The sequence below is a fragment of the Microcystis sp. M061S2 genome (assembly GCF_020245605.1).
Taxonomy (GTDB): Bacteria; Cyanobacteriota; Cyanobacteriia; order Cyanobacteriales; family Microcystaceae; genus Microcystis.
This window is the reverse complement of the sequence record NZ_JADBUP010000083.1, coordinates 1-57,671: the sequence shown is the minus strand read 5'-3', so window position 1 is coordinate 57,671 and position 57,671 is coordinate 1. Positions and strand designations below refer to the sequence as shown.

Below are 57,671 nucleotides of genomic sequence, written 5' to 3'. Positions count from 1 at the left end.
GGCGGGTTCATAGTCTAACTCTAATTCATCCAGGAGAACTTTAACCAAATCCCCGATTAAAACTTTGGTGTTTTCATGAATAAAAAGAGGAGTCATTGCTTCTAAAGTTCCCTGACTATAAGATAGACGAATTGACCGTCGCTCTCCCAATTCGTCAAGAATTTTTTCATAATCTTGCCAAGTGAGTGAAGTTAACAACAGGCGGTCGCCTGGGGTAACAGTTAGTTGTTTTAATGCTAATAACATCAGAATTTGTCGGCTCAGTTGTTATGATTGGGCGGTTTAGTCAGTATTTAACTTTTTTCTACCTTAGACTATATATAGCAGTTTTCATCAGAATGAGGCATGGGCAAGGGGCTTAAACTCTTGGTTGGCAAAACTTGTCGATACCTCAGTAACGTGAAAAGCTCTATATGCAAACTGAAAACTCAAATCTGATCACTGATCAAGGAGAACTTCCCACCCGTCTGAGTTTTAGAAAAATTTAACTTTATTCAATCCATGAACATCTGTTCAGATGTTATACTAAAGTCAGTAAAGAAGTTCAGAGGTAGTAACCATGATCGCTGTCACCACCATGAAATGTGCTTGTGAATCCTGTACGTGTCAAGTATCGATCGCCGATGCCATCAAAAAAAACGATCAATACTACTGTTGCCAAGCTTGTGCCGATGGTCACGTTGACGGGAAAGGCGGTGGACACCAGGGCTGTTGTTGCAGTCAAATTTAGTTATTGGGGAGAAAGGGACAAGTATCGGGATTGAAGATTCGAGCGATACCTCCCTTTCTCAACTTTCCCTTAATAACCGATCAGGAAAAAACATGGCCATAGAGAAAATAGCACCGGTTTGTGGGGAATCCCATCACCAAGAGGCGAAATTCCAGCACTTGCAGGGATTAGAAATCGAAAAAGCCCAAAAAATGGCCGAATTTTTCAGCCTTTTGGGGGATGCCAACCGCCTAAGAATTCTATCGCTTTTAGCCAAACGAGAATTATGTGTTTGTGACTTAGCCGACGACTTAGGGATGAGTGAATCGGCCGTATCGCACCAGTTAAGAACCCTAAGAGCCTTAAGATTAGTTAAATACCAAAAACAGGGACGGAGAGTCTTTTATCGTCTTGCCGATCATCATGTTCTTGACCTTTATTATGCGGTCTCGGAACATTTAGAAGAGCCAGCGGACGAGGACTAAAACAGTCCCAAAGCGGGTAAAACAAACTGTAAGAGCAGAGAACCAATCCCCTGCACCATTTGGTCTAATTGAGCGTTGCCACCACCTTGTTCTCGCGGTTTTAGGGCGATTTCCATGCCTTTAATAAAATTCTCTGCCGCTTCGTAACCGGGGGTATTACCTTGTCGTTCAAAGAGAGTCGAAGCCATTTGAGCGTCCTGGGCCGCTAGAGCATTTTGTCCCAGACGATAGTGAGCCATGGCCCGGGCCAGATAAGCTGGAGCATATTCTGAGTTAATTGTCAAGGCCTTATTAAAATTTTCTATAGCGGCGCTGGTGCGTCCCTGTTTTCCTTCCACCATCCCTAGTCCGTAGAATAGTTCAGGAGTACCAGCACTACTGGGAATTCCCACCGCACCCTGTACATAGGCAGTGTCTAGTTTGGTGTTGTCGAGGTTAGCATTATTGAGATAAGCACCTCTTAAATCCGCACCCGTCAAGATTGCTCCAGTTAAGTTCGCTCCAGTCAGATTAGCACCAAAAAGAGAGGCTCCGGTTAAATTTGCGCCACTCAGATCCGCTCCACTCAAATTAGCTTGACTAAGATTGGCACCGACGAGATTGGCCCCATTTAATTTTGCCCCGACTAGATTCGATTGCACTAACCCCGAACCGCTCAGATCGCATTGGGGACATTTTCGGGTGGATAATAATTGCTGTAGGTGGTTTAAATCTTCCGTCTGACCAACTAGGGACAAGTTAAGGGGAAGACTGAGGACGAGGGTGAGGGCGATCAATTTGTACATAGTTTAAAAATAAATCTATTTATTATTACTGATAATACCCATTCGATCGGGGCTAATCGCTTAACTAGATTCTGCTTGAGAAATCAGCCCTTGTCCACTAAAATAGAAGATTAGAGGCTCTTAACGTCAGAAGAAGCGACAAAATCGAGATTTGTTACCTTTTCAACAGCAAGTTTTTTAGAGGAATTTCCCTATTTCATAATGACTACTCTACACGGTAATTGGCTGATTGGTTCGCAAGATAGTGTTTTTTTTCTTTGGGGTGAACAGTGGCAAGGGAAGGAATTAAGTGAAACAAAAGAAAATCATCCTTTTTGTCTAGAATCCGAGGCATTAGCCCAATTTATCGAGAAATTTTCTCCTCAGATTGACCGCTATTCTCCAGAATCAATCAAGCTCAGTCTGCCTAGTTATTCCCCCCCTAGGAAAAAATATTTTTTACCGCTGCTGTCTGGGCAAATTCTCGAACCCACAGCTAAATCCTTGTCTTGGCAACCATGGCAGATATCAGGATTAACTTTTTCTGCGGGGATGATAGTGCGGTTATGGGAGAAATTACCCCTAGCTAAGGCCGAATTTATCGGCAATGATCTACGATTTTGGCTGTATTTGCACCGTTGGAGTTTAGATTTATTAGCAAGGGGAAAATTTTTAGCGGGAATAAATCAGGGTGAAAGTTGCTGGTATCCCCTGCTAGATAGTACCATCGATCGCACTCGTTTAGCTAAGTTTATCCAAACCATCCCCCCGGTCTGTCTTGCCTATCAAGAAAATAGCGAACCACAAACAATTATTCTCGATTGCTTAAAAAATATTGTCGATGCTCGTTTGCGACAAAAGATAGATAGTAGTGTTAATATTTCCCCCTCATTGATGGTGAAACCTTGGCTACAATCTTTAAGCGGTGATCATCATGATATTGCTTTAGAAGCCAAGAATTTACAGCGTCTAGAAAATGCTTATCATAACTGGGTGTTTCCTATCCAAGAAAGTTTAGTTAATGGCAATAATCGCCAATTAATCGAGAATCAATACCGTGTTTGTTTATGTTTACAACCTCCCAGTTTAGGGACAGCGTGGAAACTCACCTATTATTTACAAGCGTTAGATGATCCCGAATTTCTCATTAGTGCCAAGTTGATTTGGTTAGAGGGGAAAGAAAGTTATCATAGTTATCAAAGAGTTGTCAATAATCCCCAGGAAATTCTCTTAAAAGGATTGGGATTAGCGGCGCGATTGTACGAACCGATTAGAATTAGTTTAGAGCAGAGACACCCGGAGGAATGTTCTCTTGATTCGATCGAAGTTTATCAGTTTATTCGCTCGCTCGCTTGGCAATTGCAAGATCAGGGATTAGGGGTAATTTTGCCCACGGGTTTAACTGCCGGTAGTAATGAACAAAGATTAGGAATTAAGATTGCTGCCACCGTCACCCCCAAAAAAGGCGAAAGATTAAGTTTAACCAGTTTGTTAAACTTTCAGCTTAAATTAGTGGTAGGGGAACAGGAAATATCGAAAAAAGATTTTGATAAGTTATTAGAGAAAAAATCGCCAGTGGTGGAAGTGGGAGGCAAATGGTTAATCCTACAACCTACGGATGTCAAAGCAGCTCAGGCAATTTTAAATAATACCATCACTCCCCTGAATCTCTCGGTGGAAGATGCTCTGCGCTTGAGTTCAGGAGATAATAATCTAATTGCTAAACTGCCGGTAGTTAATTTTCAAGCGGAGGGATCATTAAAGGAATTAATTGATAATTTAAATAACAATCAAGGGATTCAATTAATCAACCCACCGCGGGAATTTCGGGGAGAATTACGTCCCTATCAACTCAAGGGAGTTAGTTGGTTAGCTTTCCTAGAAAAGTGGGGTTTAGGTGCTTGTTTAGCCGATGATATGGGTTTAGGAAAAACCCCGCAATTAATCGCTTTTTTACTAGCATTAAAAGAAGAGGATATGTTAGTTAATCCCGTGTTAGTGGTGGCTCCCACTTCTGTGGTCAATAACTGGGAACATGAGTTAAGAAAATTCGCTCCCACCCTGGCGGTTTTTGTGCATCATGGCGAAAAAAGATTAAAAGGTCAAGCTTTTGCTCAAGAGGTAAAAAATAAATCGGTTGTTATTACCAGTTATCCTTTAATCTATCGTGATCTCTCCACTTTAGAAGCAGTACAATGGCAAGGTTTAGTTTTAGATGAGGCTCAAAATATTAAAAACTCTACGGCTAAACAATCCCAAGCAGTGCGAAAAATACCCGCAGGATTTCGGATTGCCTTAACCGGAACTCCCGTAGAAAATCGCCTGACGGAATTGTGGTCAATTTTGGATTTTCTCAATCCCAATTTTTTAGGAACTCAAACATTTTTTCAGCGTCGTTTTGCCCTTCCCATTGAAAAATACGGCGATCAAGAATCCCTGCATAATTTACGTTCCCTTGTCCGTCCCTTTATTTTACGGAGATTAAAAACCGATAAAAATATTATTGAAGATTTACCAGAAAAACAGGAAATGAATATTTTTTGTGGTTTATCGAAAGAACAGGGACAACTTTATCAACAATTAGTCGAGACAACCCTCCAGAAAATTGAAGAAACTCAAGGAATTCAGAAACATGGATTAATTTTAACCTTGCTAATGCAACTAAAACAAATTTGTAATCATCCCGCCCATTTTTTGAAAGAAAATAGTTTAGAAACCAGTCAAAGATCGGGAAAATTATTACGTTTAGAAGCCATGGTAGAGGAAGTGATAGCAGAAGGCGATCGAGCTTTAATTTTTACACAATTTGCCGAGTGGGGAAAACTCCTACAAACCCATCTCCAGAAAAAATTAACCGAGGAAATATTATTTCTCTCTGGTTCTACCAAAACAAAAGATCGGGTAGAAATGATCGAGCGCTTTCAAAATGATCCCCAAGGACCGAAGATTTTTATTCTCTCCCTGAAAGCAGGGGGAACAGGATTAAATCTAACCCGCGCTAATCACGTTTTTCATATCGATCGTTGGTGGAATCCGGCCGTAGAAAACCAGGCCACCGATCGCGCTTTCCGCATCGGACAAAAACGCAATGTTCAGGTGCATAAATTCATCTGTACGGGAACCCTAGAGGAACGCATTAATGAGATGATCGAAAGCAAGAAACAATTAGCGGAACAAACCGTAGATGCTGGGGAAAATTGGTTAACAGAATTAGATACCGATCGCCTGCGAGATTTATTATTATTAGATCGATCGGCAATTATTGATGAAGAAGAAACCGATTAGAAGCGAACCACCTGATAAACCGTGGAACCATTCTCAAATAGGGGCTGATAGTAGATACCGCTACAATTGTAATAAAGCGTATTGTCAGCCGTAATTGTGGTGCAGCCGTCTGGGATATAGGTGACAATTGCGCCGATGGGAGGGGCCACCACCGTGTAGGAACTGCCGCTAGGCTGAAGATAGATGCCGTCCGAGTAAATGTAGGAAGTGGAACCCACATAGACGGTATTGTAGTAGGGGGGGAGAGTGGCGATCGCTGAACCGATGACTAAGCCAGTGGTCAACCCCACCCAACCCCAACCCGGGGGGACGTAATAACCGCCACCGTACCAACCGCCACCACGCCAGTAACCGTTGCGATTATCGTCAATAAAGTTCTGACGGTTCTGTTGGCGATCACCAACCTGCTGCTGCCGTTCACCCTGTCTTTCGCTGCGTTCCCCTTGACGGATATCGGTTCTTTCGCTGCGTTCCCCCTGCCGTTCCCCCTGTCTTTCCGTGCGTTCCCCTTGACGGTTTTGTTGACTGGTTTGCCGTTCACCCTGTCTTTCCGTGCGTTCCCCTTGACGGTTTTGTTGACTGGTTTGCCGTTCACCCTGTCTTTCCGTGCGTTCCCCTTGACGAGTTTGTTGATTAGTTTGTCTTTCCCCCTGTCTTGCGCTGCGTTCCCCTTGACGGGTTTGTTGATTAGTTTGCCGTTCTCCCTGTCTTCCAGAAAAATCTCTAGAGGGTTGGGAACGATTACTAAAATTCCCTCGGTTTTGCAGATCACTACTGCGGTTGACCCGTGGGGAAGCTCCACCACCGCCACGACTACCACCACCACCGCCACGACTACCGCCACCACCGCCACCGCGAGCGTCCACATAATCCGTTACCAGTAAACTTGTACCCAAGAGGAGGGCGGCAAGAACACATAAGTTTTGACGTAAAGATCTTTTCATAGCTCGGACTCCTTGATTTTTTTATTCGCCTTGGCTGCTTATCTTCCCAGATTATTTTCTGCAAGCGTTCGACGGTTTCTGGTGCAAAAAAAAACGCTCTCCTGTTTCTACACGAACTCTGGCGGGAACATTTTCTATAATAAATCTGGGTTGGGTTCATAATTAATATCGCTCTTCTGGGACTTTTGAGAATGTCCCTGTCAGAACAGAATCGGCTTAATTCTTCTGAGAACATCCTGGAGCAACTGTTCTGGACACTTGCCGATAAAGCTCGCTTTTCTCGCTCGGAAGTCCAACGATCGCAGTTGATCTACCATGATAACTCCTGTCACCACCTCTCCATCTGGAATCTTGACGTAGAAAGGGTTCTGGCGTTGCGTATTGCTCACCGGGCAGACAAAGGCAAAACCAATCTTGCGATTAAAATCAATATGGCTTACCACCAGTGCTGGACGATTACCCATTTGCTCATGGCCAATTTGTGGGTCAAAGCTCAAACGCACGAAATCTCCACGTTCTGGAATGTATGTCACCAAACCTCCTCTCCCATTGGCCGTCCCCAATCCACTTCTGGCTCCGGTGATTCAACAACCTCAGCCAGTAGTTCTTCTAGGCTTAACTCAGGCAAGGCTTGAATTAGCTCAATTACTAGCTTTCCGTTTTCCACAGAACATTCAACAACGTCATTGGGATTGAGGTTTAGTGCTTCCACCGCATACTTGGGAATCCGAATCGCTAAAGAATTACCCCAGCGTCCAATCTGCGACTTCATGATCCCACCTCGAATTCGTTAGATATTCAAAGTATATCAAAACGCTGATTTAGGGGAATACCGACAAGCGATCGCATTTTATGAACGGGCTTTATGGCGGGGATTGATTATTTCTAGGGGGTAGAAGTTCGATCCCGATCGACTCTGACCCCGGTTGGAAAGTGAAAGTATCGGCGGAGGTACTGGGATTAAAATTCCAGTCGGATAATATTGCCGTGTACTGGGGTGAACCGGGTAGAGTTTTATAGGTAATAATCGCTTTCCTCAGTAGGGGGGTGGCATCCTGCGTGACCCAGATTTGATAGTCGCGATCGCTACCGAGCAGCAGCAGGTGATACATCGGTTCGCGGTTGACCATGTCGTTGCCGATAAAAATAATTTGCTTGACATCGGCCATTAGCTCTGCACAGGGATCGTTCGCTGCCAGATTTGACATGGGAATGCTGATCCCGTACCTTTGCTCTACTTGGTCTAAGGCTTCATCTAGAGTATTTGGTGCTGGTTTCGTGACGTATAGATCCCGTTCCAGATCCGCAAGGGTGAAGGTTTTACCGTCGTAAAAAAAGCGGGTAACTCGTTCATCCCCAGTGTAGTCCGAGCGCAGGCGATCGGGTTTCTCTACCCAGATGTTTTGATAGGCACTGTACTGTACTTTCGCCCCAGAGTCGAGTATATCGTCATAGGTGACATCCATATTGACGGTGAACGATCGCTGTTTGGTTAAATTAGCACAGAGTTGCTCGATCACCTGTTCCGCCGTTTTTGGGCGGATTTCCTGGGATAGAGTCGGTATTTCCGCCAAGACTCCTGCGGCAGTGACCCAAGGCAAAAGTAAAGAAAGAATCGGCATAAAGCGACGCATAATCATCTAATATTCTCCAAGGCGCTGGATTGTTTTGGTTAACGACCATTGTGTAAACTGACTAAACGAGCGATAAAAACGGCGGGATAGAGAACTCCAGTCATTCCTTCTAAATTGGCTAGAACTCTAGCGACTTTACTGGTAGGAACTATATCACCGTAACCAACCGTGGCCAGGGTAGTAAAGCTGAAATGAAGTAGATCCGCCTGGTTGACGGTTTTAGCGGCGGAGCTAAAGGAATCGGGTTCAAAAATCTGGACGATACTATAAGCGGATGCCCAGAAAAATCCTAGGAGAAAATAGACACAAATTCCCCCTTTGATGATATCGGATGTTACCTGTTCGGCGAGAATTAATTCTTGTAAAATCGAGTACACGCATAAACTAATAAAAGCTAGAGAAATTAATGTACTAGACAGATCGAACCAACCGGTTAAATCCCTATAAATAGGGATAATCGTGCCGAATACTCGCAGGATGAGGGCAATTACAAACAGACCGCTATTAAATCTTAAAGCCAATTTACTGCGATCAATCTGATAGACGGCGATGATCAGAGAGAGGGAGAAGAAAAAGAAAACTAGCAAATCTCCGAGGGGTAGATATACTAAAAACGGGTAAATAATGTAGAGCGAGAGCAAATTTGCCAGCAGCCGATTGTATTTATTTTCCGTTGCCCGCATCAATTGACGAAATTTCATAGCAGCGAACCTTTAATTGGTAATATTTCCTCCTGCTAATTAATTTTAAGGGTATTTATCTCCTATCTTCTTTCTAAATTTTCTTGCTTGAATAAACAGCGAGTTTCTATCTATTAGCCTCTAGAAGACTATTATAGACGCTTGGTAAGAGCGATCGCTATCAAAAAATGGCAAACTTAGACTTATAGATAGAACTTTTCGGTAATTTTTTTATTAAGAATTGACCATAAATTTTAAAAAATATTGCGGATAACGAGAAACCCCTATTTCTTTCAATCAAGGAAAAAAGTCAGAGTCTGACGTTATTAACCCATAAAAGCCAAAAAACTCTACAATTAAGATTAGTGAGGTATCCTGCATATTTACAAGAGAATAACTCTTAATAATACTTAATAATTTTTAATAATTTCGCTATCCCAAATCAGACAAAATGAATATCAATTTACAGCCCCTGATCGAGACGATTACTTTTCACGATATCGATGAACTAGGGTCGCGGATGAGAGCTTTTCGTTGGGACATGGTTCATCGACCGATCGAGGCGGGAACTTTCGAGGGGGAACTGTTCGTAGCTCAAGTCGGGGGCATACAATTCGCCCGACCGATTTACAATCGAGGAATTCGTTCTCAAGGGGATTCTCCTCCCGGGACAATCACCGTCGGGATACCCTTGTCTACACCCCGAGTCTTCAAGTGGCACGGGTATTCTTTATCGTCGAATTCCGCTCTCTTGCAGAAAAGTTCCAGGGGGATCGATATGCTTCGATCGGGAAACTTGCCCCTCGCTCTGGTTACTATCGATAACGATTCTCTGTTTTCCCAGGCCGAACAAACCGATCGGCTCGGGGTAGCATCTTTAATTACGGATTCAACCCTGGCAATTCAACCAGAGCCGACTGTCCTGAGACGATTCCGCTCTCATTTAAGATATATTTTTGAGCTTTTCTGGAGACAACCCCAGACAATTCTAGAGCCAGCTATGCAATCGCTGATCCGAGAGGATTTTATCTCTCTGGTTCTAGATGTACTCGATTCCCATCAAAACGATCCGCCGCTGCGCCCTTCAATACGACATCCCTACATTAAGCGAGCAGAGGAGATCTTACTGGACAATCTCGATCGCCCCCTCTCGATCCTCGATCTCTGCCAAGAACTGCACATCAGTGAACGTACCCTCCGTTACGGTTTTCAGGAATGTTTTGGCCTGGGACCGGCGACTTATCTCAAAATTCAACGTCTTAACGGGGTACGACGACAACTAAAAGCGTCTGCGGGTCAAGGAATTACCGTTAGTGCGATCGCCCTACAGTGGGGATTCTGGCACATGGGTCAATTTGCCAAAGATTATAAGAAAATGTTCGGTGAGTGTCCGTCGGCAACTTTGCGAGATAATTCTTAACAAAATAAAAGTTAGATTTGCAGAATTTTGATAGTTTCTCCGAGCCTGCCAACGTTAAATATTAGTAGTAAACGAGGAGCAATTCTCTGAAAATCTCACGGGTTGACGCACAGAAATTAACCCCAGAAGAAACAGGAGAACTCGCTCCACTGCGAGCGATAATGACCAAGTACCGCGCCAAGAATTAGAATTAGTGAGAACTTTGGTCACGGAAAAAGTCAAGGCGGGACAATTAAGGCTTAATTATCTTTAATCGTCCCCGAAGAGCCAATTTTAGAAAACCTTAACGGGAAAAACTATCATGTTGACAAAAACTTTCAGCCTTCTCTGTGTCGGTTTAATCCTCGGACTGACCTCGATAGGGGTTGTTGCCGCTACTAAAGATCAGGCTACAGAACTTCCGAAAAACTGTCAGTACCTCAAGGAAGTAGCCACTAATCAGACCCATATCCGCAAACAGATCGATGCCATAGGAAAGAATAACTTTAACACCGATTTCGCCGTTCCCTCTGGGGTGAAATTTGCCTCTTTTAAAGGGGTCATGGTTCCCGAAAACGATGGCAAATACGGAGTAACGATCAATCTCAAGTATCCCGATAATTCGGTTAATAGTGCCTTCCAGAAAAATGTCGAAATGAAACGGGGTGAAACCTATTCTTTACCCTTCCAATCACCCACGGGTAGACAGCCCTATCAGATTAATTTGAATATTAACGGGATGAATAATAACGCCTACACAATCGCAGTAATGGCCTGTAAATAGCGAGCGCTTTTATTGATAACCCTCTGGAGAGACGATGAAAAATGCGATCGCTCGCTGACGGGAAAGTTTTCCGCCAGGGCTAAAGGTCGAGGTAGCTTTTGAGACGACTACTTTCGTCGATATAGTGATCGCTGATGTCAAGGATAACACCACCGAGGCGATCCTCCACGCCATCATCGGTAGAAGCGGCTAGGTCCGGTTTCTGACCGATTATGATGACTTCTCTGTCGGGAATTGTTGGTTACATACCAAATTAAATAGAGAAAAAGGCAAATGATCTAGAATGAAGAGGTCGTATATGATTGAAAAATCATGGCAGCAGTAACCTCAACAGTAGTCAAAGAAAGCTTGGAAGTCAAATTAGATGAATTGTTTAAGAATTTAACACCCCCAGAGGGTTGCTTCTCTGACAGGATTTCCCTTCATCCTTGATGCTCTATCTGCACTGAATACAATTTAATTTGCTAAAAGACCCATACTTTTTCTGGTAACACGACCCGCCGAAGCTCGGTTATCGCGTAAGCAATAGTGGTCGAGATCTGTTTGTTGTGGCTCAGTTTTTGAGAATTGTCTATATACAAAGTCAGCCTTTATCCGATCGCACTTAAGCGAGGGACTTCTGCTGACACTAAGTTAAAATTATAAAAAGCTCACACTCCCGGAAAGCCATTTATTTTCTAGAATAGAAGATTCCCTGGATTATTTTTGCGGGAGGCAATCGGTGATTCTCAATTTTTCCCTAAGGATTGTAGCGGCCAAAGGCAGACTATTCTGTAAGTTTTCACTCTACAAAACCTATCGGGTGGTCAGTAGCGCCCCCGTCGATGTCCTCTGGCAAAAATTAATCAATGTGGCCGATGTCTCTTGGCATCCTTTGATCGCCAAGGCTGATGTTCCCTTGGGTTTAATCGCTAAACCGGGGTTAATCTATCAAGCTGTCACCCGTCTGACTCCCATTCCTATCCGGGTTTTCGTGGAAAATGTCCGCCCCGGGGAACTCCTCAGCCTCAGAGTTCTCGCTATCCCCGGCATGGAACAAAAAATGACCTACCAAGTGGAATCAACCCTCTGTGGTACTTATATTTCCTATTCTGTCACCCTGCGCGGTTGGCTGTCCCCCTTTATCTGGTGGTTAAGTCGTCCCTATTTAGCCAAAGTCGCCGCCCAACTAGCCCACGCCGCCGAAGAATTAACGGTCTAAAAAAAATTCCCCTCCATTGTGCTAATAAATAATCTGCCAAGGGTCAAGATCTAAGTCACAATGGTATATGGATAGACTTAAACAAAATTTTAGTCAGCTACATTGGTACATATAGTCTACTGATATCATCCCGACGAGTTGAGCGCAACAACCTCAATCCGCCGGGATGAACTATCTCTAGAGACTTTACTGATGAAGTAAGCTCTACAGGAGGGAACTATGGGGGAATTAAACACAGCCGAACTTCTAGTTAAATGTCTAGAGAATGAAGGGGTCGAGTATATTTTTGGGCTACCCGGGGAAGAAAACCTCGATGTTTTGGAAGCCCTGAAAAACTCCTCGATCAAATTTATCACCACCCGTCACGAACAGGGCGCGGCTTTTATGGCCGATGTCTACGGACGCTTGACGGGAAAAGCGGGGGTTTGTCTCTCCACCTTAGGACCGGGGGCGACTAACCTGATGACAGGGGTAGCCGATGCTAACTTGGATGGGGCGCCCTTAGTGGCCATCACCGGCCAGGTGGGAACCGATCGGATGCACATTGAATCCCATCAATACCTGGATCTGGTGGCCATGTTCGCCCCAGTGACGAAATGGAATAAACAGATCGTGCGGCCAGGTATCACCCCAGAAGTGGTACGGAGAGCCTTTAAAACCGCCCAAAGTGAGAAACCGGGGGCAGTTCATATCGATCTTCCTGAAAATATCGCCGCTATGCCTGCCGATGGTAGTCCTTTGCCCCTCGACAGTCAGGAAAAAGTTTACGCTTCCTATCGGACTTTGAATATGGCGGCGGCAGTGATTTCTAAAGCCAAAAATCCCTTGATTTTGGCGGGAAATGGGGCAATTCGCGCTAATGCTAGTGAGGCTTTAACGGAATTCGCCACGGCCTTGAATATCCCTGTGGCTAACACTTTTATGGGTAAGGGGGTGATTCCCTATACCCATCCTCTGGCTCTTTGGGCGGTAGGATTACAGCAACGGGATTTGATTAGTTGTGCCTTCGATCGCAGTGATTTAATTATTGCTGTTGGTTACGATTTAATCGAGTATTCGCCGAAAAAATGGAATCCAGAGGGGAAATTACCGATTATTCACATCGGCATGACTCCGGCGGAAATTGACAGCAGTTATGCCCCGGTGGTGGAAGTGGTGGGTGATATCACCGATTCTCTCATCGATATCCTCAAACGGGCCGATCGCCAGAATAAACCAACTCCTGTCACCGCGGGATTAAAGACGGAAATTCGGGCTGATTACGAAACCTATGCCAATGATACGGGTTTTCCGATCAAGCCACAAAAATTGATCTACGATCTGCGTCAGGTGATGGGACCGGAAGATATCGCTATTTGTGACGTGGGCGCTCATAAAATGTGGATGGCGCGCCAGTATCACTCCGATTGTCCCAATACTTGCATTATTTCTAACGGTTTCGCCGCTATGGGTATTGCTATCCCTGGTGCGATCGCCGCTAAGTTAGTTTATCCCAATAAGCGCATTGTGGCGGTGACGGGGGACGGCGGTTTTATGATGAATTGTCAGGAGTTGGAGACAGCTTTGCGGGTGGGAACTCCCTTCGTCACTCTCATTTTTAATGATGGCGGTTACGGTTTAATCGAATGGAAGCAGTTAAACTATTTTGGGACATCTTCTTTTATTAAGTTTGGTAATCCCGATTTTGTTAAATTTGCCGAAAGTATGGGATTAAAAGGCTATCGGGTGGAATCTACTCAGGATTTGATCCCGACACTAGAGGAGGCTTTCCGGCAAGATGTCCCTACGGTGATCGATGTTCCCGTCGATTACGGTGAAAATCTGCGTCTTTCCCAAAAATCGGGCGATTTAAGCTGTCAGATTTGGGAATAGAAGTTGATAGCGGCAAGCAACCCCCAAAAAAAATCCCCTAACTAAATCTCAGTTAGGGGGAAGTAATTAGGTTGGCTTTGGTAACGTTAGAAAACCCAATCTAGAACAACCATTCTAGAACCGCCTCATCTTTAGTGTTGGTATTGCGAGAGGGGGTTTCCCGGGTAAATTTCATGTGGATAGAACGATTTTGTTCACCATCGGCGGCCACGGCCATAATCGGATAATCGATTAAACCATCTTGGAAGGACATCTGATAGCGGAAAGTGCCATCGGGATTGAGTTTAATCGGACGACCACCGATAGTTACGGTGGCATCGGGTTCGGTGGCACCATAGACGATTAATTCGGCATCGGCAACTAACCAGAATTTGCGCGGACGTTGTAGGGTTTCCGAAGCACCCATACCGATACCAGATGCAGTCATGCCGATACCGGAAGCGGTTAGTCCCGATACCGTGGGAACTGCCCACATACCCACCCCAGAGGGGAATACATAAGAACTGATCACTTCCGACATCGGTACGGAACCGGCGACGTGCTGCATGGAACCAAACAAGGAACCGGCCACCCGTAGGGCCTCGATGTCGCCGACACTCTCGAAAATTTGGTCGTAGATGGGGCTAGTTCCCGTGGTTCCGGCGCTGCTGCCGTAGCGTTTGCTGGGGGGAACGAGTTCGTAAACAGTTTTGCCCACCAGTTCTTCTTCCCAGTTAACGGTGACAAAAACATCTTCAATCCAGTCGGAAGGATAGACGGGAGGAATCCGCACTAAAGGAGAACGGGCCAAAACTAACCAACGACCATCAGCACAACGATAACCGATATCGATAACATAATCTCGATCGCTGACCGGGATCGGTAAATACCATTCCCGGGCCAATTCATCACAGAGATATTCTTGGACACTGTGGGCGCCTTGGCTATTGAGATCGATATCGGTGACATCATAAAGACGCAGGGCTAACTGTTGTCCCCCTTGACGACGTAGATCTTCTTTCGATTCGTTGGGGATATCCCAGTAAGCATAGGCCCACTGAGGATCGCGAGGTAGGAGGGTAATGCGATTTTCACCGTAGCCACCGGGCAGATCTCCTAAACCATCATCCACTGAACCTAGGATATCTTCGATCGGGTTAGCTTGACCTAATTCAAATTTTGCTGCTTCCACTGGTTTTTCCTCTTTAATAGTAGATTTAAAATTGCCGCTTACTCCCATAGCTTGGGTAATTGCCTCGATTAATTGCGTTTTCCGCATCCGACTGTAACGAGAGATGCTGTATTGACTGGCAACTCGTCGTAGTTGCCGCAAGGTCATCTCATCTAAGGGGGGGTATTCTGGGACCATGAGTTGACACTCTCCGATTAGTTACGACGGCAAATGTTTTTGAGCATTTGCAAAAGCAGTTATTTGGGTAATCCTTCTAACTACTCATCGATTGCTGTGTGAACGAGAGATCCACTCGATGGGGATCAAGGGGATCGCTTGTTATAAATACCTATTAAACAGTAAGATTCCGATTTTGACCAAGTACTTTGTCATGATTTCTTGATAAAACCGCCAAACCCTTGATCCCCAAGAGATTTTCATGTCAGGAAGTTTTGATATGCTGTGCTGCCTTGAAACTGCATACGGGAATTTTAGTACAAATGATCGATGCTACCCACTGTTTACTTAACAGTCTCCACTGATTACTGATCACTGATTACTGATTACTGATCACTGATCACTGATTTGTACTCCGATCCCGATCGCCTGTAATCTGATATTGAGACTTTTAGTTAAGGAGACTGAACCGCTTGGCTACCCGTGTGATTATTGTTCGTCATGGACAAAGCAGTTATAATGCAGAACAGAAAATACAAGGTCGCAGTGATGGCTCGGTTTTGACGGAAAAAGGCCATCTGGACGCGGAAAAAGTAGGAAATGCCCTCAGTCAAATCGATATCGCCGCTTTTTACTGTAGTCCTCTCCAAAGAGCCAAATCTACTGCTGAGGTGATTCAGTCTCGTTTAAATAACTCTCCCGTCATTCAACCCACTCCGCAGTTACTAGAAATCGATCTGCCTATCTGGGAAAATATGGTCAAAGAGGAGGTAAAAGCTCAATACCCCCAAGAATATCGGGATTGGCAGCAAAAACCTCACGAATTTAAGATGATACTGCCCGATGGTCAAGAACATTATCCCGTTCTCTCTCTCTATCAACAGGCCCAGGATTTTTGGCGAGAAATTATTCCCCAACACGAGGGCCAAACTATCCTCATTGTTGCCCATAACGGCATTAATCGCTGTTTAATCCTCAGTGCCATCGGTATTCCGGTTTCCTTATACCATTCCCTGCAACAATCTAACTGTTGTGTTAATGTTCTCAATTTTACGCGTAATTTTGGTGATCCTGTTCAGGTGGAATCCCTCAATCAAACGGCACACCTAGGGATAGCTTTACCCCCACCACGTCCTCCTTTCCAAGGATCGAGGCTGCTGCTGGTGCGTCACGGAGAAACCCAATGGAATCGGGATAAACGTTTTCAAGGTGTGCGCGATATTCCTCTCAATGATAATGGCAAAGCTCAAGCTGAGAAAGCCGCCGAATTTCTGCGAGAAACGGCGATCGATCACGCTGTCACCAGTCCTTTGTCCCGTCCCAAGGAAACTGCCCAAATTATCCTGCAATATCACCCCAATGTCACCTTAGATACCCAAGTGGATCTGACAGAAATCTGTCACGGACTTTGGGAAGGTAAATTAGAGGAGGAAATTGAAGCGAGTTTCCCCGGGATGTTAGAAGACTGGAAAAATGCCCCGGAAACCGTGCAAATGCCGGAAGGGGAGAATTTACAGGAAGTTTGGGATCGAGCGATCGCTTGTTGGCAGCAAATCGTTAAAACCTATAGTAATAGTGATCAACCTAAGACAATTATGGTAGTAGCTCACGATGCCATTAATAAGGTGATTCTTTGTTATTTATTGGGTTTAAAACCCGCCAATTTCTGGAATATTAAACAGGGAAATGGCGCGGTTAGTGTTATCGATTATCCCAAAGGAGTTGACTCTCAACCGGTCCTGCAAGCAATTAATATTACCTCTCATCTAGGAGCGGGAATACTCGATCGCACGGCAGCCGGCGCTTTATAACAGTTATCGGTTATCAGTTATCAGTGGGTAAGTTAACAGTTATCAGTATTCAGTATTCAGAAGATTGCTTTTATTTATTCTTCCCAATTCATAATTCATAATTACGGCTAACTAGAAGCTAAGTACCTAAGCAAAATTAATTACACATTTCGATAAAGCTTTTGCCTATTGCCTATTGCCTATTGCCTATCTTCACTAGGAAATTTATTTTGCACGACTACTTAATTGATTCTCAATCTGTCTAACTACCGTTAGTGCCGAATAGCTGACTCCGGCAGTGCCTTCTCCCGGATGGGTGGAATCTCCTACTAACCAAAGATGGGGGATCGGAGTGCGCGTCGCTACGCCAAAAGGGCCAAAAGTGGACAGTCTTTGACCAATACCGCCGACAATGCCCTGATTTCGCCCCGTAAACCGTTCAAAAGTGCGAGGAGTAGCTGATTCGATGTGAACGATGTGATCAGGATTAAGATGGAAATAATTACCGAGACGCTCGATCGCCTCTTGGCTGTATGCTGCTTTTAATTGCTGATAATTATCTTCTCCTTTTCGCCACCAAAGACTGGTATCGGTGAAGGAAGAAGCAATAATCGTCGCTTTTCCCACTGGAGCGCGGCCATCCCCTTCTTTACTCACGGAAACAAACAAAGAGTTATTTTCGCCGATTATGCCATCGTCATCGTAGAGGAATTGCAAATGGGGGGGACAATCGGGGGGAATAGCAGCGCGATCAACTCCTAAGTAAACCACAAAAGCACCGGACGCGGGGGGAAGTTTTTCGATTCTCCGGTGATAAAGACTGGGAATGGCTTCGCGATCGATTAATTGTGGTAAATTTTGGATCGGGATATTAGCGACAATCTCATCGGCCATTTCTGGATGTATTTGACCATTTTTTTGATTTCTGACGATAATTCCCGTGGCTTTTCCTTTTTCTGTCAGTATTTTTTCCACTGTGTGGCGCATTTGCAATTTACCGCCGTATTTTTCCAAAGCTGCTACTAGGCGATCGCTTAATACTTGCATACTACCCTGAAGGTGGGATAAACCTTGGGGAGACTGAGAAACTGCTAAAGCGGTGGCGGCATAAAGTAAAGCGGTTTCATCGGCAGTAACTTGGGAATAAAGCTTTAACTGGAGATCAAGAAAGGTTTTTAGGCGTTTATCCCTCTCTAAGCCGTATAATCGCAGAGCATCTCCCACAGTCATCAAAGTAAAGGGGAAGGTAATGGCAGTATCTAAACGCAAAGCGGCGATTAATTGCCCTAAATCCCACCAGTTGCGCGGGGGTAAAACTGGATCGCGACTTTGAAAACGCCAACTTGCTTGAAAAAGTTTTTGTAATAATTGCCAAAAAGGTTCGCTGCCCGGAAATTGTTTTTGTCTTTCCTCTTGCCACTTTTGCCGATCGCGCCAGACATTAATCGCAGTGGTTTCCCCCGGCAGAAAAACGGCACAAGCGGGATCGCAGGGGACAGAATCGGGTAAATCTATCCCTAATTCGGCAAAAATGCGCTGATGAATGCCCCCTACTTCTAATCCTGCCACTTGAGTTGCCCCCACGTCAAAAGTAAAACCCCGACGGGAAAAAGTCGAGGCACAACCTCCGGGGACAAGCGCCTGATCATATACTGTGACTTGATAACCTCGACGCGCCAATAATGCCGCCGCCGTTAGTCCGCCAATCCCTGCACCAATAACGGTAATTTGCGTCATTTTCTTAATAATTATTTATATTTATTTTTATCCTAACGCTTTTGGCAGTCCGGAGTCAGTTATCAGTTATCAGTTATCAGTTATCAGTTCACTGTTTACTGGACGGCTACGCCGTGCCTTTGGCAACACTGAAAAGCTCCCCACTTCCCCACCTCCCCAATTCATAATTCATAATTCATAATTCCCCCACTTCATAATTCATAATTCATAATTTATAATTCATAACAGTTTACCCGCGCCCCTAGGGTATCTAAAGCCAAAATTTTCACCTCAGAGTTAATCCCCACTTCCTCCCAAGCATTCGTCATCTCTGTGGCTGTTTTTTGGGCATTGTCGGGGTTAGTTAAAGCCAATAGGCTCGGACCTGCGCCACTAATTACCATCCCGTAAGCACCCGCGTTAATGGCGGCTTTTTTCACCTTTTCGTAACCCGGGATCAAAGATTGCCGATAGGGTTGATGCAGTTTATCCTCTAGGGCAATTCTCAGCCAATCGCCGTTACCCGTCTCCAATCCCCGCAATAATAAACCCAAGCGGGAAATATTGAAAATTGCCTCCTGACGGCTAATTTTTTCCGGTAAAACCGCCCTAGCTTTTTCCGTAGCCAGTTCAAAATCGGGAATCGCCAAGACGGGAATGAGATTTTTTTGCCAAAATACTTGACAAATAGCCCAATTTGTGCTATCACCTGCTGATAGCTGACAGTTGCCCCGCAAAGCCGGCACCACATTATCTGGATGGCCCTCCAATGCGATCGCTAATGCTTCGATTTCCCTCATAGATAAAGGATTTCCGGCGCATTGATTAGCAGCCACTAACCCGCCGATAATAGCAGTGGCAGAACTACCTAAACCTCTAGCCAGAGGAACCCCTAAACCGATCTCGATGGCGATAGGGGGCGGATTCTGTCCTATTTTTTGATAAACTTGCAAAAAAGAAGTGTAGATTAAATTATCAGCCCCTTGGCTAACTTTAGCCGATTCAGTTCCCTTGACAATAATGCTGACAGGGTTAGCTGTCGTTGCCGGCAGCAGGGTAAAAGTAAACTGATTATATAAAGTTAAGGCCGCTCCGAGACAATCGAAGCCGGGCCCAATATTAGCAGTGGTAGCGGGAACTGTTACCGTAAAAGTTGTCATCGTTAAGCTTTGGCCTGAAGATAGCGGCGATTTACCTCCTCCCAGTTAACCACATTCCACCACTGTTTTAAATACTCAGCCCGTTGATTACGATATTTTAAGTAATAGGCGTGTTCCCAGACATCATTGCCCATAATTGGCTGTAATCCCTTCATTAGGGGGCTATCTTGGTTAGCAGTGCTGGTAATTTCTAGTTGTCCTGACTTATTTAAAACCAACCATGTCCAACCACTACCAAAAAGTTTAGTACCTGCTTGGTTGAAAGCATTTTTAAATTCCTCGAAACTGCCAAATTTAGCGATTATTGCCGCCCCTATTTCTCCTTTTGCTTCGCCACCGCCATCGGGGGACATAATCTGCCAAAACATCGTATGATTAAGATCGCCGCCGCCATTATTGCGGATAGTGGTGCGAATATCGGCGGGTAAAGAGTCAAGATTTTTAATTAATTCTACTACTGTTTTTTTCTGCAATTCTGGATATTTTGCCACTGCCAGATTGAGATTATTAACGTAGGCTGCATGGTGTTTATCGTGATGAAATTGCATCGTTTCCTTATCAATATAAGGTTCTAGGGCATCATAGCTATAGGGGAGGGCAATAAGACTATAAGGACTGGTAGCGGCAAAAGCGGCAGAGTTAAAACCAGCAAGAGTGGCTGTGCCAAGGGTAGCACCTAAAAGATAAAGAAATTGACGGCGATCAAGAGACATATTCTCAGAGCAGATGTTCTGATTATCAATTATCCTATCGATCGGTACTTCGGGAAAGAAAAGTTTTTATCGACGGACTCCTAAACGCAATCGGCTGCATCCCTATATTACATTTTCGGTGTCAGCAGTTCGATAAACTCACTGACCACATTGCGCCCCCACATTACACAATGACCTCAAATACTTTTTCAGCAAGCCTTTATTACCATAAACGATAAAAACTTTTCAACAAGCGCGGCGGAATTTTTAGATAATAACCAATAATTATTAATTGATTAACTAAGGTAGTTTTGCCAACTCCTAATTTTTGCCAACGTCTTGCTGAGGTAATCACCGGAGCAGCAACTATGGCTATTTTACCCCTTTTTTTCAATCTTTGTATTAATTCAAAATCTTCCATAATTGGCAACTCAGGAAAACCACCCAAATCGGCAAAGATTGAGGCTTTTAAAAATATTCCTTGATCTCCGTAGGGAAGGGAAAGCCAGCGAGAACGCCAATTAACTAATTTTTCCACTAAACGCAGAGTTTTTTCCTCTCCATCAATTTTTAATTCAAAGGCCCCCGCTACTATCCCAGATTGGGATAAAGTATTGATAATTTGTTCTTGATAATTTTGGGAAAGTAAAGTATCTCCATGTAGAAATAACAAAATATCTTCTTTCGCTATTTTTGCTCCTAAATTCATCTGAAATGCACGACCTTTACTGGGGGAAATAATTACTTTCGCCCCCAATTGTTCGGCTATTTCTCTAGTTTTATCGGTACTTCCCCCATCGACAACAATAATTTCTACTCCCGCTCCTATCTGTTTTAATGTTGCGGCAATTCTTAACTCCTCGTTCAGGGTCGGAATGATAATACTAAGATAATTCATCAGGTTTTGTGGTAACTAAAGTCAGAGGATTTAGGGGCGACCATCGGGTAAATTTTCCTACAGATACCGAGGGATTGATTTCGATTTGTAATAACTGTTTTTCCTGTAGAAAAGTTAAACATTGCTGCCAGTTCTTGAGAGTGGCTAAAGCTGGAGTCAAAAGTCGATACCAAATTAGGTTAAACTTCATCTTTATGGGAAACGAAACTCGGTTCTAAGATAGGTGGGACAATGCCGAATATTAAAGGGGACGATGGTGCGCTCAAAACCATCTTCAGCAATAGTAAAATTATCGCAGTGGTCGGGCATTCCGAGAAATCGAGCCGCGCCAGCTATCAGGTGGCCAAATTCCTGCAAGCGGTGGGTTATCGAGTCTATCCGGTCAATCCTATGGTCAAGCAAATTGACGGTCAAAGCTGCTATCCTTCTCTAGAAGCTATCCCTGAACCTGTGGATATTGTTAACGTTTTTCGTCATCCTGATTATCTACCCGAAATTGTCGAGTCAGCTATTGCTATTGGGGCCGCTACCCTTTGGACACAATTGAGAATTTATCACCCAGTGGCGGAAAAAAAAGCGATCGAGGCGGGTTTAAATGTGATTATGGATGCTTGTATCCAGATAGAATATCAGCGTTTATTTCCCTAAAACAAAACCCCACCATGGGTGGGGTTTCGGGTTTAATTTAGGAAATCCTAGAAGGTAAAGGTTCCGCGGAGGGTGCCAATCCACTCGTTACCAGTGCCTTTGAACTGTTCAGGTGCAGAAATCCAGATGACACCGGGGGTGATAGAAATATTGTCGGTGACTTGGTACTTGTAGAACAATTCAACGTGGTAGGGAACGATGTTAGATACTTTTAGACCCATTTCCCGGAAGCTTAAGTGACCGATGTAGGGCTGCGCACCAGCAAATAGACCTAGGATATTTCCTTCTTTACCTAAGTCGGGGAAGGCAATACCAGCACCGTAGGTCCACACTTCCGCGTCACCGAGACCGAGTAAACGCACGGTGGAGTAGGAACCGAAGGCACTCAAGCTGGCGAAACCAATATCCACTGCACCGGTTAAACCGTAGCTGTTGGATACTTTGGCTCCGAAGTTGAAGAAACCGACTTCATCCTGTAGGGTGACGCTATCAGGATCGTTGCCGTTGACGTTGAGCAGGGTATTTAACTGAGTTTGGGAAAGGTTAGCGGCGGAAGTCCCCGTTACACCGAAGGAACCACCGTTACCGAAGATGGCGGTATCGGCACCTTGGTAAGCGTTAACGTAGGTGAAGCCAACGTTGAGGAAGTTAAAGAGGTTAGCGTTAATCTGTGCTAAAGCGGCGTAATCTCCGTTAAAGAGACCATTACCCGGGTTAGGATTGGCCGCAGAACTAGAGCCACCACCACCGGCTAAGTAACCTAAAGATAGGGAGGTCGGACCGACAATGCTTTGGAGGAAGCCTAACTGTAGGCTAACACCGGCCCCAGAACCACCACCGATACGGTAGATGGGGTTTTCGGAAGCGAAGGTCGAAAGCGCACCATTACCACCGTCGAAGTCTTCAAAGAAGGGGTTAGTGGTGGGAACGAAGTCATTCCAAATACCGCCCCAAGCGGCGACGTAGGTGTTGAAGCGACCAAAATAACCTAAGTCAATCGGGGTATAGTAGGCCAACCAGTCGAGAACCACATTGCTACCGTTACCGGCCGCGGTCCAAGTTTGGAATAGGGAAGGGCTTTGCAGATTATCGAATCTGACGGAAGCGGGATCACCATTTTGTAGTGTGGTGGTCGATTTGTAATCAAATCCGAAGGGAGTGGCACTACCCGCCGCTAAACGAGTTTTCAGTACGTCCTGACCGGTGAAGCTCGTGTTTAACAGCAAACGAGCGCGGTATTGCATGGCGGCCTGGGAGGCGGGGCTACCAGCACCGACCGTATCGGTGACAGCGAAGATAACTTCCCCAGCTAATTTGGTGGTGGTGGAGAATTGGTTATTTTCGAGGAAAGACACCCGGCTTTCTAAGTTATCAACTCTAGCTCCCAACGCCGCTAATTCGGCCTGGAACTCATCCATCAAGCGCTTGAGGGCATCTAAGTCTTCCTTGAGGACGTTGACACCATCTTGAATTAAACGTTCCATCACGTTTAAGCAAGCGTTTAAACCAGCGGCAAACTCCCAACGGGTTAAAGCTCGGTCGCCGCGGAAGGTGCGATCGGGATAACCAACAATACAACCATAGCGCTCCACAAGGCTTCTTAGGGCTTCATAGGCCCAAGCGGTGGGGGAAACATCGCGCAGTTGGTTAACGCTGGTGACTTGATCGATGGTGTTGCCCTGTACGGGTGCAACTTGACCTTCGTTACCGTACTGTTCGATCTGATTGAGTAATTCGCCAGTTCCTGCAGCGTTGTCCTGAACTTGAGCGATTTCTAGATTGTTAAATTCGGTAGAAACACTGGTAGATTTGGCGGGATCGAAGCTACTAGCATTGGCAGAAGCTACCAGAGTAGCTCCCAAAATCGCTGGGCTAACCAGCAATGATTTCCAGAACATTCTTAACATGATGGTTTTTTCCTCACACCTTATAGGTTGACTACACAGTTTGACGACGCATATAGCCTTTCTATTCTTTTGCCATTATACACAATTTAATTACTTAGGGAAAGATGCGATCTCATTTTTTTTCCCTTGACCAGTTAACAAAGTGGCCACCCTGTCGCTCCTGACGGCACTTAAACAAAAACTAAAGTAGGTTAGAATCCTTACGGAGAGAAAACTTAATCTCAAATAACAGGCTCATCTAGACGAGTCGGGCAAGGTTCTGTGATTTTGATAACGACGACTGGACTGGGTTGTTGTCAGGTTAATTGATGATTTCTATAGTAGTGCTCCTAATATGGAGTGATGTCTAATCAGCAAAACTTAACGCCGACAAAAACAGGGACAAGACCATGAAACAAAGAAAGATAGCCAATACACTGCGTAAAGCCTTGCTACAAGATGGCAAGATGGAACGCGCTCTCTATGAATACGAATTAGAAGAACACATAGACTACTGGTACGAAGGTCTCAAGTCCGACCGTGATCAGTTTGTCTTTGCCATCACAGAAAACTCCGGTCACGTGGCAATGGTATTGATTATGCCAGATAAAACTATCTACGTCAATGAGGAGGCGAGAGAGAAACTCTCTCAATTCTGGATAAAAGCTTATAAGAATAATATAAACCGATTAATTCCCATGATGGCGGAGAATTTGGCCAATGATATTATCTCGGTCAATGGCGTTAAAACGGTGTCCCCAAACCAGAAGCGGCGCTGGGTTAGTTTACGCCCGTAGAGTTAAAGTCAAGAAAGGCTCACTTAGGACAAAATTGGTATTACTTCTGGTTCTGGGGTTCCCAGATGACGGCAAACCCTCAAAAACTATCCGCCCTTACCAATTGCTCGGTAAGGGCGGTGTAGCGGGTCATCGGAATCGACACCAGACTGCCGGAAGGAACTCCAGCTAGTCTAAATCTTGTTTAGACGTGGGGATCTAGAGAACAGCCCCGGCGCACAGCCGGCTATTGTCGATTAAGAGACCCATGCTTTTACTACTTTCTACCATCGACATCACCTCCTGTATCCCTTAACGGATTAATTATTGAATTTATCTGCAACTAGCTTAACGCAGCTGTGCGGAAAAAATCAAGGCCGGCAGCTAAAAATTTTTTCGGCAGGCTGAGATTAGCCCCAAAATGTAGGTGGAGATAGGAAGCGTGCAGATTCTTACCTTGCCACCCTTCGGCATTGATGTCACTTTTGGGGAATGCTTGCAGTTGATAAATCGGTGCGTCGCTCACCCCGCTTAATTGGGAGCGATGGAATTCATGGCCGCGCACTGGTTGACCTGCTTTGAGCAGGATCGTCTCCTGTTTGGCGATGGCTTGCCGATAACCTAGGGTTAACTTCGGCGACATTATAGCAGATTGGGGGATTATTTGCAACATAGAATGATTTTTTTGCTCAAAATCAACTATTTTGTCACATAAATACATTAATCCCCCACATTCGGCGTAGGTAGGCATTCCAGAGGCGATCGCTTTTCTCACCTGAGTTAAGATAGGGGTGTTAGCGGCTAATTCTGGGGCAAAGATTTCGGGAAAACCGCCACCAAAGTACAATCCTTGTAGGTTTTCGGGCAAATTTGCCCCTTGCAAGGGACTCCAAAAGATTAATTCCGCGCCTAAATTGGCTAAAATATCGAGATTATCGGGATAATAAAAGTTAAAAGCCTTATCTCTGGCAATACCGATACGGATAGGGGGAAAAAGCTTATTTGATTCTGGGGGATTTTTCGGGTTCTCTTGGGGAGAAATAGTCAGTAAAGGCAAGAGAATGTCCCAATTAAAGCAGTTTTGGGCAATAGAAGCCAGTTGATCTTGCAGTTGCCTGATTTCTCCTAGTTCATCCCTGGGAACTAATCCTAGATGGCGATCAGGAATTGTCAGGGAATCTTGACGACGCAAAACCCCAACAATCGGCATATTGATGGATTCTAGGGCGGTTTGCAGTAATTGCAGGTGGCGATCGCTACCAACCCGATTGAGGATAACTCCGGCTAGATGGAGATTTTTGTCTAAAGATTGATAACCGCGGACAATAGCGGCGACAGAGGTAGATAAACGACTACAATCGATAACTAACAGCAGAGGAAGCCCTAAAATACGGGCAATATGGGCGGTACTGGCATAATCGGGAAATTGAGTCTCGCTTAATTGAATACCATCAAATAGCCCCATTACCCCTTCGATCAGAGCATAATCGACATTTTGACAATGTTGGGCAAAACAGGTTTTTACATAGTCTTCAGAAGTTAAAACCGGATCGAGATTGCGACAGGGGCGACCGGTAAAATGAGTATGGAACATGGGATCGATATAATCGGGCCCGACTTTAAAAGATTGCACTCGATCGCCACGACTGATTAAATAGGCCAAGATTGCCAGAGTAATCGTAGTTTTACCGACTCCGCTTCTTTCTCCTGCGATGATCATTATTAGTTGTTTTTTTCGAGATCGAGCTAGACTTAATTAACCTGTTACACAATCAATTCTAAGGCTTGCCAACGGCTAATAGGGTCAATTTTGGCCGCTAACTGGTTCCTGTGTCAATCGACTTTTTTTATTAGCGGTGAAATCAATTTGACCACGTTTATGATCTTTGGCATCATCTCTAGACGACCAGCTATTGTTCCGGCGTTCCGACGTTGCCCAAAACCAGAGACTTCCTACCCCACCATTAAGATAACTGCTAGATTAGCGGACCAATTTTGTTTAGCTGTTAACTTTTGTAAAAAAAACATCGTCCGTATCCTATTGTACAGATAGACTAAAAATATCTAGAAAAAGCAGTTAGATCGGCAAGAGGGAAAAGGTAAAAACCCTGACTGGGAGATGACGGGTAAATACGCAAATAAGCCTGAATTACCGCTCTAAAATTGGCTTTACCGACAGCAAAAGACCAGATTAATCAGGCAAATATCGTCAAATAAACTAATCAATATAGCTCCTTAGGTGTCTGGGAGTGAAAAGGACAGAGAACGGAGTTTTTCTAGTTTCTATAACTGCACTAATCAGAGACCTGGAACTTAGCTCTAAACCGACAACTAAATTATCAGGAGAATTGGGGTTATGCCGACTCTACACACGCTGACCAATGATAGTATCTCTTGTCCCCTGCCCGATCGCGTGGAGAACGTCAATTTCTACTACGAATTAGAAAATCAAATTCATCCCACCTACGGCCTCGAAAACCTAGGCATGAAAAATCTCGGTCGCGTTTATCGCAATCTTTCCGTACCGCAATTAGTCGAACAGGCGATCGAACATCATGAGGGCGTTTTAGCCGATAATGGGGCTTTAGTGGTGGAAACGGGTAAATATACCGGTCGTTCCCCCAAAGATAAATTCATTGTCAAAGAAGCCAATAGCGAAAAGGAAATCGACTGGAATCAGCATAACGCCCCGATTAGCGAGGAAAAATTCCAGCAGTTATACCGAAAAGTCCTCGCCTATGTGCAGGGAAAAGACCTATATATCTTCGATGGTTACGTCGGGTCCGATCCTAATTGTCGCTTTGGCGTGCGCGTCGTCACCGAAATCGCCTATCATAACCTCTTTGCCCATCAGTTATTCCTCCGGCCCAGTGCGGTCGAACTAGCTGCCCATCAAACTGATTTTACCGTGATTGCCCTGCCGGGGTTACAGGGAGATCCCGAAGATGACGACCTGAACAGCGAAGCCTTTATCGTCCTCAACCTGGCCAAAAAAATCGTTCTCATCGGTGGCACTCGCTACGCTGGCGAAATCAAAAAATCCGTCTTCTCGATGATGAACTACCTGATGACCAAACAAGGGGTTTTACCGATGCACGGTGCCGCTAACATTGATAAACACGGTCATACGGCCCTCTTTTTCGGTCTCTCCGGTACGGGTAAAACCACCCTTTCCGCCGATCCTAAACGCAGCCTCATCGGTGATGATGAACACGGTTGGTCAGAAGACGGCATTTTTAACTTTGAAGGCGGTTGTTACGCTAAAACCATCCGTTTAAGTGCCGAATACGAACCCCAAATCTGGGCGGCGATTCAATTTGGCACTATTCTCGAAAACGTGATCCTTTCCCCCGATAATCGCCTTCCCGACTACGATGATGGACGTTTGACCGAAAACACCCGCGCCGCCTATCCCCTGCGTTATATCCCTAATTGTGCCGTATCTGGCATGGGAACCCACCCGAAAACTATTATCTTCTTAACTGCCGATGCTTTTGGGGTACTGCCACCAATCGCCAAATTAACCACGAACCAGGCGATGTATCATTTCCTCTCCGGTTATACTAGCAAATTAGCGGGAACGGAACGGGGAATCACCGCCCCACAGGTGACTTTTTCCAGTTGTTTCGGTCAATGTTTCTTCCCTCTCTCACCCCTTGTCTATGCCCAAATGTTAGGGGAACGTTTAGAACAACACCCCGAAACCTCCGTTTATCTGATTAATACTGGTTGGTCCGGCGGTCCCTACGGAGTCGGCGATCGCATTTCGATCAAACACACCCGCGCTATGGTTTCCGCCGCTTTAAATGGCGATTTAGAGGAAGTCGTTTTCCATCCTCATCCCATCTTTCAAGTTCTCGTCCCCGAAATTGTCCCGGGAGTTCCCAAAAAAATCCTCGACCCGCGACAAGCATGGCAAGATGGCGAATCCTACGACCTACAGGCGCGAGAATTGGCCCATCGTTTCGTGGAAAATTTCCGTCAATTTACCACTGCCTCCCAAGAAATAATTGCAGCCGGTCCAATTTGGGAATAACAGCATCAACGAAGGCAGGAGGCAGGAGGCAGGAGATTATTTTTATTTATTCTCTCCTCTCCGGCGCTCCCCTATCCGGTGCTTCCTACACCCTTCTATTACCCATGGCTTGTCCGGCGAGATAACCAGTGGTCCAAGCGCTTTGAAAATTAAATCCCCCCGTGACTGCATCGATATCTAGTACCTCCCCGGCAAAATATAACCCCGGACAGATTTTACTTTCCATAGTTTTAAAATCCACTTCCTGAAGATTCACTCCCCCAGAGGTGACAAATTCCTCCTTAAACACCCCTTTTCCTTTGATTTGATATTCCCCCTGCTGTAATTCAATCATCAATCGATTGAGAGTATTTTTAGATAATTCGGCCCAGGGAGTTTCCGAGTTAACAGTCAAGTAACTTAATAAACTCTGCCAAAGACGCTTAGGTAACTGCTCAAAGGGACAATAATTAAAAAGTTTTCTTTTGGGATATTCACTTTTAGTTTGTAAGATAATTTCTCGCAATTTTTCAGGAGGATAATCCCCCAACCAATTAATGATTAAAGGCATTCGGTAATGATGCTCGTGAAGTAACCGCGCTCCCCAAGCAGAAAGTTTTAAAATAGCCGGTCCACTAACTCCCCAATGGGTAATTAACAAAGGTCCGATTTGTTCTGATTTACTTCCCCCAAGACGAACTCGCACTTTATCCACAGTAACCCCTAACAAATCTTTCAGGCGAGGATCGGTAATTTGAAAGGTAAATAAAGAAGGGACAGGAGAGACTAGAGAATGACCTAAATCTTGAGCGGTGCGATAACCAAAAGGACTACTTCCCGTAGCAATTAAAAGCTTATCTGCCCTAATTTGCTCATCTTTTTTTAATTCAATTAAAAAACTTTCTTCCTGTTTTTTAACCGATTTAACTGGGGAATTTAGCCTTAAATCAACCCCAGCAAAAGTCGCACTTTCCCGCAGACAATTAACAATAGTTTCAGAATTATCGGTGCTGGGAAACATTCGTCCATCCGCTTCTGTTTTGAGTTTTACCCCTCGCAATTCAAACCATTTAATAGTATCTTGGGGTTGAAACCGACTAAAAGCTCCCCGTAGTGCTTTGCCACCGCGAGGATAATAATTAACCAATTGGGAAACGTCAAAACAATGATGGGTGACATTACAGCGTCCCCCTCCCGAAATCCGCACTTTCGCCAAAGGTTCTTTGCCCGCTTCTAGGATAGTAACGCCAGCTTTTGGGTTAGATTCTGCCGCTTTAATTGCGCCAAAAAATCCCGCTGCCCCGCCACCAATTACGACTATTTGAGTCATATAAGTAAGTGGTTATAATTAAATTGAAGATAGATTTTGTCTTTGATCCCCCCTGCCCCCCTTGATAAGGGGGGTGCCGATAGGCGGGGGGATATCCCTTGATAAGGGGGGTGCCGATCCCCCCTTAATCCCCCCTTGATAAGGGGGGTGCCGATTCCCCCTTAATCCCCCCTTGATAAGGGGGGTGTCGATCCCCCCTTAATCCCCCCTTGATAAGGGGGGTGTCTGATAATTTTTAACGCCTACCTACTTATCAAGGAAAAAGTTAAGTTTAAACCGACAAAAATCGCTGAATGACTTCTTGACTTAATCCGCTTGTGAAACCGGAAGCAACAATTCCCCCTTTCTGCATGGCGTAATATCGATCAGCTTGGCGGACAAAATGCAGGTGTTGTTCTACTAATAAAACGGCAATTCCTTTGCTGGCAACAATACGCCGCACCGCCGCTTCAATTTCGAGAATAATTGACGGTTGAATTCCTTCCGTGGGTTCATCTAAAATTAATAATTTTGGTTCCCCCACTAAGGCGCGAGCGATGGCTAATTGCTGTTGTTGTCCACCGCTTAAATCTCCTCCCATCCGCGATAACATGGTTTTTAAAACGGGAAATAAATCAAAGATTTCTTCGGGAATTGTGGCATTTTTTCTTTTTGTGGGTAAAGCTTCCAAACCGAGAGTTAAATTCTCTTTTACCGTTAAACGGGGAATAATATCCCTACCCTGCGGCACATAACCCAGTCCTAATCTGGCTCTTTGATCTGAGGTTTTATTAATCAGGTTTTCTTGCTCATAATTAATTGTTCCCGCTCGCGGTTTTAAGATACCCATCAAGGTTTTTAATAGGGTAGTTTTACCCACGCCATTACGTCCGATTAAACAGACCATTTCTCCCGCATTAATGTTAAGGTCAACATCTCTTAAAATATGACTTTCTCCGTAGTAAACATTGAGTTCAGATATGTGTAACATTGTCAACCCTTTTTAACTAATTTTAATCCTTTGACTTTTTATTCTTCCGAGGAACCTAGATAAACTTCAATAACTTTCGGATCATTTTGAATTTGCTCCATATTCCCCTCACAGAGAACAGTTCCTTGGTGTAAAACCGTGACTTTGCGGGCAATTTGACGGACAAATTCCATATCATGTTCAATGACAATAATCGAATGACTTTCCGCTAAATTTAATAACAAATTACCCACGTTTTCCGTTTCTTCATCGGTTAATCCTGCCACGGGTTCATCTACTAGCAGTAAATCTGGTGACTGGGCTACTAATTGTCCTATTTCTAAGCGTTGTTTTTCCCCGTGGGAAAGTAAAGAAGCGGATAAATCAGCTTTAGCAGTTAACCCGATAATTTCCAATAAACCAATAACTTGTCTGCTATCTTCTAGGGGAGGACGACCGAAAAGAGTCGAGAAAACATTTTTATTGCGATTACTAACTAAATCGAGATTTTCTCGGACAGTTAGATTTAAATATACCCTAGGAGTTTGGAATTTGCGACCAATACCTAAACGAGCGATCGCAAATTCGGGAATTTTGCGGAGATCTCGACCTTTAAATAATACCCGTCCGATGGTGGGTTGCACTTTCCCCGTAATCACATCTAAAAAAGTGGTTTTTCCCGCACCATTGGGACCGATAATCACCCGCAATTCTCCCGTATCCATACTGAAATTAAGATTATTGAGAGCTTTAAAACCCCCAAAACTAACGGTAAGATTCTCGATTTCTAAGATTTTTCCAGTCATAATTTCTAAGAGGGAATTGGTAATTATGAATTATGAATTATGAATTGGGGAGTGGGAAGCAGGGTGTGGGGTGTGGGAAGAATAAATAAAAATAATCTCCTGACTCCTGATGACCGACTCCTGACTCGGAGAATACTAACAGAATAAGGTCACTTATGCTCTAATTCTTCTTTTTCCAGTTGCACTTCCGGAGCTTCCTCAATACTAGGATAGGTGATTAAAGTTTTGCGGAAACCAAAATGAGTCAGCAAACGTTTAATTCCACCGAGAAGACCATCGGGAAGCACTGTCACCACAATTAGGAATAGGGCCCCTTGGAAAAATACCCAGACTTCCGGAAATTGTTCGCTTAAAAAAGTTTGGGCCATGCGTACTAATAAAGTACCGATAACTGCCCCCACAAGGGTAGCACGTCCCCCCACAGCCACCCAAATCACCATTTCAATGGAAAAAGCCACATCCATAGAGTTAGGGGTGATAATTCCCGTTTGCACCGTATAAAGAGCGCCGGCAACACCAGCAATCGCCCCAGAAATGGCAAAAACTAACACCTTAAACCAAGTAGGATCATAACCGGAAAAACGGACACGCACCTCATCATCGCGAATGGCGACTAACAAGCGCCCAAATCTGCCGGTAGTTAACCAACGACAGAGGAGATAAATAGCCAGTAAACAGACAATTGTGAGTAAATAAAAGGCCACTTGAACGGCATCGGAACCCACCAGCAACCCGAAAATTGTTTGGGTATCGGTTTTTAAGCCATTAGTGCCGTTAATTAACTTTTGTTGGCCGTTAAAAAAGTTAAAAAATACCAGTAAAGCCGCTTGGGTCAAAATCGAGAAATAAACCCCTTTAATGCGATTGCGGAAGATTAAATAACCTAATAATCCCGCCATGATCGCCGGTACGATAATTAGGGCTATAATTGTCAAAGGTAGGGAATAAAAAGGTTGCCAAACAAAAGGTAATTCTGTCACCCCGTAGAGGGTAAAAAATTCGGGCAGTTGTCCCGGTGGTAACTGAAGATTTAGGTACATGGCCAAAGCGTAACCACCGAGGGCAAAAAAGATGCCATGACCAAGACTTAATAAACCCGTATAACCCCAGATTAAATCTATCCCCAAAGCGACAATAGCCAGGGAAAGAAATCGCCCCAATAAACGCAAACGGAAAGCCGACAAAGCTAAGGGCAGTAACACCGCAAAGATGACCACTAAACCAACAATAACAGCGATTTCCGTGATTAACTTTTTCTTTTCCCGTTGTCGGGATTCGTTTCTAGTGATGGTTTCGGTAATCATAATCTATAACTCGGCAGTACGTCCTTTAGGAGGAAAAATTCCCGCAGGTTTGAATTGCAAGAAAGCAATAATTAAAGCAAAAATCATCACTTTTGCCATGCTAGTGGTGGAGAAAAAGGTGAAGAAATCCGTTAGGGGTTTTAGTGCTTCTACGGAACCAAAGATCAGGGCAAAAGTTCCCGAACCAATTAAATAATTAGCCACACCGATGGCCATGGCTGCGATAATAGTTCCCAGGAGATTACCCACTCCCCCCACCACCACTACCATGAAGGTATCAACGATATAATTTTGTCCCACGTTTGGACCGACGGAACCCAAAAAACTAATCGCACAACCGGCAACTCCAGCTAATCCCGAACCGAGGGCAAAAGTCAAAGCATCCACTTGATTTGTCGGAATGCCTAAACAGGCACTCATCTGGCGATTTTGGGTGACGGCACGAATGCGTAAACCCCAAGAAGATTTATTTAAAAACCAATAAGTCCCTAACAAACAAAGGGCAGTTAAAATGATAATAAATAGACGGGTGTAGGGCATTTGAAAACCGGGTAAAGGTAAACCTCCCCGTAACCAAGCAGGAGCCGTGACATCGACGTTTCTGGCACTAAACCAGGGTCGAGCGAGAACCGGATTAAAAGATAAAAGATAGCCTAATAATCCAGCGATAGCTAGGGATAAAGGCAGGGTGATACCAATAGCTAAATTGCGAATTCTCTCCCAATCTAGGCGACGACTTAACACCGTCATCGCCCCAAAAAATAACAGACAGAAAACTATTAAACTAATTACTAATAAGCCGTTGACACTTCTGACAAATTGCTGCAGAATTAAGCTAACTCCCCAAGTGGCCAGCAGCGTTTCTAGGGGTCTGCCATAGAGGAACCTAATCACCCCCCTTTCTAATAATAATCCCGCCAATCCCGACACTAAAAAAGCGATCGGTAGGGCGAATAAAACATAAGTATCAAAGAGGGGAGAACCGAAACCTTTAAAGATATTCTGCACCACAAAAGTACTGTAGGCCCCTAACATCATTAACTCACCGTGAGCGAGATTAATTACCCCCATCAGTCCAAAGACAATCGCTAGTCCTAAAGCGGCCAGCAATAGCACAGAACCGATGCTAATACCATTAAACAATCCTTCCAATAATGCTGACACTTTTCGTTGTTCCTGTGCATTTTTAAGCTTTAAAAAGTGGGGTGAACAGTAATGCCCACCTCACTCTCGTTACTGTCTGGAAAAATTCCTAAAACTAGGATTTTTCCATTTTGAATTTACCGCCCTTGGCCGGATCCGTCCAGTCACAGGCAAAGCCCTTAGTTTCGGGGACAAATTGGTTCCAAGGTTGCGGATCCACTACCCCCGGAGTTGACCAAACGATGTCAAATAGACCATCATCTCTCACCTGACCAATGCGGACGGTTTTGGAGATATGATGATTGGGGAACATTTCCACCGGTCCTTCGGGAGCATCGAATTTTTGTCCTACGGCCGCGGCGCGAACTTTGTCGAGATCATCGGCGGTTGCCGCTTGTTCCACCGCTTGCTTCCAGAGATAGACCATGATGTAGGCCGCCTCCATCGGGTCATTGGTCACGCGATCCTCACCATATTTAGCTCGAAAAGCCGCAACAAATTTCTTGTTAGCGGGGGTATCTACGGTTTGGAAATAGTTCCAACAAGCGTACTGACCGAGGAGATATTCCTTACCGATTTGTTTAACTTCTTCCTCAGCAACACTCACCGACATGACCGGATATTTATCGGGAGTTAAACCGGCCGCTTGCAGTTGTTTAAAGAAAGCCACGTTACTGTCACCGTTGAGGGTGTTGAAAATAACGCCACCATCGGGTAAAGCTTGCTTAATTTTGGTGATAATCGGGGTAACTTCCGTGTTACCTAGGGGTAGGTAGTCTTCGCCCACGGTTTCGCCGCCTTTCGCCTTTAACTGCTCTTTAATAATCGTGTTGGCGGTGCGGGGAAAAACGTAGTCGGAACCGACGAGGAAGAATTTTTTCCCTTTATTTTCCAGCAACCAAGTCACTGCCGGCTCGATCTGTTGGTTGGGGGCAGCCCCAGTGTAGAAGATATTTCTAGAACACTCTTGACCCTCGTACTGGACAGGATACCAGAGCATATGGTTTTTGGCTTCAAACACGGGTAAAACCGCCTTACGACTGGCGGAAGTCCAACAACCGAAGACAGTCACAACTTTGTCCTGATCGATCAGTTTGGTGGCTTTTTCGGCAAAAGTTGGCCAATCGGAAGCGCCATCTTCCACCACTGCCTCGATCTGTTTACCAAGAACACCGCCGGCGGCATTGATTTCCTCGATCGCCAGTTTTTCCGCATCAACCACGCTGGTCTCACTGATGGCCATGGTGCCACTGAGGGAGTGCAGAATACCCACCTTAATCGTCTCTCCAGAGGCTGGGGCGGGACTAGCAGCCGGACTAGGACTAGCCGTGGGGGTTTGGCTTTGATTGCCACCACAAGCTTTTAACAGAATACTGGTTCCCAAAGCGGCAGAACCGTACAGGAGAAATTTACGTCGTCCTAAATTTGACATGATGATCTTGAACTAACCTCGCTGACAATATTAGCTACTTCACACGGATGTTTTTGCTGAGGAGATTTTCGGGAATCTTTCTACAAATATCTGTGTGATATTACGGCTAGGTTAGCAGATTTTTTGTGATTTTCGCTACTTTTTGGATATTTTTTGTAGTTTTAGCTACTTTTTCAGGAAAAATTAATTATTTTTCTGGAATTTGCCTCAGTTTTTTAGCTATCAGGAGGGAGTCATACTAAATCTGTTGAGTATAGGCTAGTTATGAGGATAGGCAAAAGGCAAGAGGCAAAAGGAAAAAGAGGGAATAGATAATCAGTCTTTAATAACCGGATTTAGTGTCATAATAACAGAATGGCCTCGCGTGCTTGGAAAAAGTGCCAAAACCGTTATTTAGTAAGGTTTCCAGTAATATTCAGCCAACCCAATTATCAATCCGAATCTGGCCAAAGCAGCCGGACAGCAAGCAGCGCAAAACCAATGGCCGCTATCGCTTTTAATATCTTAGCGGGGAATAACTGCGCCATACTGCCCCCCGCCAGGACTCCTAAGAAACTGGTGCAGATTAAGGCGGTAATTGAGCCAAAAAAGACAGCTTTGGGTGATTTGGAACTGCCACCGAGAGCGATCGCTACTAATTGACTTTTATCGCCGATTTCTGCCAAAAAAACCGTGATAAATGTCAGTCCGAATAATTGCCAATTCATAAATTTTAGGGAGATGGGAAGCTTTTTTCAGTGAACAGTAAACAGTAAACAGTCACACTGATCACTGATTGCTTAGAGAATATCGCCGATCAGTAAACCAGTGATCAAAAGTAGAAGGATAGCGACACCGATATCTAAAGTTTTGGGGGAAAGACGACGCGCAATCCAATAACCAATCAGGACACCGAGGAGACTGGTAGCGATTAAAGCGCTGGCTGCCCCGGCAAAAACCACCCAGGGGGATCGGGATTCGGCGCTGATGAGAAGGGTGGCTAATTGGGTTTTATCGCCGATTTCAGCAAAAAATATCGTCAGGAAGGTGGAACTAAACACCGTCCAAAAACTCCAAGAAGGTGGATTATCTGGCTTTTTCTCGGTTGAGGCGATCGATTTGCTATCACTCATCGGCTAAGGAAATAATTTTCATACTTTTTTCATTTTAGCCCGACTGGTTTTCTGGCGATAGTTTCTGCTGTTGATTACGCTGTCTCCTTCCCCCAATAGTTAAAAAACCCTAGTCGATCGAGGTAGAGTTTCCATCCTAGAGTTTAATAATTATTAGACTAGGACGAGCGCAAATTGCTTGGAGGTATAGCCCCTATGGTAGAAAACAGAGATTATACTCTGATTATTGACAAAAGTGGCAGTATGTCCACTGCTGATAAACCCAGCGAGAAAACCCGTTGGCAAATTGCCCAAGAATCCACCCTCGCCTTGGCTAGAAAGTGCGAGGAATTCGATCCCGACGGCATCACTATCTATCTTTTTTCCGGACGTTTCCGACGCTATGATAATGTTACTTCCGATAAGGTGACACAAATTTATCAAGAAAATGAACCCATGGGGAGGACAGACCTGGCAGCTGTGCTTCAAGATGCCCTCGATAATTATTTTCAGCGCAAAACTGCTGGCAAAACTAAACCCAACGGAGAAACTATTCTGGTGATTACCGACGGAGAACCAGATGATCGCAAAGCGGTGATGCGTCAAATTATCGAAGCTTCTCGAAAACTCGATCGGGATGAAGAATTAGCCATTTCTCTGATTCAAGTAGGCCATGATCGACAAGCGACAGAATTTCTCAAAGCTTTAGACGATCAGCTAGAATCGGCGGGGGCTAAATTCGATATCGTTGACACAATTACTATCGATGATATGGAAGATATGACCCTAGCGGAAGTTCTTCTCAACGCCGTTACCGATTAATTTCTACCAGAGTAGGGGTGATATATCTTCACCCCTAATCAAGGAGGATTTAACTGCTAGTCAGGGCGACAAATTTATCTTTTTCTTCATCGGATAATTGATCGGATTGTCCGGTGATTTGTTTGTAGATTTTGAGATATTCCAAAGCGGATTTATACCAACTAAAATCTTGAGTCATTGCCCGTTGCTGTAGTTTTTGCCAATCCTGTTTATAACGGAAACTTTCCCAAGTCCGGATCATACAGGTAAACAGGTCTAAAGGTTCATAGCGATCAAAACTAAATCCTGTTCCTCTTTCCTGAATCGGGTCGTGGAAAGATACCGTATCGACTAAACCACCGGTGCGCCGTACCATGGGAATGCAACCGTAACGCATGGCCATTAATTGGGAAATGCCGCAGGGTTCAAAACGGGAAGGCATTAACAAAGCATCGGCCCCCCCATAGATGCGACGGGAAAGGGCATCACTATAGAGAAGATGCAGGGACATTCGCCCCCGGAAACGGGAAGTCATCTCCCATAGTTGGGTTTCATAATAGCGATCGCCTGTACCCAAAATAATCAATTGTGCATCAGTATAGGTGAGAAAGCGATCTAAAATTTGCATCACTAGATCAATACCTTTTTGTTCCACCAAACGCGTCACCATTGCCATGACAAAGGCACTTTTACTGACCTGTAGCCCCACTTCTTCTTGCAGGGCAATTTTATTGATCAGACGTTTTTCGATGGTTTCTGGGGTAAAATTCTGCTTAAGATAAACATCTTTAGCCGGGTTATACACCTCCGTATCGATGCCGTTGACAATCCCCACCAGATTGCCAGAAATATAGGACAATAATCCCTCTAAATTTTCGCCATAAATGGGGGTCTGTATTTGACGGGCATAGGTGGGAGAGACAGTCGTGACGCGATTGGCAAATTGAACCGCCGCAGCCATAGTATTATCGCCCTGCATATACCAAGGACACCAAGTCATTTTTTCTAACGCCTCCCGCCAAGGACCCTGGTAGGCGAGATTATGGATCGTAAAAACGGTGCTAATATCGGGGTCTTGGTGCATCCAGACGGGAATCATGCCCGTATGCCAATCATGACAGTGAATAACTTGCGGTTTCCAGTAATTCCAGGCGAATTCCGCCGCACCATTCGCAAAAAGGGTAAATCGCCAGGCCTCATCTTCGCCTCCGTAGATACTGCGTCCAGAGAAAGCTAGATGACCAAAGAGGTAGAGAGGAATATCTGTATCGGGTAAAACCGTTTCATAGACTGAAAAATCCTGAAACATGGCGAATCCTGACCAAATGGGTTCGGAAGGGATGTCCATTTTTTCCTGGAGAAAACCGTAGTAGGGCAGAAAAATCCGCACATCATGACCTAGCTGACGCAAGACTTTCGGTAATGCCCCAATTACGTCTCCCATTCCCCCAACTTTGGCAATTGGGGCGGCCTCGGCACCCACAAATAGAATTCGCATATTCTTCCCGCTTTACTTGACGACGACAAGAAATTTTAACAGATAAAACCCCCCTAGCAGGATTTGCAAGTAGGTTATTATCGGATTAGCCTAGATTTTTCTTTAACGAACCAGAGAGCCAACGAGGGCTATAATTAGCTTTTTTGGACATTATTGAGTTTTTTAGGCTCTTTTTACCGTCTTTTTAGCAATTTTTAGCCGATCAGCACTGTTTCTGTCTCTGTCAAAGTTAAATCCACTCCTCTTCATCCCCTTTGTTTACCTCCCGATCTTGGTTTTGATCCTGGGCGGGGGGCGTAATAATCCGATAATTGACATCGTACACTTGATCGGCTTTTTCCCCGCGAGTCTGTTTGGCTGTGCGGTAACTATAGGAATAAACCGAGCCAGTTTGAGAACTGTCACTTGGAGGCTTGACAAAATTTGCCCTTTGGCTTCGCTCAGGGTCAACTCTTTCATCATCTGCAAGCCTAGGCGGGAATTCTTCCCGATCCTGAATGGTAGTCGGTTTTTCGGGGGGTGTATCAAAATTCCAATCATCACCGCTATCTCTTTCCCAATCGTTACCCGGTGGAGACGGAGCAGAATCTTGAATATAGGTAGGTCGGGGAGATGGCGGTGGGACTGTAGGATTATTTCCTATACGAGGGGAAGCTTTTGGGGCAGCTAAAGGACGACCAAAACTATAGAGAAATTGCAGGGTTAAACCACTGATAATTCCCGCTAGGGTGAAAAGTAACACCCAGACCGCTAGGGGCAGTTTTACCGTCATAATACCGCCAAAAAAGACCAAAGTGATCGCCCCCAGATTCTGCCAGATCAGTAATCCGCCCACAGCGATCGCAAATAAGACCATAATCCAGCCCATTTTTACCTCCCTTGACTCAGTGATCAGTAAACAGTGACCAGTAAACAGTGATCAGTAAACAGTGATCAGTAAACAGTGATCAGTAAACAGTAAACAGGTATAAAGATAAAGATAACTAACTAACTAATTAACTTAAAACTTACATCTGATAACTGATAACTGATAACTGATAACTGATAACTGATAACTGTTAATGTCCTTGCCAGCGATTAATGGCCACACAATCGATATCTAACTGATCGAGAGTACGAGCGATGACAAAATCGACCAAATCCTCGATCGATTGGGGATGGTGATACCATGCCGGTATTGCTGGCACAATTCTAACGCCCGCCTCGGCTAAAGTGGTTAAATTACGCAGATGAATTAAACTAAAAGGGGTTTCTCGCGGCACTAAAACCAATTTTCTGCCCTCCTTCATCTGCACATCGGCTGCCCTTTCTAGCAAATCGGAACTTAACCCCCCCGCTAATTTGGCCACTGTACTCATGCTACAGGGAATAATTATCATGCCAAGAGTGCGATAGGAACCACTGGCGATCGTTGCCCCCACATCCCCCCAACGATGACAGCGTAATTTTCCCCCTTCCATCACCCCGCATTGGCCGCGCCAAAATTGTTCTTGCAGCTCCGGTTCTGGCGGCATCCGAATATTATCTTCCGCTTGCCAGACAGTGTAAGCTGATTTGGAAGCCACTAGATCGATCGTGTAGTCGGCTAAAAGTAGATATTTGAGAGTACGGACGGCATAAATCAGCCCTGATGCCCCCGTAACGCCCAAAATTAGCGGTTTAGATAATTCCTTCAAGCTCTAATTCCTCGATCAATTGTAATCCTCTCGGATCGCCCACTTTTAATAAAGCACCTCTCGCATCTTCCTTGACACCTAAATCCTCATCTTCCACCAAGGCCTCGATCAAAGCATCGATCGCCGTGGCATAAATCACATTGAAGGGCAATTCTCGGCATAATTGACCGATCGACCAAGCGCAATTACTCCGCACCGCCGCGATTAAATCTCGGCGCAATCCTTCAATTAAAGGCGGCAAGACGGTGATGATATCTTCATAATTGACCTTGGCAATCTGGGCCAAACTACTGGCAGCCCATAATCGCACCGCCGAAATATCGGTTTTGAGAGCATGAACCAAAGGCTCGATCGCTCTGCGGTCGCCACAGTTACCCAGGGCCCAAACTACCCCTTTTCTGACGTAACCATTCCAATCTCTGGCCAGTAAATCGATTAAAGGCTCCACGGCGCTAAGACTGGGATTTCGTCCCAAAGCATAGGCGACACTGACACGCACTAGGGGACAGACATCGCTTAACATCTTCAGTAAAGGAGCGATCGCTCTTTCGTCACGCAATTCACAAAAGGCGCGGGCCGCGATCATTCTCTCGCTCACATGAGCAGAAGTAAGCAATGAAAGCATTTCCTCGGGATCGGGGGGGATTTCCGCTGCTTGATCCGGATCGCTCCCATCGAGAGGATTATTTAAGGAGTTGCTAGAGTCTAGGATTTCATTGTCGTACATACTTGTTAGATTATCTTAATCCGTGACCGCTTACGTCAAGCCCAAAATCAAAAAGTAATTGCTGGTTGGGGAGACTTTTCAGTTTTGGATGAGTAGAAAACGGGTTTCTCCGAGAAACCCGTTTTCTGTGCGTTACTCAACGGATTTAGTAAACCGAAGACTCAAATCCGAGCGAAGATAGGCAGCCCGTATCATCACTGATAAGCTAAGACGCATTCTCACCGCCTATTCTTGCATTTACAAAACCTAGCAGACTAGAAAGTAAATACAGGGCTAATTTTAGTGTTTTTCCGATGCCAAGACGCGGATTTGAACCGCGGACACGAGGATTTTCAGTCCTCTGCTCTACCAACTGAGCTATCTCGGCTTTTTTCAGTCCTTTCTCAATATAGCACGCCCTCGAAATAATTGCAAGGTTTTTTTCTAAAAAGTTTTCTGCTCGACTAGATTGGCAAGGTGAGGGTAAAAGTGGTGACAGCGTTGGCACTGGTGACATCGATGGTGGCATTCAGGGGTTTAATCAGTTTGCAGACCAAAGCTAAACCTAAACCAGTACCACTGTAGCACCAGGGATCTTGGTGAGGAATGCGATAAAAAGGGGCGAATATTTTTGATAATTCCTCTAGGGCGATTTCTACTCCTAAATTGCTCACACTAATTAATATTTGCTCGTCCGCACGCCTGACATTTACCCTAATTATCCCCTGCTTCGGAGTATATTTAGAAGCATTGGTCAGTAATTCCGCTATGATGCGCTCGATATGACACAGACTGCTGTTAATCTCCGGTATATCCCCATCTATATCTAAAATTAACTGCTGTTGTCGCTCGCGGGTGAGAGTGCGAAAAGGTTCCACTAATAAGGGTAGCCAAGAAAGTAAGTCGATCGCTTCGATCGCCGGGGGTTCGGTTTCCGCATCCAGATAGGTTAACGTCAACAGATCATTAACTAACTTACTCTGACGCTGAGATTCAATGTTAAGAATTTGCAACAGTTGACCGATCGAATCCTGTGGATCGATCTCGATCCCTTGATATTCTAGAAGACTTTCCAGGGTTTCCACCGCTAGACGAATGCTGGTAATCGGGGTTCGCAGTTCATGGGAAAGGGTTTTCAGGAATTCGCTTTTTAATCTTTCCAGTTTTTCTAATTCCCTCACTTGTGCTTGGGAAGATTCGTAGAGTCGCGCTTGTCGAATAGCGATCGCACATTCGGTGGCAATATGTTGAATCAAATTAGTTTCTAAAGAGTTAAAAATATGATTAGCTGGTCGAATTAGCCAAAGATTGCCCAAAAAACCCTGATCGTCAAAGATAGCACAAGCACAACGGTTAACACGACCAATTTGCGGATTGCCAAGAGGAAGACGATCGACAAATTGTAAAATTTGTTTGTGCAGCAGCGGTTGATAGATTTCGGGAAAATCGCTAATTTGACGGGTAATTCCCTGACAGATAAGCTCTTGAGTGGTATATTCGTGGACAATGGTGGCTTTGCTGCGACTGGAATCATAAAGCTCAATTTGGGCCCGTTCTACGGGTAAAACCTGCACTAATTCCCTAGTGGTAGTTTGCAGAATATGATTTTCATCGAGACTATCGCGAATTTTTTCGGTAATCCGTCCGATTAATGCTTCATACTTCAAAGTCATCTGCAATTCGGCGGTTCTTTGCTGAACCTCCGATTCTAAGGCAGTATTCAAGCATTTTACCCGTTGGTGCAGTTCCGCTTGTTGAATGGCAATTCCCACTTGAATGGCTAATTGTTTGAGCAGATCGATTTCTTGGGATTGCCAAGGGCGAGTTTTTTGGCAATTCTGGGCAATTAGTAACCCCCAGAGTTGGTTATCGCAGATAATCGGCACCACCAAGTTAGCCTGTACTTGCAAAGAAGTAAGTAAGTTGCGATAACAGGGATCAAGTCCCGAATTATGGACATTTTCAATAACTTGAATCCTGCCGCGACGATAATTTTCCAGACGTTCTGGGGATAAATTAAAACAGGGATCCTGGATCCTGTTTCCTAAGACAGAATTAATCCTCCCAGTATGGGATTCCACCACAATCATGCCACTATGATCGGGGAATAAACGATAAATTAACACTCGATCGCAGTTGAGAAATTGTCGCACTTCTTTAACAGTTCTTTGCAAAATGCGATCAAGATCCAACGATTGCCGGATTCTTTCCTGCATTACCCCCAGTAGTTGTTCTCGTTCTGCTTGTAATCTTAAAGCTTCTTCGGCCTGTTTGCGTTCGGTGATATTGGTACTGGTTCCCACTAAACGATAGATGCTTCCATTGTCATCCCGTAGGGGTGTTAAAGTCGTTAGCCACCAGTAGGGTATATTTTGAAAAGGTAAATACTGTTCGTAGGAAATAGTCGTTCCGTAACGTACACAATCACTGTAGTGTTGCCGCACACTACGCGCATCATCGGGGGGAAGGATTTGTTCGGGAGTTTTGCCTTTAATATCCGATGAACGCAATCCTGTCCAGCGTTCATGAACGGGGTTTGCTCCCACATAGCGAAAATCTCTATTTTCCAGCACGTCCACCACAAAAATCGACGCTTGCACGGAATTAAATATACTACGCAGAAACTGCTCGGAATCCTCCTCTTTTAGCTGTGCATCCAACTCGGTATCGATTTCTGACGGCTGCTTTTCCATAAGAGCCTCCCATTGTGCTAATTGGTGGATTTGGATCGATAATCACAAAATCGTCGGCTACTCCTAGAGCGATTTAATTATTTCTTAAGATCCTCGCACAATTTTTCCTATCCGCTGCCGATTCCGATATATTTCTTTGCAAAAACGAGAAAGCAACCCCAATATACTGAGATCGCTTATCAGTTATCAGTGACCAGTTATCAGTGATCAGGTTTAAGTTTTAAGTTAAGTAGCTAGACACAATTAATCAAACATATCTAACTACCTCTTCCATAAGTGCATGAGTGCCTATCCTCACCAAGAAGTTAATTTTGTCCTATTACTTATCGGAGTTCAATTACAGCGTTTCTCATCAAGATGAAGCATAACCTAATTTGGTATCGACGACCGGCTCTCCAAAAGGAGAACTTCCTACCTCACCATTTAAGATAACTGCTGTAATTAGTTAACCATATATGTTATTTTCAGTAATCACTGTTCACTGATTACTGATTACTGATCACTGATCACTGAATTTAGGCTTCTTGGTTGACAAAAGGCAATAAAGCCATTAAACGGGCCCGTTTCACCGCTTCAGTTAAATCTCGCTGTTGTTTAGAAGTTAAACCGGTGATGCGTCTAGGTAGAATTTTGCCGCGTTCGGTGATGAATTTGCGGAGGAGTTCGGTGTCTTTGTAGTCAATCGGTTGACTGGGGGAGATGGGAGAGAGACGTTTACGATAGTAGCTCATAGATTTGTAAAGATTGCTTGACTTTTTAACTAAAGTGTGTTTACTTAATTTCCTTGTGGACGGTGTGCTTATTGCAGTGGGGACAGTATTTCTTGATTTCCAGTCTGCCGGTGGTATTGCGACGGTTTTTGCTGGTGGTGTAGCGAGAAACGCCGGGGGTACGCTTATCGGGATTACTGCGGCATTCCGTGCATTCTACAGTGATGATCAGGCGAACGCCTTTTTTACTAGCCATAACAACAGGGGATCGGGTAAATTTACACGCAATCGATCATTATGACATATCTGGGGCTTTTTAGGCAAGAGAGGCCGGGGCGAACCCAGGGAATTGTCGGCTAAAAAGTTGAGTTTGGGATGAAATCCAGCACAAAAAAGCTAGAATAATCACAGCAGTTGGCGAGGATGAGGAAAATGACGGTAAGATTGGGTAAACCGATTTTAGTGATGGGGATAGGCATTACCATCGCTTTCACCCTAGGGGAAACTCTCAATAGTACACTGAGCGAAATCGGTTCCTGGGGTATTTTAGGTGCGTTTGCTCTTGGTGCTGGTATCTGGTTTTGGCAAAAACCCCACTCGAAAATCGATTTTTCCTCCCCCACTCCCTTGAGTCTAGAAAAGGTTAAACAAGCGATTAGCAAGGCCGAGAAGATAATTAATTATCTGGCCAAAGAAGACCCAAATCAAGACTTAACCCCACTGAAAACCACTTTAACCCAATTAAACCAAGAATTTAGTCGCCAAGACCTGAAAATTGCCATTACCGGCGCTAGAAAAACTGGTAAAACTGCCTTAAAAAAACTACTAGAAAGCGGCAACTTTGGGGAATCTATCGCTTTTCTGGAAACGGAACCGCTTCTAACTCTCGACTCCACCGCTAACCAGAAAAAGTCCCTAGCAGCCGACTTAGTTTTCTATCTTATCAATGGGGATTTAACCGATTCCGAATGGCAAATCCTCCAGCAATTCGATCGAATGCACCAGCGTGTTATCCTGTTACTGAATAAACAGGATCGTTTACCCGCCGAAACCAGAGAAGAAATACTCCTTTCACTGAAACAAAGACTAAAAGAAACTATTCCCGCTCATCATATTTTAGCCATAGCTGCTGCCCCTGAACCCCTAAAAGTTCGTCAACATCAAAGCAATGGAGAAATCAAGGAATGGACGGAACCTCAAACCGTGGTTATCGCTCCTTTAGATAATCATCTCCGACAAATTATCGAACAAGAAAAGTCCGAATTAGTTCTTGGAACTATCTGGAGACAAGCGCTAGAATTAGCCAAGGAAACCAAACAATTACTTAATCAATCCCGACGCAAAAAGGCTTTACCTGTTATCGAACAATACCAATGGATAGCCGCTACTGCCACTTTTGCTAATCCCCTAGCGGCCCTAGATTTAGTTTTAGCAGCAGCTACTAACGCTCAAATGCTAGTGGATTTAGGGGGAATTTATCAACAAAAAATGTCCCTTGAACAAGCAAAAACAGCCATGACTGTCCTAGGGAAAATGATGGTACAATTGGGCATGGTAGAAGTGACAACCCAGGCATTAGGAACGATTCTCAAGGGAAATGCGATTACTTATATCGCCGGTGGTACAGTGCAGGGAATTGGGGCAGCCTATCTAACTCGTTTAGCTGGTTTAAGTTTAATTGAATATTTTCAAGAACAGGAAATTAACGAGCAGCTGAATAATGATTGGAATTGGACGAGTTTGCAGGATAAAGTTAAACAGGTCTGGGAACAAAATCAGCGCCTAGCATTTTTACAGGATTTTATCAAGCAAACGAGCGCTCGTTGGTCGGCATTTTCTGGTTAAAAAATCTAGTTAAGAACTGGGAAAAGGTAAATGCTGACGCAGCACATCCCAGCGCGAACAATCCCAATAATCAATATGAGAAATAATCAGATTATTGTCATCGAGAGTTAATTGGCTGCGTCCAGAAATAGCGATGCGAGGCCGCCAAGGTAAAGGAGTTGTCCAGTGCAATGTCCAACGGGTATTAATAATATTTCCCTGCTGTTCAATTGCGTGGACATCCATCTTGATAGCTTGGAACCATTGACTCATAAAACCAATCATTTCCCGATAGCGTTTAATCCCCCGAAATTGATTGAGAGGGTCTTGAAAATAAACGTTATCAGCATAAATATCATAGGTTTGATCGAGGGGAAATCTTTGATAATCTTGCTGCAAAATAGCGATAATATCCATAAAATACCCAATTATTCCCGATAGCTATTGCCTTTTTTCACTGCTGAGAGGTAACTGTTAACTATTAAGTAACTAAGCAAAATTAGTTATACATATTTAACTACCTATTGCCTATTGCCTATTGCCTCTCCTAAACAAGAAATTAATTTTGCACCACTACTTAAAAGATCACTCCCGTCAAACTAAAGGGACGGACTTCGGTAATTTTAACCTTAACAAATTTGCCGCGCAATTCCTCAATATTTCCGGTAAAGAAAGTTAAGCGATTGCCTCTAGTTCTTCCCATAACTTGACTAGCATCTTTAGGGTTAACGTCTTCCACTAAAATTTCCTCAATTCTGCCTAAATATCTTTGGGAACGTTCGGCGGCTTTTGTTGCCACTAAATGATTTAATCTTTGTAGGCGATCGCTTTTTACCTGCTCACTTAATTGATCATCCCAAATAGCGGCCGGAGTCCCGGGACGGGGAGAATAGGCCGCCGTATTTAATTGATCAAAACCAATCTCATCGACTAATTTTAAAGTATTCTCGAACTGTGCCTCTGTTTCTCCGGGGAATCCGACAATCGCATCGGCACTAATGGCAGCATCCGGCATTAAATCGCGAATATTAGCGATAATTTGTCGGTATTTTTCCTGAGTATAGCCCCGTTTCATGGCCTTGAGGATATCATTATCCCCCGATTGAAAAGGAATATGAAAATGTTCACAAACTTTAGGTAATTCCTGACAAGCTTTAATCAGACGTTCGGTAAAATAGCGGGGGTGACTGGTGGCAAAACGGAGACGTTCAATGCCGGCCACATCGTGAACGTAGTAGAGTAAATCGGTAAAATTGTGCAGATGTCGGCCGCTTGCCGTCACTCCGGGTAAATCCCGTCCGTAGGCATCGATATTTTGACCTAAAAGGGTGATTTCTTTATACCCCTGTTGTCCTAATTGTGCCATTTCTGCTCGAATTGCCGCAGGAGTGCGAGATTGTTCCACCCCGCGCACCCCCGGAACCACACAATAGGTACAGCGTTCATTGCAACCATAGATGACGTTCACCCAAGCGGTAATATTACTATCCCGGCGCGGTTTGGTGATATCTTCCATGATGTGGATGGGTTCGGTGGCCACCACCTGGGAACCGTCAAAAACTTGTTGTAATAAGTCTCCCAAGCGGTTTGCGTGTTGGGGACCGATAATTAAATCCACTTCGGGAACCCGTCTTAATAATTGTTCCCCTTCCTGTTGGGCCACGCAGCCAGCGACAATTAAAGTAAGATCGGGTTGAGTTTGTTTGCGTTTAGCCTGTCTACCGAGATAGGAATACACCTTCTGTTCGGCATTATCGCGAATTGTACAGGTATTGTAGAGGATTAAATCGGCTTCGTTGGCATCCTCAGACCATTGAAACCCCAAATCTTCTAAAATACCCGCCATGCGTTCGGAGTCAGCTTTATTCATCTGACAACCAAAGGTGGTGATATGGTAACGACGTGGGGACTTATTCATGATGCTGGCTACAGAAACAAGAGTGCAGGTTTCTATTTTAGGCTATTTATCCTCTGACTTGAAAGAAGCGGTCGGCGGTCGGCAGGATTCAGGAGTCAGGAGTCAGGAGTCAGGAGTCAGGAGATTATTTTTATTTATTGTCCCCACACCCCACACCCCACACCCCACACCCCACACCCCACACCCCACACCCCACTTCCCAGAAAAAGCATACTCAGCCATACAAGCAAATAAAAACGAAACTTTTGCTTTGAGGATATCTCCTGACTGGTAGGATAAAAATAAACCATAACTAGGCAGTTTAACCTCCACGCCGCCGAGGCCACACCTTTAATCATCAAAGGAAAAGTATTTATATGTCTAAAAATCAAGTGTTCGATTTCTTCGCCTTAGCCGCTAAAAACGAAGAATTGGGTCAAAAAATGCGCTCAACCCAAGATCCTCAGCAATTACTAGAGATAGCTCGCTCCCAAGGCTTCGATTTCTCCCGTCCTGAATTAGAAGCGGCACTCAAATCCTTGCACGAGAGTCCCGACTTTTTCCAAAAGTTAGCTCATGCAGTGTTAGAAGTTTTCAGTCCTAACCACGATAATTATCCCTCGATCGGTGTCCAACCCTACGAAGGTGAGATCGATCGCTAGAATCAGTGATCAGTTTTTTAGCCGTCAGGAGTCAGGAGTCAGGAGATTATTTTTATTTATTCTCCCCACTCCTCTCTCCCCAACCCCAGCCGTATATAGTATAAAAAAATTATAAAAAAGCCGAAATTAGGGAAAAATAGGCTTTTATCTGCCAGTAAATCCAGCAGAGACAATTGAGCTGCCAAGAGAGAAGTTAAAGGGCAAATGCAGTCATAGCAAAGGTTTTAGCTGTCAATGTCCTGAGAATTGCTGAGGCTGATGGGCGAAAGGAAGGAATGATTAACTTTCGTTAACCGGAAGATGAGAAATAATCATAATGTTTTATATTGTCAAAGGTGTCATAGTTTCCTATGCTTTTTTTAGGTTGATAATTTTGCCTGACTCGTCAAATTTTTACCAACCAGCCCTAGAAAATAAAATTAGTGGATGAAAACGGTCACGATCGAGATAAAATTTAGGATGGTCTTACCCCCACCTTGCCACGATCCCGACTGCCACCAAAGCTAGAGCAGGAAAAGTAACAAGGAAAGAATTTGACTGAAACAAAATTGATAACGCTAACGAAATTAATAGTTTAGTTTGGCTTGACAAGCGAGGAACAAAAAAATGCCAATTGCAGTAGGAATGATTGAAACCCTAGGATTTCCCGCCGTTGTGGAAGCGGCCGATGCCATGGTCAAGGCCGCCAGGGTGACTCTAGTGGGTTACGAAAAGATCGGTAGTGGTCGCGTCACTGTCATTGTCCGGGGAGACGTTTCAGAAGTGCAAGCTTCTGTGGCTGCCGGAGTGGAAAACGCCAACCGGGTTAACGGAGGACAAGTGCTATCTACCCATATCATCGCTCGTCCCCACGAAAACCTCGAATACGTGCTGCCCATTCGCTACACCGAAGAAGTAGAGCAATTCCGCAGCTATTAAACACCGTTGATCGGGGTCAGCATCTATAGAGTCGAAGAAAGCCAACCATTAGGAGACAAAAATATTATGTCAATTGCAGTGGGCATGGTGGAAACCTTGGGTTTCCCAGCCGTCGTCGAGGCGGCTGATGCCATGGTGAAAGCCGCCCGCGTAACCCTAGTAGGTTACGAAAAAATTGGTAGTGGTCGCGTCACCGTCATCGTCCGGGGGGACGTTTCGGAGGTACAGGCCTCCGTATCGGCGGGGACAGAAGCGGCATCTAATCGTGTTAAGGGTGGTCAAGTCCTCTCGACCCACATCATCGCCCGTCCCCACGAAAACCTCGAATACGTTCTTCCCATCCGTTATACAGAAGCCGTGGAACAGTTTCGTGAAAGTGTTAACCCACAACCTTTAAGACGAATCTAGAGCGCAACTAACTTTTAGTGTAAACAAATTCCATGCAAATTGCCAAAGTTTGCGGAACCGTCGTTAGCACCCTGAAACCGCGCAGTATGACGGGAGTGAAACTTCTGCTTTTGCAATTCATCGACGCACAGGGGCAACTTTTGCCTAAATACGAAGTAGCGGGTGATATTGTCGGAGCGGGGCTTAATGAATGGGTGCTAGTGTCCCGGGGAGGAGCGGCTCGGATCGAAGACGGGCAGAACAATCGCCCCCTTGACGCGATGGTGGTGGGGATTATTGACACTATAACCGTAGAAAATCGCACCCTCTACAGCAAGAGAGACGAATTTCGTCAATCCGGTTAGAAATCGATAGGACCCAAACACAGTTAATTAACAACCAGCCAGCCAAATTCAGTATGGAGGAAGACTAACTATGGTCGTCCGCACAACGGCGGCTAGTCCGAAAAAGCGGACCAAATCCCCAGAGGAAACGCGCATAGACGAGAGTGCCAAAGTCCACACCTTCTCTAACCTCAGTGGCGCTATCGAGATCGGGGCGCGAGTGGTGATCGCTCCGGGGACTTCCATCCGCGCCGATGAAGGAACCCCCTTTCACATTGGCGACGACAGCAAAATTCAGGACGGAGCAATCATCCACGGTTTAGAAAAAAGCCGTGTGGTGGGAGATGACGGCCGAGAATATTCGGTGTGGATCGGCCGGGGCAGCTGTATCACCCACATGGCACTCATTCACGGGCCTGCCTATGTGGGCGATCGCTGTTTTATCGGTTTTCGCTCCACCGTCTTTAATGCCCGCATCGGGGCCGATTGCATCGTCATGATGCACGCCCTCGTTCAAGACGTGGAAATCCCCGCCGGTAAATTCGTGCCATCCGGTTCCGTGATCACCAGCCAACAACAGGCCGACCGCTTACCCGATGTCACAGAAATCGATCGAGCCTTCACTCGTCACATTGTCGATATCGACCTCGCCCCCAGCGTCCCGGTCAAGGCCCACAGTCCAGCGACTCCTGCACCAGCAGCCGCTATAAACATCGCTAATGAGACGCTATATAGAAATTCGGTGACACCTATGAGTTTAAATACAAACATTCGAGCGCAGGTTCGCTCCCTCCTCTCCCAAGGCTACAAGATCGGCATCGAATACGCTGACAAACGCCGCTTTAAAACCAGTTCTTGGTTAAGTGCCGGCTTTATCGACGGCGGCCGCGAAGAACAGGTATCCCAATCCCTAGAAGCCTCCCTCAGAGACCTGCAAGGCGAATACGTCCGCCTGATCGGAGTCGATCCCGCCGCTAAACGGCGCATACTGGAAATGATTATCCAACGCCCCGAAGACACACCGGGAGAACCGGCCCGCACCACCACCGCCGTCCACGGCGGTCATGGCAACGGTAACGGCCATTCGGACCTGTCCGTACAAGTGCGTTCCCTGCTGGCCCAAGGGCTGAAAATCGCCACCGAACACGCGGATAAACGCCGGTTTAAAACCAGTTCTTGGTTAACCGGACCTGCGATCGAAACCAAGAGCGAAGCGGGCATCATTCGCGATATTGAAGCGATCGTGACTGAAAATAGCGATGAGTACGTCCGTCTGATCGGGATCGACCCGCAAGCGAAAAAACGCGTCGTCGAAATGATTATTCACCGCCCCGGCAGCACCCCCGCTAGTAACGGCAGCGGCAAAGCCAGCAGCTACAGCGCCCCCGCTAGTAACGGAGCCAGTCATAGCAGCAGTGGTAGCTTAAGTGGGGAAACGATCGCTCAAATTCGTTCCCTGCTCGCCCAAGGCTACAAAATCGGCACCGAACACGCCGATAAACGCCGGTTTAAAACCAGTTCTTGGCAGAGTTGCGCTCCGATCGAAAGCAATCGCGAATCCGATGTAATTAATGCTTTGGAAGATTGTTTACGCGAACATAGCGGCGAATACGTCCGCTTACTCGGTATCGATGCTAAAGCCAAAAAACGGGTTTTAGAAACGGTGATCCAGCGTCCCGATGGTTCGGTGAGTAGTAATGGCAGCAGTAAAACCGCCACCGTTGCTGAACCGAGTTTCAAAAGCTCTGCTTCCGGTTCCTCCGGCGGTGGTACTGCCACTTTAACCAGTACCTTAACGGCGGAAACGATCACTCAAATTCGCTCTTTATTGAACCAAGGTCACAAAATCGGGGCCGAACACGCGGATAAACGTCGTTTTAAAACCAGTTCTTGGCAAAGCTGCACCCCGATCGAGAGCAGTCGCGAATCCGATGTGGTGGCCGCTTTAGAAACCTGTCTGCGCGACCATCAAGGGGAATACGTTCGTCTAATCGGGATTGACTCCCAAGCGAAACGTCGTGTTCTCGAATCGATTATTCAACGCCCTTAATTTCAGGACTCGGCGATCGGTGAAGGGAGATAGGTGTTAGGTGTTGGCGGATCGGGAAAAATACCGGAAACTCTAACCCCTACCCCCTAACCCCCGCTCACTGATCACTGATCACTGAGTAACTGTCAATTATGTCCTTACCCCCCGTTCAACCTATTAGCCGCTCGGAATTCTATGTCAATGGTGATGTAACCATTGATGAGAGTGCGATCGTGGCTCCGGGGGTGATTCTCCGAGCAGCCCCCAATAGCCAAATAATTATCGGTGCGGGTGCTTGCCTGGGTATGGGAACAATTTTAACCGCCTATCAGGGTGTGATTACTATCGGTGCAGGGGCAATTTTAGGTACAGGTGTTCTAATTGTCGGTCGGGGTGAAATCGGTGAAAATGCCTGTATCGGGTCAACCACAACGATTTTTAATGCTTCTGTGGCAGCGATGTCGCTCGTACCGTCCGGTTCCCTGATCGGAGATACTTCCCGTCAAATTACCATCGAGGTGTCAGCGACCCGATCGGAACCGGAAAGGCCCCCTTTACCGGAACCGCAACCCGTAGTCAGTCAAGTGTCCCCAGTGCCGTCAGTGGAGGAAGTGGTCGCCGAAACCGTGGCCAGTCCTTGGGATGGCGAGGAAATGGTCGCCGAGGCCAGTCCTGCGGAAACCAGAGAACAAGCATCTACTACTAACCGACCGAATCAAGCATCGGTGGTCGGAAAGGTCTATATCAATCAGTTATTGGTCACGCTATTTCCAGAACGTCATCGTTTTAATGGCAACAATAACCATAATTCTTGAAGGGGAAAATAATCGTTCACAAGCCAAAAATCTCAACAATAATTACTGAGTAATTAGACCTAATTTATCTAGAGTTCACGGCTGTCTAACTGTCCTCTAGGTACTGGGTATAATTGCTTAGAAATCCTGTTAATATTTAGCGATTGCCGACATTTTTTGAGGTTGTAATTATTGATAATCTTCCTCAATTAAAGGATAGTTTTAATCGCTCAAAGCCTGATAAGCAGAAGTTTCTGCGTGTCAATCAGGTAAATTTTTGTTGATTTTTTTGTGTTTTTGTAGAGATTGTCAAAGTTAGATGACGACAGATTAAAGAAACTAATCCCCCCGAGAAAAAAAAACAATCAAAATTTTAGAGATAGAGAAAAAAAATGATCAGAATAGGATAAAGTTCGTGTTAAGATGATCAGTTGAAAAAAACATTAGTGAAAATTGCTCCCTAACTTCGCTCCTGGCAGCAGGGGAAAGGAGCTTAAGAAAAATCTATGTCGGTTGACGGCGAGATTTTACAGGTGCGACTAATCATGCAGTTTATGGAGGAATAATCCCAATGGTGCAAGCCAAATCCAAAGGTTTCCAGGCCGGCGTAAAAGACTACCGCCTGACCTACTACACCCCCGACTACACCCCCAAAGATACCGATCTACTAGCTTGCTTCCGGGTAACACCCCAACCCGGAGTTCCTCCTGAAGAAGCAGGTGCGGCAGTAGCGGCGGAATCTTCCACAGGTACCTGGACCACCGTTTGGACCGATAACTTAACCGACCTCGATCGCTATAAAGGCCGTTGTTATGATATCGAACCCGTACCCAACGAAGATAACCAGTTCTTCTGTTTCGTTGCCTATCCTTTAGATCTATTTGAAGAAGGTTCCGTCACCAACATCCTCACCTCGATCGTTGGTAACGTTTTCGGTTTCAAAGCTCTACGCGGTCTCCGGTTAGAAGATATCCGTTTCCCCGTCGCTTTAATCAAAACCTTCCAAGGTCCTCCCCACGGTATCACCGTTGAACGGGACAAATTAAACAAATACGGTCGCCCCTTACTCGGTTGCACCATCAAACCCAAACTCGGCCTTTCCGCTAAAAACTACGGTCGTGCCGTTTATGAATGTCTCCGCGGTGGTTTAGACTTCACCAAAGACGACGAAAATATTAACTCTCAACCCTTCATGCGTTGGCGCGATCGTTTCCTCTTTGTCCAAGAGGCGATCGTTAAATCCCAAGCAGAAACCAACGAAGTTAAAGGACATTACTTAAACGTAACTGCTCCTACCTGCGAGCAGATGATGCAACGGGCTGAATTCGCTGCCGAAATCAAAACCCCCATCATCATGCACGACTACCTCACCGGTGGTTTCACCGCTAACACCACCCTGGCGAAATTCTGCCGCGACAAAGGGTTACTGCTCCACATTCACCGGGCAATGCACGCGGTTATCGACCGTCAGAAAAATCATGGTATCCACTTCCGCGTTTTAGCTAAGTGCTTACGTCTCTCTGGTGGTGATCACCTGCACTCGGGAACCGTTGTCGGTAAACTTGAAGGTGAACGCGGAATCACGATGGGTTTTGTTGACCTGATGCGTGAAGACTATGTAGAAGAAGATCGCGCTCGTGGTATTTTCTTCACCCAAGACTACGCTTCCTTACCCGGGGTAATGCCCGTTGCTTCTGGTGGTATCCACGTTTGGCATATGCCCGCGCTGGTGGAAATCTTCGGTGACGATTCCTGCTTACAGTTCGGTGGTGGAACCCTCGGCCACCCCTGGGGTAACGCACCGGGTGCCACCGCTAACCGTGTGGCTCTGGAAGCTTGTATCCAAGCTCGTAACGAAGGACGCTCCTTGGCCCGCGAAGGTAACGACGTTATCCGGGAAGCTTGCCGTTGGAGTCCTGAACTGGCTGCCGCTTGCGAACTCTGGAAAGAAATCAAATTCGAGTTCGAGGCTATGGATACCCTCTAATACAGCCCTTCAGAAGGTTGTTAGCAGTTATCGGTGCAAAATAATGCTGGGGACTTGCCCAAAATCGGCAAGCAGTCGCTAGAATTTCAACACTGATAACTGTCTAGCCAATAACTGAAAACTGTATAAAATGTATCCGAAAAAAGTTGTTCAAGATACCGCGAAAGTCTTACAAAGTTACCTAACTTACCAAGCGGTTCGCACGATTATCGATCAATTGTCAGAAACTAATCCCACTTTAGCTATTTGGCTGAGTCACTATACTTCTAGCCATTCCATTCAGGATGGCGAGGCCTATATTGCGGGGTTAATGACTGAGAATAAAGAGTTAGTTTTGCGGATCATGACGGTAAGAGAACATCTAGCCGAACAGGTTTTAGAGTTCTTGCCAGAGATGGTAAAAACGGGAATTATTAATGACAATACCGAACATCGTCGGCAACTTTTGGAACGTCTCACCCGTACTGCTATAAGTCAACCAGAGACATCGGAATTAAATCTCGATGTTGATGATCTACCCAACCCATAAGGAATCAAGAAACCCATGAAAACTTTACCTAAAGAGAAGCGTTACGAAACCCTCTCCTACTTGCCCCCCCTCACCGATCAACAAATTGCTAAACAAATTCAATACATGATCGATCAGGGTTATATTCCTGCTGTGGAATTTGAAAAAGATCCCAAACCCGCAGATTATCATTGGACGATGTGGAAACTGCCTTTATTCTCTGTTTCTGGCCCCCAAGAAGTTCTTAATGAAGTTCGCGAGTGCCGCACCGAGTATTCTGATTGCTACATCCGCGTGATCGCTTTTGACAACATCAAACAATGTCAAACCATGAGCTTTATTGTTCATAAACCCAATGCTGGCCGCTACTAATTTGGCTGTCATCTAAGTATTGAGTATAAGGGGGGTCGCTAGACCTCCTTTTTTTCTATAATTTGTTATTGAAAATCATTGATTAACATCCAAAAACACTTTATTGGAAAATCATTAAGGTTATTACCTTGAAATTCTACAGATTGATTTCTAACCCAAGCATTTGCTACTGTGCGGAAGCTTGTGTCTTTATGATGAAAGTCGCTTCGTTTGTCATAGTATTGTCAGAGATAAAATAGCAACTAAAGGCATAAAGCCTCTTGGTAATTTTCGGTATAATTTTCAATATCTCTGGCTTTATAGTTTAATATAACCTCGAACAGCTAGCAGCTTTTTCTATGAGTTCTCCCATTTATAGGGGGAATGTTTTAATCAATATTTAACACTTTTTCCCCAAGCTTTTTCCGAGGAATTACATATTATTCAATTAGATAATGCTCCCGCACCTACTACGACCGACCTAGAAATCCCTGCTCATATTATCCTATTTTATCAACCTCCCTATTGTCCAGAAGTAAATCCCATTGAGAGAGTTTGGCTATATTTGAAAAACTTATTGGCATGGGCTAATTTTAACTCCCCTGATAACTTAAGAAGTAAACTTTACCATCTTTTCAGTTCTCTATCCAATGACACGATCGACTATTTGACGGGATGGTCTTGGATTTTAGAAACTCTAGGTCTGTCAGGACTTTAGAAAAATGGTATTCGCTTGTCCCCGTCTGGGCCAGTTTTCCTAGCCATTGCCTCATAACTGATATATTTAATGAAAAACTGGGCAATCTAGGACTAGACAGCATCGTGATAAGGGGGATAAGACTTTGGACTCTGCTAACGCTCGGAAAATTCTCGGCTATTTCATCGAAGAAGCAAAAGAACACCTGGAAACTTTGGAACAGGGGATTTTAGACTTAGGCAATCTCGTGAACAACAGTGAACAGATGAACGAGATGTTTCGTGCCGTCCATTCCGTCAAGGGGGGGGCGGCCATGTTAGGCTATAGTAGTATCCAAAAAACTGCTCACCGTCTTGAGGATGCTTTCACAATACTGAAAGAAAATCCCCTAGAAGTGGATCAAAAATTAGAGTCTTTGTTCCTCAAGAGTTATGATCTGCTTCAGATATTGATCGATAAGCTGCAGGCT

The 57,671-nt window shown here is 45.0% G+C and carries 57 protein-coding genes, 1 tRNA gene and 1 pseudogene (1 of these 59 running past the window's edge); 25 read left to right on the top strand and 34 right to left on the bottom strand.

The window, feature by feature from the left end; translation table 11 throughout:
* A protein-coding gene (locus tag IM475_RS14935) for a Uma2 family endonuclease (protein WP_287728077.1) crosses the window boundary here: on the bottom strand, positions 1-246 show its 5' end (the start). Its footprint begins 399 nt before the window's first position; 246 of the gene's 645 nt are visible here — the first part of the coding sequence; it begins with the start codon at positions 244-246; the stop codon falls past the left edge of the window.
* Between the two features lie 313 nt (positions 247-559).
* On the opposite strand from IM475_RS14935, the gene IM475_RS14930 reads away from it, so the two are divergent.
* Both IM475_RS14930 and IM475_RS14925 read left to right on the top strand, forming a co-directional pair.
* Positions 560-730: a metallothionein gene (locus IM475_RS14930; RefSeq protein ID WP_287728076.1), complete on the top strand. Its 171-nt coding sequence runs from the start codon at positions 560-562 to the stop codon at positions 728-730.
* A gap of 92 nt (positions 731-822) precedes the next feature.
* On the top strand, positions 823-1,194 hold the full coding sequence (locus IM475_RS14925; protein ID WP_002760406.1) for an ArsR/SmtB family transcription factor: 372 nt from the start codon (positions 823-825) through the stop codon (positions 1,192-1,194).
* Here the strand turns inward: IM475_RS14925 and IM475_RS14920 are convergent.
* Entirely contained in the window at positions 1,191-1,979 is a 789-nt protein-coding gene (locus IM475_RS14920; protein ID WP_287657209.1) for a pentapeptide repeat-containing protein, read from the bottom strand. The genes IM475_RS14925 and IM475_RS14920 overlap by 4 nt on opposite strands.
* Positions 1,980-2,180: 201 nt before the next feature.
* On the opposite strand from IM475_RS14920, the gene IM475_RS14915 reads away from it, so the two are divergent.
* A complete protein-coding gene (locus tag IM475_RS14915; RefSeq protein ID WP_287728075.1) occupies positions 2,181-5,243 on the top strand; it encodes a sll1366 family intein-prone helicase in 3,063 nt (1,020 codons plus the stop codon).
* Here IM475_RS14915 and IM475_RS14910 read toward each other — a convergent pair.
* The 5 genes from IM475_RS14910 to IM475_RS14890 form a co-directional block, all read right to left on the bottom strand.
* Positions 5,240-6,187, bottom strand: coding sequence for a DUF6515 family protein (locus IM475_RS14910; protein ID WP_287728074.1), 948 nt, complete (start codon positions 6,185-6,187; stop codon positions 5,240-5,242). The two genes, IM475_RS14915 and IM475_RS14910, sit on opposite strands and share 4 nt — an antisense overlap.
* Positions 6,188-6,387: 200 nt before the next feature.
* On the bottom strand, positions 6,388-6,720 hold the full coding sequence (locus IM475_RS14905; protein WP_287728073.1) for a type II toxin-antitoxin system PemK/MazF family toxin: 333 nt from the start codon (positions 6,718-6,720) through the stop codon (positions 6,388-6,390).
* Positions 6,717-6,959: an AbrB/MazE/SpoVT family DNA-binding domain-containing protein gene (locus IM475_RS14900; RefSeq protein ID WP_002772118.1), complete on the bottom strand. Its 243-nt coding sequence runs from the start codon at positions 6,957-6,959 to the stop codon at positions 6,717-6,719. Before IM475_RS14900 ends, IM475_RS14905 begins: the two co-directional genes overlap by 4 nt.
* A 91-nt stretch (positions 6,960-7,050) precedes the next feature.
* On the bottom strand, positions 7,051-7,827 hold the full coding sequence (locus tag IM475_RS14895) for a DUF2092 domain-containing protein (protein ID WP_287728072.1): 777 nt from the start codon (positions 7,825-7,827) through the stop codon (positions 7,051-7,053).
* A 32-nt stretch (positions 7,828-7,859) separates the two neighbouring features.
* Positions 7,860-8,522: a potassium channel family protein gene (locus IM475_RS14890; RefSeq protein WP_287728071.1), complete on the bottom strand. Its 663-nt coding sequence runs from the start codon at positions 8,520-8,522 to the stop codon at positions 7,860-7,862.
* A 430-nt stretch (positions 8,523-8,952) separates the two neighbouring features.
* On the opposite strand from IM475_RS14890, the gene IM475_RS14885 reads away from it, so the two are divergent.
* Positions 8,953-9,921, top strand: a complete 969-nt coding sequence (locus IM475_RS14885) for a helix-turn-helix domain-containing protein (RefSeq protein ID WP_002800690.1) — start codon at positions 8,953-8,955, stop codon at positions 9,919-9,921.
* A 301-nt stretch (positions 9,922-10,222) separates the two neighbouring features.
* Complete coding sequence (locus tag IM475_RS14880; RefSeq protein WP_287728070.1) at positions 10,223-10,684, top strand: hypothetical protein; 462 nt, start codon at positions 10,223-10,225, stop codon at positions 10,682-10,684.
* A gap of 9 nt (positions 10,685-10,693) precedes the next feature.
* Here the strand turns inward: IM475_RS14880 and IM475_RS14875 are convergent, their stop codons facing one another.
* A complete protein-coding gene (locus IM475_RS14875; protein ID WP_287690346.1) occupies positions 10,694-10,861 on the bottom strand; it encodes a hypothetical protein in 168 nt (55 codons plus the stop codon).
* Between the two features lie 544 nt (positions 10,862-11,405).
* Between IM475_RS14875 and IM475_RS14870 the strand changes: the two genes are divergently transcribed.
* Together IM475_RS14870 and IM475_RS14865 are read left to right on the top strand one after the other, a co-directional pair.
* Positions 11,406-11,885, top strand: a complete 480-nt coding sequence (locus tag IM475_RS14870; RefSeq protein WP_158201537.1) for an SRPBCC family protein — start codon at positions 11,406-11,408, stop codon at positions 11,883-11,885.
* Positions 11,886-12,104: 219 nt separating this feature from the next.
* Positions 12,105-13,757 (top strand): acetolactate synthase large subunit, encoded by a 1,653-nt coding sequence (locus IM475_RS14865; RefSeq protein ID WP_287657202.1) that lies wholly within the window; start codon positions 12,105-12,107, stop codon positions 13,755-13,757.
* Positions 13,758-13,857: 100 nt separating this feature from the next.
* Here IM475_RS14865 and IM475_RS14860 read toward each other — a convergent pair whose 3' ends face one another.
* Entirely contained in the window at positions 13,858-15,105 is a 1,248-nt protein-coding gene (locus IM475_RS14860; protein ID WP_287657201.1) for a DUF4912 domain-containing protein, read from the bottom strand.
* Positions 15,106-15,557: 452 nt separating this feature from the next.
* Between IM475_RS14860 and IM475_RS14855 the strand changes: the two genes are divergently transcribed.
* Positions 15,558-16,895, top strand: a complete 1,338-nt coding sequence (locus IM475_RS14855) for a histidine phosphatase family protein (protein WP_287728069.1) — start codon at positions 15,558-15,560, stop codon at positions 16,893-16,895.
* A 204-nt stretch (positions 16,896-17,099) separates the two neighbouring features.
* Here the strand turns inward: IM475_RS14855 and crtD are convergent, their stop codons facing one another.
* The 5 genes from crtD to IM475_RS14830 all read right to left on the bottom strand — a co-directional run bounded on the left by crtD (position 17,100) and on the right by IM475_RS14830 (position 21,530).
* Positions 17,100-18,611, bottom strand: coding sequence for a C-3',4' desaturase CrtD (gene crtD, locus IM475_RS14850; protein ID WP_287728068.1), 1,512 nt, complete (start codon positions 18,609-18,611; stop codon positions 17,100-17,102).
* Between the two features lie 212 nt (positions 18,612-18,823).
* A complete protein-coding gene (thrB, locus tag IM475_RS14845; RefSeq protein ID WP_287728067.1) occupies positions 18,824-19,750 on the bottom strand; it encodes a homoserine kinase in 927 nt (308 codons plus the stop codon).
* Between the two features lie 2 nt (positions 19,751-19,752).
* Positions 19,753-20,463 (bottom strand): superoxide dismutase, encoded by a 711-nt coding sequence (locus IM475_RS14840; protein WP_287728066.1) that lies wholly within the window; start codon positions 20,461-20,463, stop codon positions 19,753-19,755.
* A 202-nt stretch (positions 20,464-20,665) separates the two neighbouring features.
* Positions 20,666-21,340 carry a TIGR04283 family arsenosugar biosynthesis glycosyltransferase gene (locus IM475_RS14835; RefSeq protein WP_287728065.1) on the bottom strand — a complete coding sequence of 225 codons (675 nt, stop codon included), beginning with the start codon at positions 21,338-21,340 and terminating at the stop codon, positions 20,666-20,668.
* Positions 21,327-21,530: a hypothetical protein gene (locus IM475_RS14830; RefSeq protein ID WP_287657193.1), complete on the bottom strand. Its 204-nt coding sequence runs from the start codon at positions 21,528-21,530 to the stop codon at positions 21,327-21,329. Before IM475_RS14830 ends, IM475_RS14835 begins: the two co-directional genes overlap by 14 nt.
* A gap of 41 nt (positions 21,531-21,571) precedes the next feature.
* Between IM475_RS14830 and IM475_RS14825 the strand changes: the two genes are divergently transcribed.
* The gene (locus IM475_RS14825) at positions 21,572-21,988 is read left to right on the top strand and encodes a CoA-binding protein (RefSeq protein WP_045359092.1); all 417 of its coding nucleotides are present in this window, start codon (positions 21,572-21,574) and stop codon (positions 21,986-21,988) included.
* Between the two features lie 47 nt (positions 21,989-22,035).
* Here IM475_RS14825 and IM475_RS14820 read toward each other — a convergent pair whose 3' ends face one another.
* Complete coding sequence (locus IM475_RS14820; RefSeq protein ID WP_287728064.1) at positions 22,036-23,895, bottom strand: iron uptake porin; 1,860 nt, start codon at positions 23,893-23,895, stop codon at positions 22,036-22,038.
* Between the two features lie 389 nt (positions 23,896-24,284).
* Here IM475_RS14820 and IM475_RS14815 point away from each other — a divergent pair, with 389 nt between their 5' ends.
* Positions 24,285-24,671: a hypothetical protein gene (locus IM475_RS14815; RefSeq protein WP_353737455.1), complete on the top strand. Its 387-nt coding sequence runs from the start codon at positions 24,285-24,287 to the stop codon at positions 24,669-24,671.
* Between the two features lie 322 nt (positions 24,672-24,993).
* On the opposite strand, the gene IM475_RS14810 is transcribed toward IM475_RS14815, so the two are convergent.
* Positions 24,994-26,370 (bottom strand): cobyrinic acid a,c-diamide synthase CobB, encoded by a 1,377-nt coding sequence (locus IM475_RS14810; RefSeq protein WP_287728063.1) that lies wholly within the window; start codon positions 26,368-26,370, stop codon positions 24,994-24,996.
* 636 nt (positions 26,371-27,006) lie between these two features.
* On the opposite strand from IM475_RS14810, the gene pckA reads away from it, so the two are divergent.
* Entirely contained in the window at positions 27,007-28,686 is a 1,680-nt protein-coding gene (pckA, locus tag IM475_RS14805; RefSeq protein ID WP_287728062.1) for a phosphoenolpyruvate carboxykinase (ATP), read from the top strand.
* An 85-nt stretch (positions 28,687-28,771) separates the two neighbouring features.
* On the opposite strand, the gene IM475_RS14800 is transcribed toward pckA, so the two are convergent.
* The 8 genes from IM475_RS14800 to IM475_RS14765 form a co-directional block, all read right to left on the bottom strand.
* Positions 28,772-29,995 (bottom strand): BaiN/RdsA family NAD(P)/FAD-dependent oxidoreductase, encoded by a 1,224-nt coding sequence (locus IM475_RS14800; protein ID WP_287728061.1) that lies wholly within the window; start codon positions 29,993-29,995, stop codon positions 28,772-28,774.
* A 271-nt stretch (positions 29,996-30,266) separates the two neighbouring features.
* The gene (urtE, locus tag IM475_RS14795) at positions 30,267-30,965 is read right to left on the bottom strand and encodes an urea ABC transporter ATP-binding subunit UrtE (RefSeq protein ID WP_287728060.1); all 699 of its coding nucleotides are present in this window, start codon (positions 30,963-30,965) and stop codon (positions 30,267-30,269) included.
* A gap of 38 nt (positions 30,966-31,003) precedes the next feature.
* Positions 31,004-31,750 carry an urea ABC transporter ATP-binding protein UrtD gene (urtD, locus tag IM475_RS14790; protein ID WP_287728059.1) on the bottom strand — a complete coding sequence of 249 codons (747 nt, stop codon included), beginning with the start codon at positions 31,748-31,750 and terminating at the stop codon, positions 31,004-31,006.
* Between the two features lie 149 nt (positions 31,751-31,899).
* Positions 31,900-33,054, bottom strand: coding sequence for an urea ABC transporter permease subunit UrtC (urtC, locus tag IM475_RS14785; RefSeq protein WP_287728058.1), 1,155 nt, complete (start codon positions 33,052-33,054; stop codon positions 31,900-31,902).
* 3 nt (positions 33,055-33,057) lie between these two features.
* Entirely contained in the window at positions 33,058-34,218 is a 1,161-nt protein-coding gene (locus tag IM475_RS14780) for an ABC transporter permease subunit (RefSeq protein WP_287728057.1), read from the bottom strand.
* Positions 34,219-34,312: 94 nt separating this feature from the next.
* A complete protein-coding gene (gene urtA, locus IM475_RS14775) occupies positions 34,313-35,629 on the bottom strand; it encodes an urea ABC transporter substrate-binding protein (protein WP_123230619.1) in 1,317 nt (438 codons plus the stop codon).
* A gap of 431 nt (positions 35,630-36,060) precedes the next feature.
* Positions 36,061-36,336 (bottom strand): TMEM165/GDT1 family protein, encoded by a 276-nt coding sequence (locus IM475_RS14770; RefSeq protein WP_002732425.1) that lies wholly within the window; start codon positions 36,334-36,336, stop codon positions 36,061-36,063.
* Positions 36,337-36,408: 72 nt separating this feature from the next.
* Entirely contained in the window at positions 36,409-36,741 is a 333-nt protein-coding gene (locus IM475_RS14765) for a TMEM165/GDT1 family protein (protein ID WP_287728056.1), read from the bottom strand.
* 195 nt (positions 36,742-36,936) lie between these two features.
* Between IM475_RS14765 and IM475_RS14760 the strand changes: the two genes are divergently transcribed.
* The gene (locus IM475_RS14760) at positions 36,937-37,542 is read left to right on the top strand and encodes a vWA domain-containing protein (RefSeq protein ID WP_002791192.1); all 606 of its coding nucleotides are present in this window, start codon (positions 36,937-36,939) and stop codon (positions 37,540-37,542) included.
* A gap of 49 nt (positions 37,543-37,591) precedes the next feature.
* On the opposite strand, the gene glgA is transcribed toward IM475_RS14760, so the two are convergent.
* The 8 genes from glgA to rpmG all read right to left on the bottom strand — a co-directional run bounded on the left by glgA (position 37,592) and on the right by rpmG (position 45,060).
* Positions 37,592-39,019, bottom strand: coding sequence for a glycogen synthase GlgA (gene glgA, locus IM475_RS14755; RefSeq protein ID WP_287728055.1), 1,428 nt, complete (start codon positions 39,017-39,019; stop codon positions 37,592-37,594).
* Positions 39,020-39,248: 229 nt separating this feature from the next.
* On the bottom strand, positions 39,249-39,887 hold the full coding sequence (locus tag IM475_RS14750; protein WP_287728054.1) for a LapA family protein: 639 nt from the start codon (positions 39,885-39,887) through the stop codon (positions 39,249-39,251).
* Between the two features lie 190 nt (positions 39,888-40,077).
* Positions 40,078-40,695 (bottom strand): flavin prenyltransferase UbiX, encoded by a 618-nt coding sequence (locus IM475_RS14745; RefSeq protein WP_287728053.1) that lies wholly within the window; start codon positions 40,693-40,695, stop codon positions 40,078-40,080.
* A complete protein-coding gene (locus tag IM475_RS14740) occupies positions 40,679-41,422 on the bottom strand; it encodes a HEAT repeat domain-containing protein (protein ID WP_287728052.1) in 744 nt (247 codons plus the stop codon). The genes IM475_RS14745 and IM475_RS14740 overlap by 17 nt, the downstream gene beginning before the upstream one ends.
* Positions 41,423-41,716: 294 nt before the next feature.
* Positions 41,717-41,789, bottom strand: a tRNA-Phe gene (locus tag IM475_RS14735).
* 76 nt (positions 41,790-41,865) lie between these two features.
* Positions 41,866-44,094: a sensor histidine kinase gene (locus IM475_RS14730; protein WP_287728051.1), complete on the bottom strand. Its 2,229-nt coding sequence runs from the start codon at positions 44,092-44,094 to the stop codon at positions 41,866-41,868.
* 515 nt (positions 44,095-44,609) lie between these two features.
* Entirely contained in the window at positions 44,610-44,825 is a 216-nt protein-coding gene (gene rpsR / locus IM475_RS14725) for a 30S ribosomal protein S18 (protein ID WP_002770735.1), read from the bottom strand.
* Between the two features lie 40 nt (positions 44,826-44,865).
* Positions 44,866-45,060, bottom strand: coding sequence for a 50S ribosomal protein L33 (rpmG, locus tag IM475_RS14720; RefSeq protein WP_002734724.1), 195 nt, complete (start codon positions 45,058-45,060; stop codon positions 44,866-44,868).
* A 176-nt stretch (positions 45,061-45,236) separates the two neighbouring features.
* Between rpmG and IM475_RS14715 the strand changes: the two genes are divergently transcribed.
* On the top strand, positions 45,237-46,649 hold the full coding sequence (locus tag IM475_RS14715; RefSeq protein ID WP_287728050.1) for a slr1306 family protein: 1,413 nt from the start codon (positions 45,237-45,239) through the stop codon (positions 46,647-46,649).
* Between the two features lie 9 nt (positions 46,650-46,658).
* On the opposite strand, the gene IM475_RS14710 is transcribed toward IM475_RS14715, so the two are convergent.
* A complete protein-coding gene (locus tag IM475_RS14710) occupies positions 46,659-47,045 on the bottom strand; it encodes a C6orf136 family protein (protein ID WP_104398393.1) in 387 nt (128 codons plus the stop codon).
* 160 nt (positions 47,046-47,205) lie between these two features.
* On the bottom strand, positions 47,206-48,546 hold the full coding sequence (gene miaB, locus IM475_RS14705; RefSeq protein ID WP_287728049.1) for a tRNA (N6-isopentenyl adenosine(37)-C2)-methylthiotransferase MiaB: 1,341 nt from the start codon (positions 48,544-48,546) through the stop codon (positions 47,206-47,208).
* Here miaB and IM475_RS14700 point away from each other — a divergent pair.
* The 12 genes and pseudogenes from IM475_RS14700 to IM475_RS14645 form a co-directional block, all read left to right on the top strand.
* Positions 48,545-48,820 carry a hypothetical protein gene (locus IM475_RS14700; protein WP_287728048.1) on the top strand — a complete coding sequence of 92 codons (276 nt, stop codon included), beginning with the start codon at positions 48,545-48,547 and terminating at the stop codon, positions 48,818-48,820. The genes miaB and IM475_RS14700 overlap by 2 nt on opposite strands.
* 82 nt (positions 48,821-48,902) lie before the next feature.
* On the top strand, positions 48,903-49,187 hold the full coding sequence (locus tag IM475_RS14695; protein WP_002741693.1) for a Nif11-like leader peptide family natural product precursor: 285 nt from the start codon (positions 48,903-48,905) through the stop codon (positions 49,185-49,187).
* A gap of 606 nt (positions 49,188-49,793) precedes the next feature.
* Entirely contained in the window at positions 49,794-50,105 is a 312-nt protein-coding gene (locus IM475_RS14690; RefSeq protein ID WP_002734613.1) for a carbon dioxide-concentrating mechanism protein CcmK, read from the top strand.
* A gap of 66 nt (positions 50,106-50,171) precedes the next feature.
* Positions 50,172-50,513 (top strand): carbon dioxide-concentrating mechanism protein CcmK, encoded by a 342-nt coding sequence (locus IM475_RS14685; RefSeq protein WP_002733426.1) that lies wholly within the window; start codon positions 50,172-50,174, stop codon positions 50,511-50,513.
* Between the two features lie 32 nt (positions 50,514-50,545).
* Entirely contained in the window at positions 50,546-50,857 is a 312-nt protein-coding gene (ccmL, locus tag IM475_RS14680) for a beta-carboxysome shell vertex protein CcmL (RefSeq protein WP_002734360.1), read from the top strand.
* Positions 50,858-50,927: 70 nt separating this feature from the next.
* The gene (locus IM475_RS14675; protein ID WP_287728047.1) at positions 50,928-52,886 is read left to right on the top strand and encodes a RuBisCO small subunit-like domain-containing protein; all 1,959 of its coding nucleotides are present in this window, start codon (positions 50,928-50,930) and stop codon (positions 52,884-52,886) included.
* A 131-nt stretch (positions 52,887-53,017) separates the two neighbouring features.
* Positions 53,018-53,680 carry a beta-carboxysome scaffolding protein CcmN gene (ccmN, locus tag IM475_RS14670; protein WP_287728046.1) on the top strand — a complete coding sequence of 221 codons (663 nt, stop codon included), beginning with the start codon at positions 53,018-53,020 and terminating at the stop codon, positions 53,678-53,680.
* Positions 53,681-54,230: 550 nt separating this feature from the next.
* On the top strand, positions 54,231-55,646 hold the full coding sequence (locus tag IM475_RS14665; RefSeq protein WP_002753365.1) for a form I ribulose bisphosphate carboxylase large subunit: 1,416 nt from the start codon (positions 54,231-54,233) through the stop codon (positions 55,644-55,646).
* A gap of 130 nt (positions 55,647-55,776) precedes the next feature.
* Positions 55,777-56,175, top strand: coding sequence for a RuBisCO chaperone RbcX (rcbX, locus tag IM475_RS14660; RefSeq protein ID WP_002732424.1), 399 nt, complete (start codon positions 55,777-55,779; stop codon positions 56,173-56,175).
* Between the two features lie 15 nt (positions 56,176-56,190).
* On the top strand, positions 56,191-56,526 hold the full coding sequence (locus IM475_RS14655) for a ribulose bisphosphate carboxylase small subunit (protein ID WP_002741682.1): 336 nt from the start codon (positions 56,191-56,193) through the stop codon (positions 56,524-56,526).
* Positions 56,527-56,719: 193 nt separating this feature from the next.
* Positions 56,720-57,223, top strand: a pseudogene (locus IM475_RS14650) (IS630 family transposase); the annotation flags it as partial.
* Between the two features lie 124 nt (positions 57,224-57,347).
* Positions 57,348-57,671, top strand: a 324-nt coding sequence (locus IM475_RS14645; protein ID WP_287728044.1) for an Hpt domain-containing protein, incomplete at its 3' end; no start/stop codon positions are given.

Excerpts from the sequence above, each read along its gene's own strand:
- IM475_RS14830 (WP_287657193.1), bottom strand. The coding sequence starts at position 21,530 with ATGAAGTTTAACCTAATTTGGTATCGACTTTTGACTCCAGCTTTAGCC.
- IM475_RS14820 (WP_287728064.1), bottom strand. The coding sequence starts at position 23,895 with ATGTTAAGAATGTTCTGGAAATCATTGCTGGTTAGCCCAGCGATTTTG.
- rpmG (WP_002734724.1), bottom strand. The coding sequence starts at position 45,060 with ATGGCTAGTAAAAAAGGCGTTCGCCTGATCATCACTGTAGAATGCACG.
- IM475_RS14770 (WP_002732425.1), bottom strand. The coding sequence starts at position 36,336 with ATGAATTGGCAATTATTCGGACTGACATTTATCACGGTTTTTTTGGCA.
- glgA (WP_287728055.1), bottom strand. The coding sequence starts at position 39,019 with ATGCGAATTCTATTTGTGGGTGCCGAGGCCGCCCCAATTGCCAAAGTT.
- IM475_RS14695 (WP_002741693.1), top strand. The coding sequence starts at position 48,903 with ATGTCTAAAAATCAAGTGTTCGATTTCTTCGCCTTAGCCGCTAAAAAC.
- IM475_RS14715 (WP_287728050.1), top strand. The coding sequence starts at position 45,237 with ATGACGGTAAGATTGGGTAAACCGATTTTAGTGATGGGGATAGGCATT.
- IM475_RS14750 (WP_287728054.1), bottom strand. The coding sequence starts at position 39,887 with ATGGGCTGGATTATGGTCTTATTTGCGATCGCTGTGGGCGGATTACTG.
- IM475_RS14920 (WP_287657209.1), bottom strand. The coding sequence starts at position 1,979 with ATGTACAAATTGATCGCCCTCACCCTCGTCCTCAGTCTTCCCCTTAAC.
- IM475_RS14880 (WP_287728070.1), top strand. The coding sequence starts at position 10,223 with ATGTTGACAAAAACTTTCAGCCTTCTCTGTGTCGGTTTAATCCTCGGA.
- IM475_RS14690 (WP_002734613.1), top strand. The coding sequence starts at position 49,794 with ATGCCAATTGCAGTAGGAATGATTGAAACCCTAGGATTTCCCGCCGTT.
- IM475_RS14840 (WP_287728066.1), bottom strand. The coding sequence starts at position 20,463 with ATGTCTCTTGATCGCCGTCAATTTCTTTATCTTTTAGGTGCTACCCTT.
- IM475_RS14675 (WP_287728047.1), top strand. The coding sequence starts at position 50,928 with ATGGTCGTCCGCACAACGGCGGCTAGTCCGAAAAAGCGGACCAAATCC.
- IM475_RS14910 (WP_287728074.1), bottom strand. The coding sequence starts at position 6,187 with ATGAAAAGATCTTTACGTCAAAACTTATGTGTTCTTGCCGCCCTCCTC.
- IM475_RS14900 (WP_002772118.1), bottom strand. The coding sequence starts at position 6,959 with ATGAAGTCGCAGATTGGACGCTGGGGTAATTCTTTAGCGATTCGGATT.
- IM475_RS14895 (WP_287728072.1), bottom strand. The coding sequence starts at position 7,827 with ATGATTATGCGTCGCTTTATGCCGATTCTTTCTTTACTTTTGCCTTGG.
- IM475_RS14825 (WP_045359092.1), top strand. The coding sequence starts at position 21,572 with ATGCCGAATATTAAAGGGGACGATGGTGCGCTCAAAACCATCTTCAGC.
- thrB (WP_287728067.1), bottom strand. The coding sequence starts at position 19,750 with ATGACAACTTTTACGGTAACAGTTCCCGCTACCACTGCTAATATTGGG.
- urtC (WP_287728058.1), bottom strand. The coding sequence starts at position 33,054 with ATGATTACCGAAACCATCACTAGAAACGAATCCCGACAACGGGAAAAG.
- ccmN (WP_287728046.1), top strand. The coding sequence starts at position 53,018 with ATGTCCTTACCCCCCGTTCAACCTATTAGCCGCTCGGAATTCTATGTC.
- IM475_RS14740 (WP_287728052.1), bottom strand. The coding sequence starts at position 41,422 with ATGTACGACAATGAAATCCTAGACTCTAGCAACTCCTTAAATAATCCT.
- IM475_RS14685 (WP_002733426.1), top strand. The coding sequence starts at position 50,172 with ATGTCAATTGCAGTGGGCATGGTGGAAACCTTGGGTTTCCCAGCCGTC.
- IM475_RS14915 (WP_287728075.1), top strand. The coding sequence starts at position 2,181 with ATGACTACTCTACACGGTAATTGGCTGATTGGTTCGCAAGATAGTGTT.
- IM475_RS14730 (WP_287728051.1), bottom strand. The coding sequence starts at position 44,094 with ATGGAAAAGCAGCCGTCAGAAATCGATACCGAGTTGGATGCACAGCTA.
- IM475_RS14835 (WP_287728065.1), bottom strand. The coding sequence starts at position 21,340 with ATGAATTATCTTAGTATTATCATTCCGACCCTGAACGAGGAGTTAAGA.
- crtD (WP_287728068.1), bottom strand. The coding sequence starts at position 18,611 with ATGACGCAAATTACCGTTATTGGTGCAGGGATTGGCGGACTAACGGCG.
- IM475_RS14890 (WP_287728071.1), bottom strand. The coding sequence starts at position 8,522 with ATGAAATTTCGTCAATTGATGCGGGCAACGGAAAATAAATACAATCGG.
- IM475_RS14655 (WP_002741682.1), top strand. The coding sequence starts at position 56,191 with ATGAAAACTTTACCTAAAGAGAAGCGTTACGAAACCCTCTCCTACTTG.
- IM475_RS14800 (WP_287728061.1), bottom strand. The coding sequence starts at position 29,995 with ATGACTCAAATAGTCGTAATTGGTGGCGGGGCAGCGGGATTTTTTGGC.
- IM475_RS14815 (WP_353737455.1), top strand. The coding sequence starts at position 24,285 with ATGAAACAAAGAAAGATAGCCAATACACTGCGTAAAGCCTTGCTACAA.
- ccmL (WP_002734360.1), top strand. The coding sequence starts at position 50,546 with ATGCAAATTGCCAAAGTTTGCGGAACCGTCGTTAGCACCCTGAAACCG.
- IM475_RS14760 (WP_002791192.1), top strand. The coding sequence starts at position 36,937 with ATGGTAGAAAACAGAGATTATACTCTGATTATTGACAAAAGTGGCAGT.
- IM475_RS14865 (WP_287657202.1), top strand. The coding sequence starts at position 12,105 with ATGGGGGAATTAAACACAGCCGAACTTCTAGTTAAATGTCTAGAGAAT.
- IM475_RS14875 (WP_287690346.1), bottom strand. The coding sequence starts at position 10,861 with ATGATGGCGTGGAGGATCGCCTCGGTGGTGTTATCCTTGACATCAGCG.
- urtD (WP_287728059.1), bottom strand. The coding sequence starts at position 31,750 with ATGACTGGAAAAATCTTAGAAATCGAGAATCTTACCGTTAGTTTTGGG.
- urtA (WP_123230619.1), bottom strand. The coding sequence starts at position 35,629 with ATGTCAAATTTAGGACGACGTAAATTTCTCCTGTACGGTTCTGCCGCT.
- miaB (WP_287728049.1), bottom strand. The coding sequence starts at position 48,546 with ATGAATAAGTCCCCACGTCGTTACCATATCACCACCTTTGGTTGTCAG.
- IM475_RS14930 (WP_287728076.1), top strand. The coding sequence starts at position 560 with ATGATCGCTGTCACCACCATGAAATGTGCTTGTGAATCCTGTACGTGT.
- IM475_RS14925 (WP_002760406.1), top strand. The coding sequence starts at position 823 with ATGGCCATAGAGAAAATAGCACCGGTTTGTGGGGAATCCCATCACCAA.
- IM475_RS14700 (WP_287728048.1), top strand. The coding sequence starts at position 48,545 with ATGATGCTGGCTACAGAAACAAGAGTGCAGGTTTCTATTTTAGGCTAT.
- rpsR (WP_002770735.1), bottom strand. The coding sequence starts at position 44,825 with ATGAGCTACTATCGTAAACGTCTCTCTCCCATCTCCCCCAGTCAACCG.
- IM475_RS14710 (WP_104398393.1), bottom strand. The coding sequence starts at position 47,045 with ATGGATATTATCGCTATTTTGCAGCAAGATTATCAAAGATTTCCCCTC.
- urtE (WP_287728060.1), bottom strand. The coding sequence starts at position 30,965 with ATGTTACACATATCTGAACTCAATGTTTACTACGGAGAAAGTCATATT.
- IM475_RS14665 (WP_002753365.1), top strand. The coding sequence starts at position 54,231 with ATGGTGCAAGCCAAATCCAAAGGTTTCCAGGCCGGCGTAAAAGACTAC.
- IM475_RS14765 (WP_287728056.1), bottom strand. The coding sequence starts at position 36,741 with ATGAGTGATAGCAAATCGATCGCCTCAACCGAGAAAAAGCCAGATAAT.
- IM475_RS14810 (WP_287728063.1), bottom strand. The coding sequence starts at position 26,370 with ATGATCATCGCAGGAGAAAGAAGCGGAGTCGGTAAAACTACGATTACT.
- rcbX (WP_002732424.1), top strand. The coding sequence starts at position 55,777 with ATGTATCCGAAAAAAGTTGTTCAAGATACCGCGAAAGTCTTACAAAGT.
- IM475_RS14885 (WP_002800690.1), top strand. The coding sequence starts at position 8,953 with ATGAATATCAATTTACAGCCCCTGATCGAGACGATTACTTTTCACGAT.
- IM475_RS14860 (WP_287657201.1), bottom strand. The coding sequence starts at position 15,105 with ATGGTCCCAGAATACCCCCCCTTAGATGAGATGACCTTGCGGCAACTA.
- pckA (WP_287728062.1), top strand. The coding sequence starts at position 27,007 with ATGCCGACTCTACACACGCTGACCAATGATAGTATCTCTTGTCCCCTG.